This window comes from Parafilimonas terrae (assembly GCF_900115755.1).
Taxonomy (GTDB): Bacteria; Bacteroidota; Bacteroidia; order Chitinophagales; family Chitinophagaceae; genus Parafilimonas; species Parafilimonas terrae.
This window is the reverse complement of sequence record NZ_FOXQ01000012.1, coordinates 115,343-160,188: the sequence shown is the minus strand read 5'-3', so window position 1 is coordinate 160,188 and position 44,846 is coordinate 115,343. Positions and strand designations below refer to the sequence as shown.

Annotated in this window: 37 protein-coding genes and 1 tRNA gene (1 of these 38 cut by a window edge); 23 read left to right on the top strand and 15 right to left on the bottom strand. The window is 39.3% G+C overall.

The features are described 5' to 3' along the window. Positions 1-315: 315 nt before the first annotated feature. A complete protein-coding gene (locus BM015_RS17325) occupies positions 316-1,032 on the bottom strand; it encodes a head GIN domain-containing protein (RefSeq protein ID WP_090661621.1) in 717 nt (238 codons plus the stop codon). 284 nt (positions 1,033-1,316) lie between these two features. On the opposite strand from BM015_RS17325, the gene BM015_RS17320 reads away from it, so the two are divergent. Then, positions 1,317-3,161 (top strand): ABC transporter ATP-binding protein, encoded by a 1,845-nt coding sequence (locus BM015_RS17320; RefSeq protein ID WP_090661618.1) that lies wholly within the window; start codon positions 1,317-1,319, stop codon positions 3,159-3,161. Positions 3,162-3,361: 200 nt separating this feature from the next. On the opposite strand, the gene BM015_RS17315 is transcribed toward BM015_RS17320, so the two are convergent. After that, the gene (locus BM015_RS17315; RefSeq protein ID WP_090661615.1) at positions 3,362-3,709 is read right to left on the bottom strand and encodes a 4Fe-4S dicluster domain-containing protein; all 348 of its coding nucleotides are present in this window, start codon (positions 3,707-3,709) and stop codon (positions 3,362-3,364) included. A gap of 55 nt (positions 3,710-3,764) precedes the next feature. On the opposite strand from BM015_RS17315, the gene BM015_RS17310 reads away from it, so the two are divergent. Beyond that, entirely contained in the window at positions 3,765-4,766 is a 1,002-nt protein-coding gene (locus BM015_RS17310) for an acyl-CoA reductase (RefSeq protein WP_090661612.1), read from the top strand. Positions 4,767-4,802: 36 nt separating this feature from the next. Beyond that, positions 4,803-5,300, top strand: a complete 498-nt coding sequence (locus BM015_RS17305; protein ID WP_090661609.1) for a TlpA family protein disulfide reductase — start codon at positions 4,803-4,805, stop codon at positions 5,298-5,300. A gap of 22 nt (positions 5,301-5,322) precedes the next feature. Here BM015_RS17305 and BM015_RS17300 read toward each other — a convergent pair whose 3' ends face one another. The 6 genes from BM015_RS17300 to BM015_RS17280 form a co-directional block, all read right to left on the bottom strand. After that, positions 5,323-6,264 carry an NAD(P)-dependent oxidoreductase gene (locus BM015_RS17300; protein WP_090661643.1) on the bottom strand — a complete coding sequence of 314 codons (942 nt, stop codon included), beginning with the start codon at positions 6,262-6,264 and terminating at the stop codon, positions 5,323-5,325. Positions 6,265-6,288: 24 nt separating this feature from the next. After that, positions 6,289-7,044 carry a 16S rRNA (adenine(1518)-N(6)/adenine(1519)-N(6))-dimethyltransferase RsmA gene (rsmA, locus tag BM015_RS17295; RefSeq protein ID WP_090661605.1) on the bottom strand — a complete coding sequence of 252 codons (756 nt, stop codon included), beginning with the start codon at positions 7,042-7,044 and terminating at the stop codon, positions 6,289-6,291. A gap of 98 nt (positions 7,045-7,142) precedes the next feature. Further along, on the bottom strand, positions 7,143-7,265 hold the full coding sequence (locus tag BM015_RS21985; protein WP_262497259.1) for a hypothetical protein: 123 nt from the start codon (positions 7,263-7,265) through the stop codon (positions 7,143-7,145). A 28-nt stretch (positions 7,266-7,293) separates the two neighbouring features. Further along, positions 7,294-8,361 (bottom strand): outer membrane beta-barrel protein, encoded by a 1,068-nt coding sequence (locus BM015_RS17290; protein ID WP_090661602.1) that lies wholly within the window; start codon positions 8,359-8,361, stop codon positions 7,294-7,296. 361 nt (positions 8,362-8,722) lie between these two features. Then, on the bottom strand, positions 8,723-9,115 hold the full coding sequence (locus tag BM015_RS17285) for a hypothetical protein (RefSeq protein WP_090661599.1): 393 nt from the start codon (positions 9,113-9,115) through the stop codon (positions 8,723-8,725). Between the two features lie 67 nt (positions 9,116-9,182). Further along, positions 9,183-9,253, bottom strand: a tRNA-Cys gene (locus BM015_RS17280). Positions 9,254-9,353: 100 nt separating this feature from the next. Between BM015_RS17280 and BM015_RS17275 the strand changes: the two genes are divergently transcribed. From BM015_RS17275 to BM015_RS17265, 3 genes are all read left to right on the top strand, one after another. Next, a complete protein-coding gene (locus BM015_RS17275) occupies positions 9,354-10,235 on the top strand; it encodes a nucleoside phosphorylase (RefSeq protein WP_177191951.1) in 882 nt (293 codons plus the stop codon). Between the two features lies 1 nt (position 10,236). Continuing rightward, positions 10,237-11,022 (top strand): diaminopimelate epimerase, encoded by a 786-nt coding sequence (dapF, locus tag BM015_RS17270; protein WP_090661596.1) that lies wholly within the window; start codon positions 10,237-10,239, stop codon positions 11,020-11,022. Between the two features lie 63 nt (positions 11,023-11,085). Beyond that, entirely contained in the window at positions 11,086-12,024 is a 939-nt protein-coding gene (locus tag BM015_RS17265) for a magnesium transporter CorA family protein (protein WP_090661593.1), read from the top strand. A 134-nt stretch (positions 12,025-12,158) separates the two neighbouring features. Here BM015_RS17265 and BM015_RS17260 read toward each other — a convergent pair whose 3' ends face one another. After that, positions 12,159-12,743 carry an RNA polymerase sigma factor gene (locus BM015_RS17260; protein ID WP_090661590.1) on the bottom strand — a complete coding sequence of 195 codons (585 nt, stop codon included), beginning with the start codon at positions 12,741-12,743 and terminating at the stop codon, positions 12,159-12,161. A 221-nt stretch (positions 12,744-12,964) separates the two neighbouring features. Here BM015_RS17260 and uvrA point away from each other — a divergent pair, with 221 nt between their 5' ends. The 3 genes from uvrA (at position 12,965) to BM015_RS17245 (ending at position 18,302) form a co-directional block, all read left to right on the top strand. Next, positions 12,965-15,883 (top strand): excinuclease ABC subunit UvrA, encoded by a 2,919-nt coding sequence (gene uvrA / locus BM015_RS17255; RefSeq protein ID WP_090661588.1) that lies wholly within the window; start codon positions 12,965-12,967, stop codon positions 15,881-15,883. A gap of 426 nt (positions 15,884-16,309) precedes the next feature. Further along, complete coding sequence (locus tag BM015_RS17250; RefSeq protein ID WP_090661586.1) at positions 16,310-16,771, top strand: hypothetical protein; 462 nt, start codon at positions 16,310-16,312, stop codon at positions 16,769-16,771. A 133-nt stretch (positions 16,772-16,904) separates the two neighbouring features. Next, positions 16,905-18,302 (top strand): cellulase family glycosylhydrolase, encoded by a 1,398-nt coding sequence (locus BM015_RS17245; protein ID WP_090661583.1) that lies wholly within the window; start codon positions 16,905-16,907, stop codon positions 18,300-18,302. A 16-nt stretch (positions 18,303-18,318) separates the two neighbouring features. Here BM015_RS17245 and BM015_RS17240 read toward each other — a convergent pair whose 3' ends face one another. The 5 genes from BM015_RS17240 to BM015_RS17220 form a co-directional block, all read right to left on the bottom strand. After that, on the bottom strand, positions 18,319-19,152 hold the full coding sequence (locus BM015_RS17240; RefSeq protein WP_090661580.1) for a universal stress protein: 834 nt from the start codon (positions 19,150-19,152) through the stop codon (positions 18,319-18,321). A gap of 59 nt (positions 19,153-19,211) precedes the next feature. Continuing rightward, positions 19,212-20,792, bottom strand: coding sequence for a DHA2 family efflux MFS transporter permease subunit (locus BM015_RS17235; protein ID WP_090661577.1), 1,581 nt, complete (start codon positions 20,790-20,792; stop codon positions 19,212-19,214). A gap of 187 nt (positions 20,793-20,979) precedes the next feature. Continuing rightward, complete coding sequence (locus BM015_RS17230; protein WP_090661574.1) at positions 20,980-22,083, bottom strand: HlyD family secretion protein; 1,104 nt, start codon at positions 22,081-22,083, stop codon at positions 20,980-20,982. 36 nt (positions 22,084-22,119) lie between these two features. Next, positions 22,120-23,436 (bottom strand): TolC family protein, encoded by a 1,317-nt coding sequence (locus BM015_RS17225; protein WP_090661571.1) that lies wholly within the window; start codon positions 23,434-23,436, stop codon positions 22,120-22,122. Between the two features lie 46 nt (positions 23,437-23,482). Continuing rightward, positions 23,483-24,055, bottom strand: coding sequence for a TetR/AcrR family transcriptional regulator (locus BM015_RS17220; protein ID WP_090661568.1), 573 nt, complete (start codon positions 24,053-24,055; stop codon positions 23,483-23,485). A gap of 128 nt (positions 24,056-24,183) precedes the next feature. On the opposite strand from BM015_RS17220, the gene prmA reads away from it, so the two are divergent. The 10 genes from prmA (at position 24,184) to BM015_RS17170 (ending at position 35,579) form a co-directional block, all read left to right on the top strand. Further along, positions 24,184-25,014, top strand: coding sequence for a 50S ribosomal protein L11 methyltransferase (gene prmA / locus BM015_RS17215; protein ID WP_090661638.1), 831 nt, complete (start codon positions 24,184-24,186; stop codon positions 25,012-25,014). 218 nt (positions 25,015-25,232) lie between these two features. Continuing rightward, entirely contained in the window at positions 25,233-25,736 is a 504-nt protein-coding gene (locus BM015_RS17210; RefSeq protein ID WP_090661564.1) for a hypothetical protein, read from the top strand. A 137-nt stretch (positions 25,737-25,873) separates the two neighbouring features. Next, positions 25,874-26,521, top strand: a complete 648-nt coding sequence (locus tag BM015_RS17205; RefSeq protein ID WP_090661488.1) for a DUF47 domain-containing protein — start codon at positions 25,874-25,876, stop codon at positions 26,519-26,521. Between the two features lie 28 nt (positions 26,522-26,549). Further along, entirely contained in the window at positions 26,550-27,689 is a 1,140-nt protein-coding gene (locus tag BM015_RS17200; RefSeq protein WP_090661485.1) for an inorganic phosphate transporter, read from the top strand. Positions 27,690-27,719: 30 nt separating this feature from the next. After that, complete coding sequence (gene galE, locus BM015_RS17195) at positions 27,720-28,775, top strand: UDP-glucose 4-epimerase GalE (RefSeq protein WP_090661483.1); 1,056 nt, start codon at positions 27,720-27,722, stop codon at positions 28,773-28,775. Between the two features lie 82 nt (positions 28,776-28,857). Next, complete coding sequence (locus BM015_RS17190) at positions 28,858-29,403, top strand: RNA polymerase sigma factor (RefSeq protein ID WP_090661480.1); 546 nt, start codon at positions 28,858-28,860, stop codon at positions 29,401-29,403. Positions 29,404-29,436: 33 nt separating this feature from the next. After that, complete coding sequence (locus tag BM015_RS17185) at positions 29,437-30,288, top strand: hypothetical protein (protein ID WP_090661478.1); 852 nt, start codon at positions 29,437-29,439, stop codon at positions 30,286-30,288. An 11-nt stretch (positions 30,289-30,299) separates the two neighbouring features. After that, positions 30,300-30,797: a hypothetical protein gene (locus BM015_RS17180; RefSeq protein ID WP_143075910.1), complete on the top strand. Its 498-nt coding sequence runs from the start codon at positions 30,300-30,302 to the stop codon at positions 30,795-30,797. A 417-nt stretch (positions 30,798-31,214) separates the two neighbouring features. After that, positions 31,215-35,018, top strand: coding sequence for a DNA-directed RNA polymerase subunit beta (gene rpoB / locus BM015_RS17175; protein WP_090661472.1), 3,804 nt, complete (start codon positions 31,215-31,217; stop codon positions 35,016-35,018). Between the two features lie 99 nt (positions 35,019-35,117). Next, positions 35,118-35,579, top strand: a complete 462-nt coding sequence (locus tag BM015_RS17170; protein ID WP_090661469.1) for a DUF4268 domain-containing protein — start codon at positions 35,118-35,120, stop codon at positions 35,577-35,579. A 179-nt stretch (positions 35,580-35,758) separates the two neighbouring features. Here the strand turns inward: BM015_RS17170 and BM015_RS17165 are convergent, their stop codons facing one another. Next, positions 35,759-36,934 (bottom strand): thiolase family protein, encoded by a 1,176-nt coding sequence (locus BM015_RS17165; RefSeq protein ID WP_090661466.1) that lies wholly within the window; start codon positions 36,932-36,934, stop codon positions 35,759-35,761. A gap of 181 nt (positions 36,935-37,115) precedes the next feature. Between BM015_RS17165 and BM015_RS17160 the strand changes: the two genes are divergently transcribed. The 4 genes from BM015_RS17160 to BM015_RS17145 all read left to right on the top strand — a co-directional run. Then, positions 37,116-38,660, top strand: coding sequence for a YifB family Mg chelatase-like AAA ATPase (locus BM015_RS17160; RefSeq protein ID WP_090661463.1), 1,545 nt, complete (start codon positions 37,116-37,118; stop codon positions 38,658-38,660). Between the two features lie 232 nt (positions 38,661-38,892). Continuing rightward, complete coding sequence (locus BM015_RS17155; protein WP_090661460.1) at positions 38,893-39,447, top strand: DJ-1/PfpI family protein; 555 nt, start codon at positions 38,893-38,895, stop codon at positions 39,445-39,447. A 239-nt stretch (positions 39,448-39,686) separates the two neighbouring features. Then, the gene (locus BM015_RS17150; protein ID WP_090661457.1) at positions 39,687-42,215 is read left to right on the top strand and encodes a Kelch repeat-containing protein; all 2,529 of its coding nucleotides are present in this window, start codon (positions 39,687-39,689) and stop codon (positions 42,213-42,215) included. 237 nt (positions 42,216-42,452) lie between these two features. Continuing rightward, positions 42,453-44,846: the 5' portion of a SusC/RagA family TonB-linked outer membrane protein gene (locus tag BM015_RS17145; RefSeq protein WP_090661455.1), read on the top strand. The gene runs 705 nt beyond the window's last position; the window shows 2,394 of its 3,099 coding nt (coding positions 1-2,394); the start codon lies at positions 42,453-42,455; its stop codon lies beyond the right edge, outside the window.

Sequence of the window (44,846 nt, the reverse complement as noted above, 5' to 3'; positions counted from 1 at the left end):
AACTTTCAAAGGGTTTTTAATAAAACTGGTAATGTTTATTCTTGGGTTTACTCTTGATAAGCTTACCTGATTAACTAGCAACTTGAATTAATTAAAAATCCTTATCCCGGACTCATGTTATTTTAGCGTTAGTTCGGGATAAGGAACGAGGTGCACGTCATTTCGACGATAGGAGAAATCTCCCGAATAGCAACCATCAAAAAAATCGTGAGACATCTCCTATCGTTGAGGTGTCGGCTCACCTTCATAATAAAAATTGAACAACTTTATATTCAAAATAAATCAAACTTCTTATCCCGGACTCACGTTATTTTATTAACCCTGCTTTTTAATTTTTCCACCGCTGCTGTTTGATACATTGCTTATTACAGCATTGCCCTTATACTTAACGCCGCCGCCACTGCTGGCTGAGGCATCTAATGTTTTGTTCACTGTAATTTCAATGTCGCTGCCACTGCTGGCATCGGCTTTACAGGTTTCTGATATAAGATCGTATCCATTAAAATCGCTGCCGCTGGTAGTGGTTATGCTCACTTCACTCACCTTTCCTTTTATATCCATATCGCTGCCACTGCTTTGATCAACGGAGAGCTTTGCCGCAGTAACAGTGCCTTTAAAATCTGCACCGGATGATAAACTAATACTTAATGTGTTCACATTAATATTGCCATTTGTTGAGGCCTCTGCGCCGGAGTTTGCTTCCAGTGCATCAAGGTTTTTAAAACTCACATACGCTTTTAGTTCTCTTTTTAATTTCCAGCCATGCAGGCCTTTGTTATCAAAATATATTTTCAGCTTGCCATTTGAAACTTCAGTCCTGATGCGGTCTCTTATTTCCGGCGAAGAAGCACTTACTGCCACAGCTTCTTCATTGCCCTGGGTTATAATGAGGTCAATGCCGTTTGAAACTTCTATTGCATGAAAGCTGCTTATTTTTCTTGCCTGTGCATGGGCATCCCGGATAACGGTAGATTGAGCATTTAATAAAGCAATGCTGCATAAAAATAAAAAGAGCACAAATAATTTTTTCATTGTATGATTTTTAATTTTTGATGAGTTTAATGTGAACCATCCTTATACGCATCTGTGTTCAAAATGTTACAGGCGGGTTATATTTTTTTAAATCGGATGAACTGGTAATTAAATATTAAAGTGTTGTTGCTATTAAATTATACACACGAAACGCAGCCTGTTATGCATTAGCTGATATCAAAATAAAAAATATCATTTCAAAAGTGTAAGCCGTTTTTGTTGAGCGGCAAATAGGTTAGACGGCTGAAGTTTTTGATTTTTACCGTTTACCTTTGGCGGGCATTATGAGCGGAGCTGAACAAAAGAAGCATTTTGATTTTTCGGTACTGAGACGCGTTTTCGCATTTGTAAAACCTTATCGCTGGCGTTTTATTGTAAGCATTGTGCTGGCTGTTGTTCTCTCATTTTTTACGCCCGTGCGCCCTTTCTTTATCCAGTTAACAGTTGATAAAGCAACCGGTAAAAATGTTCATACACCCTGGATAATCGAGCTGCTTTTTCCCAACCGAGATTTAAGTGTTGCCTGGCAGTTTATTATTGCCGTAACTGTATTCCAGGTTGCCTTTATTTTTATAGAAACGGCGGCGAGGTTTTATTTCAGTTTTATTACATCGTGGCTTGGACAAAGCGTGGTAAGGGATATGCGTACAGCAGTATATAAAAAAATCCTTGGCCTTAATTTAAGGCAGTTCGACAGAACCCCGATTGGTACGCTTACCACAAGAACAATTAATGATATTGAAAGCATCAACGATATTTTTTCTGACGGCCTGGTGCCCATTTTTGCCGACCTGCTTTCTATCATCATTGTGCTGGTTACTATGTTTGTTACTGACTGGCAGCTTACTTTAATTGCTTTAATACCTTTTCCTTTTCTTATTATCGCAACTTATTATTTTAAAGAAAGTGTAAACAAAAGTTTTATACAGGTGCGTAACGCAGTGGCTGCATTGAATGCTTTTGTGCAGGAACGTATTACCGGCATACAAATATTGCAGGCCTTTGCGGCTGAAGACAGGGAGCTTGAAAACTTTAAGAAAATTAACCGGCACCACCGTAATGCGAATATCCGTTCCATATTTGCTTACTCTGTTTTTTTCCCTGTTGTTGAAATTGTGCTTGCTGTTTCAACAGGTTTGCTGGTTTGGTGGCTTGCGGGCCAGGGTGCTTCCAATCCCATAAAGAATAAAGAGCTGGCCGGCGAGCTTGTTGCTTTTATTCTTTACCTCAACCAGATATTCAGGCCGCTGCGTGTAATTGCCGATAAATTTAACGTGATACAAATGGGTGTGATTGCTGCGGAACGTGTGTTTAAAGTAATGGATAACACAGATACTTTGCCACCATCGCCAAAAGATGCATTTGCGCCAACAGAAAGATTAAAAGGAAAGGTTGAATTTGATAGCGTTTGGTTTGCATACATAGAAGAAAACTATGTTTTGAAAAATATTTCCTTTAAGGTTAATGCAGGCGAAACCGTAGCAATTGTTGGGCATACAGGCAGCGGCAAAACTTCTATCATCAGTTTAATGAACAGGTTATATCAAATAAAAAAGGGTGCAATAAAATTAGATGATGTGAATGTGGAGCATTATGATGTGGATGTTTTAAGAAAGAATATTGCAGTTGTATTACAGGATGTTTTTCTTTTCTCCGGCTCTGTGATGGATAATATAACACTTCATAATAATGAAATATCAAGGGAAGAAGTTATTGAGGCTGCAAAACTGATCGGCGTGCATAATTTTATTATGCAGTTGCCCGGCAATTATGATTACAATGTAATGGAACGCGGCAATACGCTCAGCCTGGGCCAGCGCCAGTTAATATCATTTATCAGGGCGATATTATCCGATCCTGCGGTGCTTATTTTAGATGAAGCTACCTCATCCATTGATTCGGAAAGCGAACAGCTTATTCAAAAAGCTATTGATACTTTGATCACCGGCAGAACCGCCATTGTAATTGCGCATCGTTTATCAACCATACGCAAAGCAGATAAAATTATTGTTTTGGAAAAAGGTGAAATAAAGGAAACCGGCACACACGAAGAACTGCTGGCATTAAACGGCTATTATGCAAAACTGCACAGCATGCAGTTTGAGAAATCGAAAACCATATCGGTTTAAAATAAAAAAGGTGAGCGTTTTTCACCCTCACCTTTTGTCAACGGGAAATATCACCCGCCTTTTTAATGTTGCTTTTCGCAACAGTTAGAATTGTGCTTTTCCAGGTTAGTAATATCTTGATAGTTCCAAAAACGTTGCCATTCTTTTATCAGGATATAAAACCTTCGGTTAAAGTTAAGAATTTAATGATACTAACTTTATTAAATATGAAGTTTATCTTTTTTTGCCAGTAATTCTTCAATTGTTTCCTGGTACATTTCATCCGGCACACAACAATCGACCGGGCAAACAGCTGCGCATTGCGGCTCTTCATGAAAACCCTGGCATTCCGTGCATTTATTGGGCGAAATATAATAAGTGTCAACCGCCAGTGGCGCCATGCGCTGTTCGGCATCCACAGCAGTTCCATCCATCATTATCACCTCTCCGCGCACTGTTGTGCCATCTGCAAAAGCCCATTCAACGCCGCCTTCATAAATGGCATTATTAGGGCATTCAGGCTCACAGGCTCCACAGTTTATACATTCATCTGTTATTTTAATAGCCATAACTTTTATTTTATATCTGGTTAAATACTTTTGCGTGTAAAATTAAGCATCAATAATGAATATTAAAGAACGAGTTGATTTGCTGGTAAAGCTTGGTGAATACTTTTTGGAGGATGATGAAATGCTTCAGTCTGTAAAGCAAAAGGCAAATGCCCGGAACCCCTGGTTTAGCCTGGAGTTTATTAGCCTGGCTTTACAGAATATTGAACAGCATTTTTTGCAACGCCATTTGCTTGAAGAATGGATAAAAAAATATGCCTTGGAAAACGATCCGCCTGTTCAAAAAAATGTAGGCATTGTAATGGCCGGCAACATACCGCTGGTGGGTTTTCACGATTTTTTATGTGTATTTATAAGCGGTAATAGGGCTGTTATAAAACCTTCTTCAAAAGATGAAGTTTTAATTAAACATGTGGCAGAAAAGCTTACAGAATTTAACAAAGAAGCTGAGACTTATATAGCGTTTGCGGAAACGCTTAAAAACTGCGATGCTTATATTGCAACGGGGAGCAATAACAGCAGCCGTTATTTTGAATATTATTTTTCAAAGTATCCAAATATTATCCGCCGGAACAGAACATCCGTTGCTATTTTAAACGGCGATGAAACGGAAGAGGAATTAAATTTACTGGCAGATGATATTCAGCTTTATTATGGCATGGGTTGCAGAAATGTAACGAGGCTTTTTGTTCCGGAAGGTTACGATTTTATTGGTTTGCTTGATGCCTTAAGGAAATACAATCACTTTTCAGATTTTCATAAATACAAAAATAATTATGATTATCAACTGGCCTTGCTTATCATGAATCACAAATATTATATGACGAATGATTCTTTGATATTAACAGAAAGTGACAACGTGTTTGCGCCGGTGAGCCAGGTTAATTACAGTTTTTATAATGAGCCTAAAACATTGGCTGAAAGTTTGCAAAAGAATGCAGATGTTCAATGCATAGTTGGAAAAAGTTTTATTCCATTTGGCAAAACGCAATCTCCGTTGCTTACAGATTATGCTGACGGGATTGATACCATGCAATTTTTAAAGCAATTAAATTAATTCAATATTCAGAAGTCCAAACTCAAAAAATATCGAATGAAAAAGTTATTGTTCCTTTTCATCATCAGCCTTAAGCTTTATTCAGCTCATGCACAGGAAACGGATACTATTCCGCCTTATCAAAAAGATTCTTTGCATATACCTGCATTTACGGTTTTAAAAGTTGACAGCACTTATATAAACGATAAAGCCATTCCAAAAGATAAACCAGTTGTTATTATCTACTTCAGCCCCGAATGCGGGCATTGCCAGATAACTGCCGATGAGTTCAGCAAAAAAATGAAGGATATGAAAGATATTTATTTTGTTTGGGTGAGTTATTATCCTTTGCCTGAAGTAAGAGAGTTTGCAAAAAAATTCAACCTGCAGCAGTTTACTAATATTATTATAGCAAGAGATGAAAATTATGCCATACCATCTTATTACCGCGTAAAGTTCACGCCGTTTATGGCTTTATATAATAAGGAACACCACCTGGTAAAAACCTGGGACCAGGGTACAGATGCAGATACGCTGATAAAACTGGCGAAGTAATGTTGCAGATTATTAAATCAATCTATAAAACTTTTTGCGCCTGTAATTTATCCAATACAACTTTTGCCATTTTAAAAAAAGCTTCATGGCTGTAACCTGCAATATGCGGCGTTATAATTACATTCTTTTTGCTGCATAAATTTTGAAGCGTGGTTTTTTCCTCATCGGAATAAGAAGTAAGATTTTCATTCTCCAAAACATCTATGCCTGCAGCTTTAATAAAGCCACTGTTCAATGCATTTAACAAGGCTTTTGTATCTGTTACCTTTCCGCGGCAACAGGAAAGAAAAACAGGCTTGCGTTCAAAGCGTTTGAAAAATGCTTCGTCGGCATAATGGAAGGTTTCCTTTGTAAGTGGCAAATGAAGGCTTACCACATCCGCATAACGTGCTATTTGTTCAGGCTCGGCTTCATGAACATAATCTTTTGCGAAGCCAAATTTGTATTTGTCGTGCGCCAAAACGGTGCAGTCAAATGAAGACAACAATTTAGCAAAGGCTTCGCCGGTATTTCCATAACCAATTATGCCAATGGTTTTACCCGTTAATTCCGTTCCGCGGTTGGCATCGCGAATCCATTCGCCATGTTTCACTTCTTCAAAGCTGCTTGTAATATTGTTCAGTAAATTCAATACCAGGCCAAGTGCATGTTCGGCAACAGCATTACGGTTACCTTCAGGGCTGCTTACGCAAACGATGCCCTTTGTTTCAGCATAAGCAACGTCAATCAGTTCCATGCCGCTTCCCAACCGCCCGATCCATTTTAAATTGGTGGCTTTGTCAATTATGGCTTTATCAATTTTAAGCCTGGTTGTAACGATTAAACCAGTGGCGTCTTTTATAAGCGATTCAAGTTCCTGGTATGTTACAGCCGGTATATGTAAAACCTCGTAGCCCTTTGTTTTTAATTCATCCAATAAATATGCGTGAACTTTGGCGGTAATAATTGCTTTTTTGTTTGACATGTTTTTGTCCAAAAATTTTATAACTTATTTCATTTTAAATGTAAGCGCGGCAAATTCTTCAATACTCAATTGCTCTGCACGCTTGTCAAAAATTCCGGCCTGCAAAATATCTTCATTAAATAAATTACGAGCAGCATTACGCATTTTTTTTCTGCGCTGGTTAAATGCTGTTTTCACCAGCAGGAAAAAATTTTCTTTATTGCTTGCATTTAATGGCTCTTTTTTGAGGGTTAGTTCAATAACGCCGCTCATAACTTTTGGCGGGGGATTGAATGCAGATGGCGGCACATCAAATAAATAATCAACATTGTAAAAGGCCTGTATTAAAACGCTTAGTATGCCATAAACTTTTGTATTGGGCTTTGATGCAATGCGCTGCGCCACTTCTTTCTGAAACATACCAATTACCAATGGCACATGTTCCTTCCATTCGAGGATTTTAAAAAGTATCTGTGACGAAATATTGTAAGGAAAGTTTCCAATCACGGTAAATTCATCTTCAAAAGGCAAACTGGCTTTTAAAAAATCTTCGTGAATTAATTTGCCTTTTAATGAAGGATAAGTGTGCAACAGGTATTCTACTTTTTCAGTATCGAATTCTATTGCCTTAAAATTGATATTATTTAACTGAACCAGGAATTTGGTAAGTGCCCCGCCGCCGGGCCCTATTTCAAACAGGTTATTAAACGGGTGTTTTGTTAGTGCCGAAACTATATTCCGGCTAATGTTATCATCTTTTAAAAAATGCTGGCCCAGCGATTTTTTCAGCGTGTATTGCATCAGGCAAATTTAGCTGAACGAAGTATCTGTAAAAGAATAAAGCCCCAAAATGGGGGCTTTTTCTGCAGTAACGGTTTGGTATCCGGAAAACATGCTGCTTATAAACTTTCATCGTGCCGGGTAATATCAAGCCCGGGCATTTCGTATTCTTCACTCACACGCATCGGGCTGATGACATCTACTGTTTTGAAAAGAAGAAAAGGAACCGGTTTTCTTTTCATAACAGAAATTTTTGGTTTGATTAAAAAATTAGAAATGATAAGTTGCTGCGAGAATGCCTGTAAAAGTTGATTTAACGGGATCGCCATTGTTTTTAAAGAATACTTCGTCTTTGGCGTTTTCAAATCTTAATTCAGGTATAATAGTAAGGTTGCCAATTTTGAAATTGGGCGAGAGTGTAATGTCGAAAATGCTTGTACCGGGCGCTGCGACAACAGCTTTTTTGTTGTCGAAATATTCGCCACGAAGTGTTATTCCAAAACTGCTTAACGGGTCTACGTTGAAATATAACGCAGAGCCCCACCAACTGTTGGAACTGCCACCGTCTGGTTTTACAGATTGAACTGTTCCATTATAACCAATGCTGAATTTATCCGAAACGGTACCAAGAAGCACCAAATCAAATTGGGTTAAACCATAGCTGCCGCCATAACTCCCCTGGTAGTTAATATAAGCGCTTAGTTTGTCATCAGCCGTTGCAGTGCTGAATTGGGCAAGCCCGAAAAAGCGGGAATTGTTTTGAGAAACGTAGTCCGTAGTATTGGCCACACCAAGCATAAGGTTGCTCTTTTTACCTAAGCCAATATCAGCCTTTAAACCGGTGTGAGAAAAAGGCCCGTAAGAAAACATATAATCCATGCTGTAATTACGGTTGAGATAAGCATCTGTAAGTTCATAGCCTATATGCGTGGCCCATTTTCCCATTGTCAGTTTAAACTTGTCTGAAACTGCATAACTTAAAAATGCCTGTTTTACAGCAAAAAGTGTTGAGTGATCCGGGTTAGCATAGGAAAATTCTTCAGCCCTTTTACCAAAGCCTAAATCAACGGTTGCGCTTGCTTTACCAAAACTATGATCGGCCCGCAGGCTTGCCATGCCCAATTCAAATGAATTCCGGGAGTTGGTAAATGCCGTGTAGTTGTTGGTGTATTTTTCGCCTGTTGAAGCATCTTTGGCATTGGCGAAATTGTAGCGATAATAAACATCTACCGAACCTGTAATAGTTGGCCAGGGAGATGTTTTTGCTGAATCCTCCTGGCTAAAGGCTACAGTACTAATAAGCAGAAAAGAAATGGAAGAGGCGATCCTTTTAGTCATGACAGTTTAATTTGAGTTAGAGAAAATTGGTTCTTCCACACAGCAAGCATCGTGATTAAATACTAAGGATTTATTTCAATAATTAAATGAATAAAATTTATAATTTAATTATCTATTGCACAATTCTATAAATTATTTGATTAATAATATAAATAATAAATAAATATTTTATTATTATATATGTTGTTTAAATCCAATAAAGCTATATTATAGGTTTATATGGCAAGGGTATTACCTAAGCTTATGCGGGGATTTTTCACTTGGAGGTCAAGAAGGAAATAAGAAATAAGGTCTTTATGATTTAGCGAATATAGGTTCTGCTATAATATATAAAAATATATTTAATATTTATTTGGCGGGTTTACTTTTTTTCAATTCGTCTTAAATCGGGCAGGAAAGTCATAATTAAAATTCCTATAGAGAGTAATAATTCCACGTACAGGCCCATCTTTTTTTCAGGGCATTCGCCCATATAGCAGGTTGAAAGCAGCATAAAATTGCGTATGCTCCAGGCAAGATTAATAGCACTTATAAAAACGTTAATACGTTTTGCCCATATTTTGGGTATTATAAAAAACAACAGCAGCACTACACCAAGCACAATATGCATAAGGCCAGGCTTGCCATACATAGTGCCTGGCGCCTCCATGCCTGTAACCAAAATATTTCTATCCGGTATAAAGCTCCAGGGTAAATAACAGGCGCCTGCTAATAATAATACAAGAATACAGCCTATGGTTTGAGAGTATTTCATTTCAGAATTATTTCATTGCCAGTTTATTAATTAAAAAACCCTCTCCGTTTTGAGGAGAGGGTTTCAGAGGTTCCGAGCAGATTCGAACTGCTGTAAAAGGTTTTGCAGACCTCTGCCTAGCCACTCGGCCACGGAACCATAAACGGGGTGCGAAAATAAAGCAAAGCATTCAAGCGTCAAAACAAATCCTAACTCACGAAATAAATTTTAATATTTGCTAAAATCTAATAAACAGATTATGCAAATTGCCGAAAGTGAATTTATCCTGAATGAGCGTGGCGCGGTTTATCACCTTAATTTGTTGCCGTCGGAAATTGCCTCAACAATAATAACCGTTGGCGATCCGGAAAGAGTGCCCCTGGTAAGTAAGTTTTTTGATGAAGTTGAAATAAAACAGTCACACAGGGAATTTGTAACCCATACCGGAAAACTTGCAGGAAAAAGGATATCAGTTGTATCCACCGGCATTGGCACTGACAATATTGATATTGTAATGCAGGAACTGGATGCGCTGGCAAATATTGACTTTAACGGGCGCCAGGTAAAAAAACAATTGCACCAGTTAAATATAATACGTATTGGCACTTGCGGTTCACTCCAAAAAGATGCGCCTGAAGACAGCTTCGTGGTGTCCACGCATGGCCTTGGCATAGATAACCTGCTTAATTTTTATGTTGCCGACGATAATAATGAAGAAGAAAAAAATTTGTTACAGCAATTTATTTTGCACACGCAGTTAAGTAGCAGGTTTGCACAGCCATATATCGCAGCAGGCGCTGCATCTTTGCTTAAACATTTTGTTGATGGTTTTCATCATGGCATTACGGTTACCTGCCCGGGATTTTATGGTCCGCAAGGCCGGATGCTGCGGCTGGGGCTGGCTTATCCTGAACTGATAGACCGTTTAACAACATTTAATGCTGGCAATTACCGCATTATGAATTTTGAAATGGAAACAGCAGGCATTTATGGTTTAGGTAAATTGCTAGGCCATAATTGCATTAGCTTAAGTGCGGTGGTAGCTAACCGTGTGGCGGGAACTTTCTCTAAAGACTCAGGTAAAACCATACACAGCTTAATTGAAAAAACTTTAAATATAATTACGTCAATCAATCTTTGATATGAAACTTACTTTTTATAAATACCAGGGAACCGGGAACGATTTTATAATTATTGATAATAGAAATGATAAAAATATCAGCTTGGCCAATCACCAGGTTAAACAATTATGCGACCGCCGTTTTGGTATTGGTGCAGATGGTTTAATGCTAATGAATGATAAAGAAGGTTTTGATTTTGATATGCAGTATTATAATGCTGATGGTAATACCAGCACCATGTGTGGCAACGGCGGACGTTGCATGGTAAAGTTTGCCTATAATATGGGTTTAAGCAAAACCGAATATTTGTTTAATGCAATTGACGGGCCGCATAAGGCCGCCATTGAAAATAATGGCTGGGTTGATTTAAAAATGAAAGATGTAAATGCCGTTGAAATATCTATGTTTTCAGATTATATTCTTGATACGGGTTCTCCGCATTATGTAAAACCGGTAAATAATGTAATGGATATTGATGTGGTAAAACTTGGCCGCGAAATACGCTATAATAAACGCTTTGCAGATGAAGGCATTAATGTAAATTTTGTTGAACAGGAAGATGAAGGAAAAGTTTACGTGCGCACTTATGAGCGCGGCGTTGAAGACGAAACATTAAGCTGCGGCACTGGCGTAACGGCGTCGGCGCTTTCATTTGCCCATAATGATAATGGATTTAATCACGTTAATGTTAAAACGCCCGGTGGCAACCTTGCCGTTGATTTTGATAAGACAGGCGAAACAAGTTTTGAAAATATTTGGCTTTGCGGCCCGGCAACTTTTGTTTTTAAAGGTGAAATTGAAATATGAAATTAATTCAAACGGTAACTTCACCCGGTTTATATCTTTCTTTATCATTTACAATTCACCAAAATGGTTCAGCTTTTTAAAATTTTAAACAGTGCTGCAATAGAGATAGAAAAACCGGCTGATGCAGTTTGGGTGAACCTCGTACCGCCTTTTAAGGATGAAGAATTCCAGGAGCTAAGCAAAACGCTCGATATACCCATAGAATTTTTGCGTGATTCCCTTGATATTGATGAACGCCCGAGATATGAGGTGGAAGACGAGGTGCGTTTTATTGTAATAAAAACGCCGGCGGAAAATAATTCATTCAATGACAGCGATGCTTATTATATAACCATACCTATTTGTATTATTCTTACCAGGCACCAGATTATTACGGTAAATTCTTTTGACAATGATGCTATAAAAAAATTCCTCGGCACTTTTCAAAAACGCAATCCTGATAAGCGGAATATTATGGTGCTTAAGATTTTTGAGAAGGTGGTGCAGAATTTCATGGATTTTTTAAAGGAGATCAATAATCGCCGCAATACTTATGAGCAAAAATTATATGACAGTAACCGAAATGAAGAATTGCTTACTCTTATGCGCATTCAAAAAAGCCTTTTATATTTTGTAACGGCTTTACGCAGTAACGAACTGCTGATGATAAAACTGGAACGAACAAACTTTTTATCACTAAATGATGACGAGCGGGAAATATTGAATGATCTTATTGTAGAAACCAGCCAGGCGCTTGAAATGGCCAATATTTATACGAATATATTAAGCAGTACGCTCGATGCCTTTGCCAGCATCATCAGCAATAACCTCAATAATGTAATGAAGCGGCTTACATCCATTACTATTATACTTTCATTTCCATCTTTAGTGGCAAGTATTTATGGTATGAATGTGGCCATTCCTTATGCAAATGCGCCGCATGCATTTTATACACCGGTTATCTTATCTATCGTAGTATCTGTAATAATAGCCTGGTATTTTATGAAGAAGAAATGGTTTTAAGTTGTTATATAAACAATAAAGGCTGTTAATTCAAACAGCCTTTATCATTTTGTTGTTAATCAGTTTAAGATACGGTAAGCATTAAAGGGGAAACATCACACCGGCCATCTTCCTCACTGTCTAACAACAATATCTTACAAATTTATTTGTTTTTCCAACATCATTTTCCTAAGGTTTATCAACCCGTAGCGCATTCTTCCCAAAGCCGTGTTAATACTGCAATTAGTAGTTTCGGCTATTTCCTTAAAACTCATATCGCCAAAATGTCTTAACACAATAACTTCTCTTTGTTCTTCGGGCAGTTTATCAAGCATCTGGTGAATGCGGTCATAATTCTGGTTGCGGATAATCCTGCTCTCTGCATTATCGTTTACAACCACGTGTATTACATCAAAAATATCTTTTTTATCCTGGGTAAGAATGGTAGGCGTGCGCTTTATCTTGCGGAAATAATCAACGCAGAGATTATGGGCTATGCGCATGGCCCATGGTAAAAATTTACCTTCTTCATTATAACGGCGGCTGCGCAAAGTGTCAATAATCCGCAAAAAGGTTTCCTGGAAAAGATCTTCAGCAAGAAATTTATCCTTAACCAAAAACAAAATACTGCTAAAAAGTTTGTCCTTATAACGGGAAATAAGCATCTCAAGAGCGCTGCAATCGCCCTCCTGAAACCTAAGAATTAACTGGGTATCAGTTAATGATTTATATAATTTCATAATCGTGCCTTTAATGCAATTGTAACTGTTAACAGAGATTAATTACTTTGAAAGAAACCGGGTAAAAGTGTAAGTATAGGCAACGATTTTTTTTGAATGGCTTAACTATTGTTTGCAATATGTAAAAAAAAAGTGAAATCCCCAAATCATATTTGTTGAAAAAGTTTTTTGAAGGGTGTAATTTCGGCGTTTTAGTAAATTAAGCAGCAAAGGGAAATTATATGAGTTTAAGCGAGGCAGGCACTAAAACAGATAAGCTGATCCAAAAGAAAAACCTACCTGAAAATATATTCATAAAAGGAGCAAGGGTTCATAATCTTAAGAATATTTCGGTTTCATTTCCACGCAATAAATTTATAGTGGTTACAGGCGTTTCGGGCAGCGGCAAATCATCTTTAACCATGGATACATTATTTGCCGAAGGCCAGCGGCGCTATGCAGAAAGCCTCAGCGCTTATGTGCGCCAGTTTATGGCAAGAATGGTAAAGCCTGATGTTGATTTTATCAAAGGCCTTTGCCCGGCCATAGCCATTGAGCAAAAAGTTATCACCCGCACGCCACGCAGCACTGTGGGCAGCATGACGGAAATTTACGATTACCTGCGTTTGCTTTATGGCAGAACAGGTATTACCATTTCACCTGTTAGCGGCAGGGAAGTGAAGAAAGATGATATACCCGATGTTTTAAAAGCTATTCAACAATTACCGCTGGGCAGCAAGGCTTACATTCTCGTTCCGTTTAAACAACATGCGAAAAGAGATGTGCGTGAAGAGTTGAATATTCTTTTGCAAAAAGGATTTTCAAGAATTTATTTTACTGATAAAAAAGCTGCAGCTCGTCAATCCAAAAAAAATACAGATACAACTTCTGAAATTATACGCATTGAAGATTTGCTGGAAGAAGATGATAAAACGCTTAAACAAAGATTCAAGGCAGCAGTTTCTGTTTACCTGCTGGTTGACAGGATTATTACAAAGGAATTTGATGAAGATGATATACATCGCTTAAATGATTCCATTGGTATTGCCTTTTATGAAGGCGATGGTGAAATGCTGCTTCAAATAAATGAAGCTGAAATCATTCCGTTCAGCAATAAATTTGAACTGGATGGAATTGTATTTGAAGAGCCGGTTCCCAACCTGTTCTCATTTAATAATCCTTATGGCGCCTGCCCCACCTGCGAAGGTTTTAGCCAGGTATTGGGAATAGATCCTGAGCTCGTAATTCCAGACCGGCGTATGAGCGTTTATGATGGCGCCGTTGCTCCCTGGAAAGGAGAGAAGCTTGGCTGGTGGCGCGAACAATTTGTGAAAGGAGCAAGGTCTATTAATTTTCCTGTGCATAAACCTGTTGCCGATTTAACCGATGAACAATACAATATTTTATGGACAGGTCAAAGCGGCGTATATGGTATTGATGATTTTTTTAAAGAGGTTGAACAGAATCTTTATAAAGTTCAATACCGCGTTTTATTAAGCCGCTATCGTGGCCGCACCAAATGCCCCGATTGTAAAGGTTACCGTTTGCGTAAAGAAGCTTTGTATGTAAAGATTGGCGGTAAACATATTGGCGAGCTTTGCGAAATGCAGGTGAACGATTTAAAAAAATGGTTTGATAATTTACAGTTAAGTAATTATCATAAAAAAGTGGCCACCCGTATTTTAATTGAAATACATCAGCGGCTGCAAACCTTGCTGGATGTGGGTTTGGGCTACCTCACTTTAAACCGCCTGGCAAATTCTTTGAGCGGCGGCGAAAGCCAGCGCATTCAGCTTACGCGCAGCCTGGGCAGCAATCTTACCAATTCATTATATATTCTTGATGAACCTTCTATTGGTTTGCATGCAAGGGATACAGAAAGATTGATAAGTGTTTTGAAAAGATTGCGCGATGAGGGCAATACGGTTGTGGTGGTAGAACATGATGAAATGATGATGCGGGAAGCGCAACACATAATTGATATGGGGCCGCTGGCTTCACATCTTGGTGGCGAAGTAGTAGCTGAAGGTGATTATGATGCTATTATTAAAAATCCAGAAAGTCTTACAGGCAAATATTTACGGGGCGATTTAAAAATTCCTGTTCCAAAGAAGTTGCGTACTTCAAAACATTCACTGAAAATAACAGGCGCCAGGCAAAACAATTTAAAGAACATTGATGTTGAATTTCCGCTGAATGTATTGTGTGTTGTAAGTGGTGTAAGCGGCAGTGGTAAAACAACTTTGGTAAAACAAATTTTATATCCGGCTTTACGTAGGTTAAAAGGTGAATTTGGTGAAAAGGCAGGTTTTCATAAAAGCCTTGAAGGTGATGTTGACTATATATCACAGGTTGAGATGGTTGACCAGAACCCTATTGGAAGAAGCAGCCGCAGTAACCCTGTAACTTATATTAAAGCTTACGATGAAATACGCGACCTGTTTTCCAAACAACATTTAAGCAAGCTGCGCGGTTTTCAGCCCAAACATTTTTCTTTTAATGTTGATGGTGGCCGTTGCGACACCTGTAAAGGTGAAGGCGAACAAATTGTTGAAATGCAATTTTTAGCAGATGTGCATTTAACCTGCGAAGTTTGCGGCGGTAAAAAATTTAAGGAAGAAGTACTCGAAGTAACTTATAAGGGCAAAAATATTTATGATGTATTGGAATTAAGTGTTGATGATGCCATTGAATTTTTTTCTGCTGATAAAGATGGAACTGCTATTGCAAAAGCTATAAAGCCTTTGCAGGAAGTTGGTTTAGGTTATATAAAACTTGGCCAAAGCAGCGATACGCTCAGCGGCGGTGAAGCACAGCGTGTAAAGCTTGCCTCTTTTTTGGGGAAGGGCAAAGGTGCAGGGCATATATTATTCATCTTTGATGAACCAACAACAGGCCTTCATTTTCATGATATACAAAAATTGTTGGGCGCTTTCAGTGCATTGATTGACCAGGGGCATTCTGTTATTGTAATTGAACACAATACAGATGTAATTAAAACTGCCGATTGGATAATAGATATGGGCCCTGAAGCCGGTGATAAAGGTGGTAATGTTGTTTATGCTGGCATTCCTGCCGGTTTAAAAAAAGCTAAAGAAAGCATTACGGCAAAGTTTATAGAAGTGCCACCGGTAAATGGCCGGGCCAGCGCATCTGAATAATAAATGCTGGGATAACAAGGCAGGTATCGCTTCAATACTAAAATTACCTGCGATTATTTTTTCAATAAGATTAAAGGCAAGCTCCATGTCGAAGCCATGAAAGTGTTGTACTTAGTTGTAAACTTTCATAAGATGTAATTGCATGACACAGCCGCAAGGTTTTTGTTGTCACCTGCTTTAAATAATCAAAGAAACTATATCAAACGGAGTTGCTGGTAATGTGACCGCATTACTAGCACGCAGTCATATCATTTTTATATTTTTTAACGAATGCTGTAAAAACTTACAAGTGTTTTTGCAATCCTATTATAAAGTTTACAAGTTCACGGTTTAATGAATTTTCAAGTTGCTTGATGTAGATGTTCGGAGGAGTGTAACAGGAGCGCATAGACTTGTAAACTATAGATCAACATTAAACATATAAACATGAAAAGAATTTTATCTATCACATTAATTGCCGCTGCAATTTTTAGTTTCACCTCTTGTATTAAAACAGTGGAAACACTGCCGCAGCCCGTTGTTAATCCGCTTGCAGGTTCATGGTACCTGTATGATGCATCTGAATTATATGGAAATACATGGTATTCATTTAACGCCGGTATCGATGGTGTATTGACCTTTTATGACAACGGCAACGCACAATACGACGACGGGTATTCTTTTATGCAGGGCAACTGGTACACATCTTATATTTCTGATGGCTATTATGATGAATACGGAAATTATTATACAGATCTGCACCAGGATTTCCAGGCATCAATGAGTAACAGAAAAGGTTATTCACTTGATCTTTATTTTGATGATATAAGCTTTGCAGGCAATAATACTTTTATTGGTACTTATTATACCGGCAAGAGCATTGAGCGATATACATTCAAACGTTATTAGGTTTTGTTATAAAAGGCAGGCAATAATTTGCAACCGCAAATCAACCTGCCTTATTTTATTTCATAATATATATAAATTAATAACCGGCGCATATTTTCATAATAGTATTTTTATTCTTCAATAAAAAGACAGTATGAAAGTTATTTTAGCCATATTAATTCTTATTGTTAATACTGCCGTTGCACAAAATATCCCTGTTGCATTAAATGCACAAAACCCGCACTATTTTACATATCAAAATAAGCCTATTGTTTTAGTTACTTCAGGTGAACATTATGGTGCATTATTAAACCTGGATTTTGATTTTAATAAATACCTGGCAACGCTTCATAAAGATGGCTTAAATCTCACCCGCTTATTCACTGGCGCCCTATATGTTGAACCGTCGGGCGCTTTTAATATTGAACGAAATACATTGGCGCCTTTGCCAATGAAATTTATATGCCCGTATGCCCGAAGCAATAATCCCGGTTATGCAAACGGTGGTAATAAGTTTGATTTAACAAGATGGGATGCTGCTTATTTTACAAGACTTAAGAAGTTTATGTCGATGGCCCGTGATAACAATGTTATTGTGGAGCTTACATTTTTTTGCCCTTTTTATGATAGTACTCAATGGAAATTAAGCCCACTGAATGATGCCAATAATATTAATAAAATTGCCACCGGGCTTGAAAGAACAGATATATATATTGTTAGTTCCAAGACAAGGGCCATTAATGCTTTGCAGGCAAAATTTGTAAGTAAAGTTGTTACAGAATTAAACAGCTATGATAACCTTATGTATGAAATAATCAATGAGCCTTATTTTGGAGGCGTAACATTAGAGTGGCAGCATTTCATCGCAACTATTATCGACAGTACAGAAAAGCATCTTCCAAAAAAACATCTCATAACACAAAATATAGCAAACGACGCTGCCTTGATAACAAAACCTGATAGCCTTATATCAGTGTTTAATTTTCATTATGCATTACCTGTTGCCGCCGCTGAAAATTATTATCTGAATAAAGTGATTGGCTGTAATGAAACAGGTTTTGCAGGTATTGCGGATTCCGTTTACAGGTTACAAGCCTGGCAGTTTATGCTTGCTGGCGGCGCCTTATTCAATAACCTCGATTACTCCTTTGTGGCAGGTTATGAAGATGGAACTTTTAAATATCATAAAGATCAGCCAGGTGGCGGCAGCATTGCATTACGCAGGCAGTTAGCTGTTTTAAAAGATTTTATTACATCGCTTGATTTCATACACCTGAAACCAGATAGCAGTGTTATTAAAGATGTTTCATCTGCTGATGCTTCTGTGAAAATTTTATGCAATAATGGAAAAGAATATGCTGCGCATATAAAGGGTGAAAATAATCTTCAGTTGCAGCTTGATCTGCCTTCAAATAATTATAAAGTTGTATGGATCGATCCTGTTTCAGGAAACATACTATCTTCAACAACCATTCAGGCGCACGATGAGCCGATAACATTAACGGCACCGGCATATAAGACAGATATTGCTCTGAAAATAATGAAAGAATAAATGTGAAACCGGAAGTTTAAATAAAATCCTTTTCCTGTCTTAATGATAAAACAGGCAGGCGGTTCAGGTTAACAATTCCTGTTGTATGATCCTGCTGAAAGACCTTATGCCATAAGCCATGGCGTGTGGGTATTACAAGCAGCATATCTATGTTTTCTTCTGCAGTAAATGTATCAATAGCAGTAAAAAGGTTTTTAAATTCAGGTTCAAAATAAACAGGAGATAATTCGGCAAGGTCATCCTGTACAGCCTTTTTATAACCCAATGCAATTTCATCAACCACTTCATTAGGCGATACAACATTAATAACATATAACCGCGCCTTTGTAAAATTGATAAGGCGCTTGATCATCGCCACCGGCATCTGTAAATTTTTTCGGTAATAATTTACGGCAAATGCAATTTTTTGTACCGGCTTATAATTTATAACAGATGGCACAATCAATACAGGAATATCAAGATCAATAAAAGCATCTACAATATTTACATCCCATGCAAGCAATTCATTGTACCGCCCATCTGCGCCGAGTATAATAAAAGAGGTGTTTTCTTCTTTTGCTTTTGCATATAATTCATCAATAAAAACACCCGTAACCATTTCAGCTTTTATATTTATTTCAGGGTAATTATTCTTTACCCATTCATATTCCTGCTGCAACTTTCTTTCATCATTCAATAATATCTCGCTCATGGCTGCTATAGCAATGGCATCGCCTGTAAGCGATGCAGGAAAACTAAAAATATTCAGCAACAAAACACTTGTTGTGGGATTATGTAAAAATTTACATGCATATTCCAAAGCGTTGCGTGATGATGCTGAAAAATTTGTAACTACAATAATCTTTGCCATAATTAAAAATATAATTTGAATGGTTGCGGGTTACAGGTACTTACGGATGCAGCACAGTTTTAATGTGCTGCATCCGCCATGCTCATTTTGGTTTTTGAATTTTTTATAAAGATCAGCACTATTGGCACAAATACAAGAAACATAAAGCCTATATACAGGAATATATCCATATAGGATAACACTGTGGCCTGCACCGAGACGGAGCCATCAATCATTTTATAAGCCGTGCCCAAAGCAATGTTAGGTGGCATGCCCTTTGCCTGCATGCCTGCAGCCATTGCCTGCACCCTTGATTGCACTGCCGGATCGTAGATGTTAAGATGATCTACAAGATTGCCTCTGTGGTGCACAATATCCCTTGTTAAATAAGTTGAAATCAATGCTACCCCAAACGAACCGCCCAATTGACGCATCATGCCCGAAAATGCAGCGCCCTGGCCTATTTCAGGGCCTTTTAATGTTGAAAGCGCCAGGGTGGAAATAGGTACAGACAATAATCCCAAGCCAACACCACGTACCATTAAAGGCCAGAAAAAGTCTTCGCCGGCTGTATGTGGCGTCATTACTTTATAAGTCATTAAACTATAAATAAAGAAGATAGCCATGCCCAAAGAAATCAATATTTTTTGCGGAACGCCGCGTTGTATCAACTGCCCTATTATCGGCATCATAAACGCAACGGTTAATGTGCTTGGGATCATTAATAAGCCTGATTGTGTGGCATCCCAACCTAAAATACTTTGTGTATATAATGGAATAATAAATGTGGAACCAAACAGGCCAAAACCTTGTACAAAAGATAATATAACGCCCATCCTTAAATTGGAATTTCGCAGCACCCTTAACTCAACTATCGGGTATTTATAAACCAGTTGGCGCCATATAAAACCATAAAACCCAAAACAGGTAATAACCGTTAATACAATAATAAGCTTACTGTTAAACCAGTCGTCTTCCTGTCCTTTCTCTAATATATATTGTAATGAGCCCACTGCAGCAGTTAAAAGGAAAATACCCAACCAGTCCACCTGGCTTGCAGGGCGCTTCTCGCCGTATTTAGGGCTTCTTACGTATTGAAGTGTAAGCAAAGCGGCAATAATCCCAACAGGAATATTTATGTAGAAGATATATGGCCATGCATAATGGTCAACTATATAACCACCAAGCGGCGGGCCAAGCGTTGGGCCAATAATTACACCCAGCACGTAAATAGCCTGCGCCATTGCCCTTTTTTCAGGCGGATAACTTTCTGTGATGATCGTTTGTGATGTTACTAATAAAGCGCCGCCGCCAAGGCCTTGTATAAAGCGAAAAATTACAAGCTCTCCAATGCCCGATGCATTGCCACATAAAAAAGAAGAAGCTGTAAATATGATGATAGAAGCGGCAAAATAATTTCTTCTTCCAAACTGCTGCGATAACCAGCTTGTCATTGGTACGATGATAACGTTGGCAATTGAATAAGCGGTAATAACCCAGCTTACTTCACTAAGCGTGGCGCCAAGGCTGCCGCGCATATCATTCAATGCAACGTTTACAATGGTTGTATCAATAATTTCAAGCAGCGCACAAAATACAGCCGTGATGGTAATAATAACCCGCCGCGAACCATATTCAACCAGTGATTGTTGTTGTTCCATTTAATTATTTTTTTCCATTGCGGAAGATTAACAGGTTATTATTTACAATGATTTATTATGCTGAGATTAGACATTTTGAAAGCCACTGAAACGCTTATACTTTATATAATGAAGAAATGCGGCCAATAAATAAAAATTCAAATGAATCCTGTTAATCGTTTTAATCTTATAAGTCCCGGTTCAGGCATTAATCCAAATGCACATCCACATATACGTTCATGCCTGCCTTCAATTGTTTTACCAGTGAATCCTGTGGATTTGTAAATTCAATTCTAACCGGTAAACGCTGAACTGTTTTTACAAAGTTTCCACTGGCATTATCCGGCGGCAATAAAGCGAAACGTGAACCGGTTGCAGGTGAAAACGAAGCAAGTTTTGCTTCAAACTCATGGCCCGGAAGCGCATCTGCTTCCACAATAACTTTCTGGCCGATTTTCAAATCATCAAACTGTGTTTCTTTAAAATTGGCAACTACCCAAATGTCATTATCCTGTACAATACTGAAAGTGGCCTGGCCCGCTGAAAGAAACTGGCCTTCCTGCACATTCACTTTTGAAATAATGCCATCAGCAGGAGCTGTGATAACGGTGTAAGAAAGATTAAGTTTTGCATCATCTACGTCCACCTGGCGTTGCTTGATGGTTGAATTGGCAAGCCCTATTTGAGTTGATGTAGCATTGCTTTGAGAGCTAACCGCATTGGTTTGTCTTGCAGCTTGCGCTTTCTGCTGCTGTAATACCAGTAATTGTTTTTCTGCTGTTTCTTTTGCAGCCTGCGCCTGCTCATATTGTTGCTGCGTAACAGAGTGATCTTTTATAAGATTGGCATAACGGTTATAATCCTGCGTGGTGCGCCATACATTTACTTTGGCAGCTTCTATTTGTGCATCAACGGCGCTTATTGCGGCCTGCGATGTGGCAATGTTTGCGGCAGAAGCATTGGTGCTTGCTTTTGCTGATGTAAGATTGCTTTCAGCAGTAGCCAGGGCTGCTTCAGCCTGTTCCAGCCGGAGCTTGAAATCGCGGTCATCAAGCATAAGTAATGTGTCACCTTTTTTTACGCGCTGGTTATCTTTTACCCGCACTTCTGTTACGTATCCCGAAATTTTGGGGATTACCGGATTGATGTGCGCTTCCACCTGCGCATCATCTGTTTCTTCATGATGCAGGGAATGTATGTATTTGCTTATGCCAAAGCTGCCGCCTGCAAGCACCAGCAGTATAAGCACAATTAAAAATGCTTTGCTTCTTTTTTTGGGAGCAGCGTTGCTGCCGGTTTCCTGTGTTGCCATAATTATATCAGTCTTGAATAGTTTTTTTAAATTATATTATTTGAGCAATCCTGCTGTTTGCTGTAATGTGTAATAGTCAAGTGCTGCATCGGCCTTTGATACTTCAAGGTCAAGATTAGCGCGCAACTGCTCAACGTTGGCATCAAGCAGATCGGTTAACAGCAACAAGCTGTTATCATATTTGTTTTTACTGATCCGGTAATTTTCATTTGCCTGTAACACCGCTTTATTATTTACTTCTATCTTTTTAATATCGGTTAAATATGTTTGATATGCCTGGTTAATGGCAAGGTGAATATTGTCCGTCATTATGTCCCTGCTTATCTCCAGTTGCTCTGCTCTGGCTTCAGCCTGCTGCACTTTTGATTTTGTTTTCCATAATGAGCCGATATCATACTTCACGCCAAGGCCAAACGTAACGGCATTGGTTATTGTAAGCAGTTTTGGAACATGTGCAGCCACATAGCCGCCCGTTAAAGCAAGGCTTGGATAATAATCGCCTTTGGCTATTTTGATAGCTGCATCTGCTGCTTTGCTTCGATAATCAAGCGCCTGTACATCGTTGCGGCCGGTATCGGCGGAGGCTTCGTATGCTTCAATTGATTGCAGCTCGACGGGCCTTGCTATGCTGGCTGAATCTACTGCCAGTTTTGTTGATTCCGGAAGGCCTAATAATATGTTCATATTAACGGTGGCAAGCTGTATGCTGTTCTGTGCATCCACAAGCGCCAGTTCAAAATTGGATGTTTGCAACTGTGCCCTCAGCATATCATTTCTTGCAAGCAAGCCATTTCTTTCAAGGCTTGCAAAATTGCTGTCGCGCAACCTCGATTGTTCAAGATTTTCCTCTACCACCTTCGCTGATGCACTGGCTTTGTATAAATTAATATAAGCAGCAATTATATTGAGCGTTACCGCTTCCTTATCATGTTCGGCATCAAGCCTTGTTGCCTGTTCAAGATATTTCGCAGATTCAATGCCATACTTAATTTTTGAACCTGCATAAATGGGCAATGAAACATTCGCCGATCCATATAATGCCTGTGAAATGGTTGGCGATGTAAAACCGCCACTGCTATCGCTTCCAAAACCTTTTAAATTAACGTTGGGCTTTGTTAATCGTAAATACGAACCGCTTATGCTTGCTTCAGGCAATCTTGCTTCTGCTGCCTGTTTGGTGGATGCAACGGCCTCATCAATTTTTGCCTGGCTTAGTTTTAACTGCTTGCTGTTTTTAATGCCTAATTCAATGGCTTCATTTAAAGTAAGCGTTTTACTTTCCTGCGCATTTATCTTAATAAAAGAAAATAAAACAAACACTAAGGCCAGCCGTATATATTTTTTATGCTTCATATATTGTATTAATAATGAATATATATTCAGTTTAAATTAAAAAGAGTTATGCTTTAATGCCATCCCAGCATAATTGGAAATTCAGGTCTATTACTTCGGGATTAAGTTTTTTGTTATAATAATTTACCCTCCTGGAAATTTCGTTGATGCTTCCAATCATAAAAGCGGTGAGCCAGAAATTATCAACATCTTTTACGAGGTGTTCTTTTTTTCCGCGGGCTAATAGTTCTTTCAAAGGTTCAAACATTTTTTTTGCTTCAACTTTTATCTGCTCATCTATATATGGGGAATGAAATGCCTGTTCTATAAAAAGGCTTTCTTCAAATCGTAAAAGCCTGTGATGCAATACATTAAGCCAAATGGTATGAAATCCAACCTTAAAGGGCGCTTTTGCATCATAATTTTTAAAAAAGCTGCCCTGCGAATTTTTTATGCATGCCTGGAAAAGGCTTGCAATTAATGTTTCTTTATTCTGAAAATAAATATATAATGTGCCTGTTGCAATTTTAGCTTCCTTAGCCACAGCCTGCATGGTTACGCCTGAAAGGCCTGTAGCTTTAACGAGTTTTAAAGTTGCCTTATAAATGCGGGCTATTTTATTTTCATCTCTCAATTTCACGCCGCAAAATTAAATGAATTTTTATTCATTTATAAAATATGTTTTTGTGTATTTAACATTTTGAAATAAAACTTACGTTTGTTATTGCATGGATATTCGTTTGAAATTTGGTGAAAATAATTTTGGTTATGGATTATATTGAAATAAGCTTTAAAGCCCTGGCCGAAGAACAAAAAGAGATATTAATTGCGTTGCTTTCCGAAATGCATTATGAAGGTTTTGAAGAACAGGCGCGCCAGTTAAAAGCATTTATTCCGCTTGATTTATACGATGAAAAAATGTTACAAAACCTGGCTGAAAAAATGCAATTAAACTACTTGGTAACCGAATTGCCCGATGTAAACTGGAACCATATATGGGAGTCGAACTTTCAACCGATGATAATTGGTGATTGCGTTTTAAGGGCTTCATTTCATCAACCCATAGAAAATATACAGCATGAAATTATTGTAACGCCAAAAATGAGTTTTGGCACCGGGCATCATGCCACTACGTTTATGATGATACAACAAATGCAGGCAATGGATTTCAATAATAAAACTGTTTTGGATTTTGGCACCGGCACGGGTGTATTGGCTATTCTTGCACATAAGCTTGGCGCAGCAAAAATTGTGGCTATTGATAACGACAGTTTTAGTATAGAAAATGCAGCAGAGAATTTTATTAATAACAACATTGATGGCATAGAACTGAAAATGGCAGACAATGCAAATGCTGAAGGAATGTTTGATATTATTCTTGCCAATATTACACGTAATATTATACAGGAAAATTTTCACTTGTTTAATCTTCAACTGGCAGAAGGCGGCCTTCTTTTATTAAGCGGTCTTTTAAAAGAAGACGAAAAAATTATCATGGAAGCTGCCGGCAATACAAAGTTTGAATTAAAGCATAAGCTTGAAAAAGATGGTTGGATATGCTTGCTGCTTGAAAAAAGAAATGAAGGATATTTATTCTGAAAAATTGAAGAAATTTTATAATAAGCTGCAGGTTTACTGCTGCTGATTTTTAGGAAAGTTGATATAACTTCGCTCCCTGATTTTAAAGGGTTTAATTTATTAAAATAGTTAGATACTGAATAATGAGCCGGATATAAAATTATCCGGCTCATTTGTGAGTACATTTTAAAAATTCTATTTTAAGAAACTATAACTGGCAGTGATAAATAAGAAAAATAATGAAACTTACCATATATCGCATATTAAGTTTTTTGCTGATGCCCATGGCTATTTTGTTTTCCATAGCAGTATTGTTACTAATAAGGGCTGCATTTGCTAACCCGGCTATGCTTCTTCCTCTTTTTTTAATTGCCTGTATTGCCATTTACACATTCGCCTCTCTTAATTTCTTAATAAGGGGGATTGATGGCAAAAGATTTCTGGGAAAATCATCTAAGGACTGGCTTAGGGTAAATGCAATTGCCAGCACCGTATTTTCTTTATTAATGATAGTACAGTGCACGATTTTTTTAATGCACCCGGAAATGCTGCAGCAAATTACAGCCCAGGCTAAGGAGAATGCAGGTGCTGAATTTAAAATGAACAAAGCTGACTTTGAGAATTACATCAGGGTAACATCTTATTTCTTTCTTGTGTACGCAATTGTTTTGTTTGTGCATATAATGCTAAGTTTTCAATATTTAAAAAAATACGCATACCTTTTTCAAAACGAAAAAAAATAATACATATCCTTAGAAAGTTCCCCGATTTTAAGTTTTGTGGTGAATGTGTATTAATTTGCTAATGTTAAGAAATTATTACCAATTCAATATTGCGGGCGGGATGGCATGTATTCCTTCATTTTTGCAAAAACTGAGCTATGGCATTTAATTCCTTCATGAAAATTTTTCAGCCTAAGGACAGGATTTTTTATTCACTTTTTGAAGAAGTTGTTGATACGGTTTATGAGATGGGCGAGCTGCTAAAGAAACTTATTGTAGAAAGGGAACGGGATAAGCGGTTTGCTATATTAAGTGAAATTGAAAATGCAGAGCATAAAAACGATGACATTACACACCGTATTTATACAGAGCTTGGCAGAACGTTTATAACCCCTTTTGACCGGGAAGACATTCATTTTCTGGCTACTGCGCTTGATGATGTTGCCGATTATATCTATGCTTCGGCAAAGCGCATGACCTTTTATAATATTACAAACGACGATGAAGGCATAATTAAACTGGCTAACCTTATTTCGTTTGGGGTGCAGGAATTAAAAACCGCTGTGCGGGGTTTGCGAAATATGCGGGACCTGCAGGCTATGACAACAGCATTGGTTAAAATAAACAGCATAGAAAACCAGGCGGATGATATTTATGATTTAAGCGTTGAGCGCCTTTTTGATCTTGAACAGGATATAAAGATGCTAATAAAGAAAAGGGAAGTTTATCATGCCATGGAAACAGCAACCGATAAATGTGAAGATGCAGGCAATGCGATAGAAACCATCATTATCAAGTATTCTTAAGTTATTTAAACGAAACTTATCCTATCGCATGTCCACATTATTAATTGTAATCATAATCCTTGCAGTATTATTCGATTATATTAACGGGTTTCATGATGCAGCAAATTCCATTGCCACCATTGTATCCACAAAAGTGCTCACGCCATTCCAGGCAGTGATATGGGCGGCGTTTTTCAACTTTGTTGCCTATTTTATTTTCCGCGACCATGAAGTGGCTAACACAGTAGCAAAAACTGTAAACAGCGGCTCATACGATTTAACCGTGGTGCTGGCAGGCGTTATAGCATCCATTATCTGGAATTTGCTTACCTGGTGGTATGGCATTCCTTCCTCATCATCCCACACATTAATCGGCGGGTTTGCGGGCGCAGCTGTTGCACATTCAGGTTTTGACAGCATTAACTGGTCTTTAAACGGCGGTATAAGCCTTACTATACTTTTCATTTTGTTGGCCCCTGTAATCGGCATGATCATATCCATGTTCATAACACTGGTAACAATACAAAGAAACTTTTGGCTTAAAATATCGATAATCGTTGCTACATTAACAATCTGTCTCGTATTCATTCACTTTAAAAAGCCTTTCGAGTTTTGGGGATTATTGGCATTGGGCATTATTTTTCTTGCATCTTATTTTTATAATCATTTCAGGGGCGAAACTGCTGCCAGAACCACTAATATGTACAAACGGCTGCAATTGGTTTCTTCTGCCACTTTCAGTATTGGGCATGGCGGAAGTGATGCGCAAAAAGTTATTGGGATTATCGGCGCTGCTATGGTAGCTGAAAATGTAATTCCTGATATTAGCCAGATACCTTCATGGGTGCCTTTTATGTGTTATACGGCCATTGGTCTTGGCACCATGAGCGGCGGGTGGAGAATTGTGAAAACAATGGGTTCAAGAATTACCAAAGTTACGCCCCTTGAAGGTGTAATGGCTGAAACTGCCGGTGCTATTACCTTATTTACTGCTGCCAATCTGGGAGCCCCTGTAAGTACTACGCATACAATCGCAGGTTCCATAGTAGGCGTTGGCGCCACCAAACGTTTAAGTGCTGTTCGCTGGGGTATAACTATAAACCTCGTTTGGGCCTGGATATTAACTATACCTGTAAGTGCACTGTTAGCGGCAGGATTATATTGGTTCTTCCATCTCTTTTCTGCTTAGTTTCATTATTTTGCAACCATATTTTTTACTATGAAAAAAATACTGGTTACAGGAGGTTGCGGCTATATTGGCGCGCATACCGTGGTTGATTTGCTGGAAAATGGCTATGAAGTAATTTCAATTGACGATAATTCACGCTCGGGCACTTACCTGCTCGATGGCATTGAAAAAATAACGGGTACCAAAATCAAAAATTACAATGTTGACCTTAAAAATTTTGATGAAACCCGTGCTGTTTTCCAGGAAAATGAAGATATACAGGGCATTATACATTTTGCGGCCTATAAAGCAGTTGGCGAAAGCGTTGCAGAGCCATTAATGTATTATGAAAATAACCTGTTTTCTCTTGTAAACATCCTTAAATGTGCAAAGGAATTTAATATTCCGAATTTTGTGTTCTCTTCTTCCTGCACTGTATATGGAAACCCCGATAAGATACCGGTTACAGAATCTTCCCCCACTAAAAAAGCAGAATCTCCTTACGGCGCCACCAAGCAAATGGGTGAAACGATTGTAGAAGACTTTTCAAAAGTGCAGGCTTGTAATACCATATTACTGCGTTATTTTAACCCGGTTGGCGCTCATCCTTCCATACATATTGGTGAGCTGCCTTTGGGAAGGCCGCAGAACCTTGTTCCGGCCATTACACAATGTGCCATCGGTAAAATCCAGGAAATGACGGTTCATGGCACAGACTATCCAACCCGGGATGGCAGTTGCATCCGTGATTATATTCATGTTTGCGATATTGCCCATGCACACACGCTTGCTTTGGAATTCCTCATCAATAAAAAAAATGAATCTGCCTGTGAAGTCTTTAATTTGGGAAGTGGTAACGGCGTAACAGTACTGGAAGCTATAGCTGCCTTTGAAAAGGTGTCAGGCAGAAAGCTAAATTACCGGTTAGGCCCGAGAAGGCCGGGAGATGTGGTAGCTATTTATGCCAATAACGATCTTGCGAAATCAGCTTTGAACTGGGACGTCAAATATGACCTTGATGATATGATGCGTACGGCATGGGAATGGGAGCTTAAGATTAAGGAAGACGAAGAACTGATTAAAGCGCAAAATGCCGTTTTAAATTAATTAGCATAATTGTTATTAAACTTTTTAATTAAGGCATTATCAAACAAACAGGTTTTAAATTTTTTATTTAAAATAACCCTGCATGCAAATTGAAGATAGGGATTTGTTATATCAGTTCAGGCAGCCGGATACAAAGGAAAGGGCGTTTACAGCTATTATAAAAAAGTATCAGGAGAAATTATATTGGCATGTGCGCAGAATGGTAATAGACCATGATGATGCCAACGACGTGCTGCAAAATGTTTTTATAAAGGTGTGGAACGGCCTCGAAAATTTCAGGGAAGACAGCCAGCTTTATACATGGTTATATCGTATAGCAGCCAATGAAAGCCTCACGTTTCTTGAACAACAGAAGAAAAAAAGCGCTGTTAGCCTCAGCGATGTTGAAAGCGGTCTGGCCAATAAGGTTGTAGCTGATAAGAATTTTGACGCCAACCGCTTGGAGTGGAAACTTCAATTGGCCATACAGCAATTGCCTGAAAAACAACGACTTGTTTTTAATTTAAGATATTATGATGAGATGCCTTACGAGGAAATGAGCCGGATTTTAGAAACCAGCGAAGGTGCTTTGAAGGCAAGTTACCATCATGCAGTAAAAAAAATAGAGGAATTTATTAAAAATAATTAAACGGTTTAGCTATATAAGGGTCAAAAAAAAGTGATGCAGACAAATATTAACATATTAAATGAATTAAAAGAAGCCGGTGCTGCAACATTGATACAGGCAAACAACGAAAATTATTATTCGGTGCCGGAAGGTTATTTTAGTAATCTTTCTTCTCATGTAATAGCTAATATTTTTGTAAGTGAACTAACTGCTGTTAATCCTTATACGGTGCCTGAAAATTATTTTGAAAATTTTCCCGATATAATTCTTGATAAAATAAATGCTCCTTCTCTGCAGTTGCCAGGCAGCAAACGAGAGGTTTTTGGAGTTCCTGACGGATACTTTGATGAATTTGCTAACAAGGTAATCGAAAAGATAAAAGCCCAAAAAAATAATGATGTAAAGCAGGAACTGGAAGAGATTTCTCCTTTATTGAATACCATATCAAGAGAGAACCTGTATTCGCTGCCTCCAAAATATTTTGATGAGCTTGCTCCTTTAAAATATGCGGGTAAAAATGAACCGTCAGCTAAAATAATTTCTATTGGCAGCAAACCCCGCAGATGGATAAATTATGCGGCTGCAGCCTGCATAGGAGCTGTTTTGTTTGGAGGCGGATATTTTTTTATTTCAGGGAATAACACAAGGCCTGCCCAAATTACGCAGCCTGTTGCTGCCGCAGCAAAAGCTGATATTCAGCAGCAATTAGCGGATATAAGCGATTCTGAAATTGAGTCCTACCTTAATGAAAACAACAGTATGGCTGTTTTTACGGGCGTAGGCGCAGATTATCAGCCTCAAAATCAAAATACAGACATACAGATCCTTATAAAAGATATACCCGACGATGAGATACGGCAATATTTAAATGAAGGAGAGGACTTGAAAAAAGAAGAGGGTATATAAAGATGAGAATCATGAAAAAAATATTTACATTATTGTTGTTTTTATGCTTCCATAGTTATTTTTGCCTTGCGCAATCTTCTGATGGAGATGATAATAACAGGGTAGAGGTGGTAAAAATGGGTTATATGACCCGCGAATTAAATCTCACACCGCAAGAAGCGCAGCGTTTTTGGCCCGTATATAATAACTATGTTAACGAAATCAGGCAGGCAAGGAACCGATACCCTGACGATGAAGTTGCATTCGAAAAGAAGGTTGTTGAAATTAAGGAGCGTTATAAAGGAAACTTTAGAAAGGTTTTAGGAAACAATAGCCAGCGTGTAAACAAAGTTTACACCACTGATAAGCAGTTTAATAACGCCCTGCGAAATGAGCTAAGAAACCGCCAGCAAAAGCAATCACAAGGTAAACCGGCTCAAAATCAGTTGCAGCGCCCAAAAAAGGAAAATAATTCTAATAGTAAGCCAAACAAAACGAATAATAAACGAAAACCCAATTCGCGGTTTTAATTATATTTAACTTGGTGTTTTTCATAGGTTAGCAACGGCCAGCTCTTTTTAGGGCAGGCCTTTTTTGTAAATATTATTATAAGTGACTGCTTAGATCAAAAGCGAGATGCACTATCTGTATTTGATTATTAATCAGTTTAAGGGGATAAGTTTTGGCTTTAAGGTTAAGTCAGGATTAACTTTTAAAGTTTAATAGCATTGATGAAAATTTTAATTATAATTTTTTTAACTTCGCGGATTCATTCCACATTTAAAATTTTACTTTCATTTTCAGTATTATACTTACCTTTGCCGTCCTTTATTTGGGCAGTTGGCTAAAAGCGGCAGTGAGGTTAATTAATTGTTTGCTTTTTAATGCCTTAAGAACCCGTAAGTTCTGTCCCATTTTATTTTTCCGGAAAAACTATCAATTAAGATATGTCATCAACTAAATTGCAAAACAGAGTCAGCTTTGGTAAAACAAAAAACCTTGCTGAGTCTCCCGATTTATTGGATATTCAATTAGAGTCATTCAGAGATTTTTTCCAGTTAGAAACCACGCCTGATAAACGTAATAACGAAGGGCTGTTTAAAGTGTTTAAGGAAAATTTTCCTATCACTGACACCCGCAACATCTTCGTGCTGGAATTCCTGGATTATTTCATAGACCCGCCACGTTACACCATCGAAGAGTGTATGGAACGCGGGCTCACCTATGCTGTTCCGCTTAAAGCAAAACTGCGTTTAAGCTGTAACGATGAAGAGCACGTTGATTTCCAGACCATCGTTCAGGATGTGTTCCTTGGAAATATTCCTTATATGACGCCCCGCGGTACATTTGTTATTAACGGCGCTGAACGCGTGGTGGTTTCCCAGTTACACCGTTCACCTGGTGTATTTTTCGGCCAGTCTGTTCACCCCAACGGTACAAAAATTTACTCTGCAAGGGTAATCCCGTTCAAAGGTGCCTGGATGGAATTTGCTACAGACATTAATAATGTAATGTACGCTTACATCGACCGTAAGAAAAAATTTCCGGTTACAACTTTATTGCGTTCTATCGGTTATGAAACCGATAAAGACATTCTTGAACTTTTCGGGATGGCTGATGAAGTAAAGGCTGATAAGAAAACTTTACAGGCTTATGTTGGCAAAAAACTGGCAGCCCGTGTATTAAGGACCTGGGTGGAAGATTTCGTGGATGAAGATACCGGTGAAGTAGTTTCCATCGAGCGTAATGAAATTGTGATGGAACGCGATACAGTGCTGGATGAAGATGCCATTGAAATGATTGCTGAACTCGATGTTAAAAGCATTTTTATTCAGAAAGAAGATGTAGGCGGCGATTACGCAATTATATATAACACATTAAACAAAGATACCTCTAACAGTGAACTGGAAGCCGTTCAGCATATTTACCGCCAGTTACGCGGCGCTGATGCTCCGGATAACGAAACTGCACGTGGTATTATTGATAAATTATTCTTCAGCGATAAACGTTATGATCTGGGTGAAGTTGGCCGCTATAAAATCAACCGGAAATTAGAGGTAACCACTAAACTTGAAACAAAAGTTTTAACACGCGAAGACATCATCGAAATCATTAAATATCTCGTTCGCTTAACCAATGCGAAAGCAGAAATTGATGATATTGACCATTTGAGCAATCGCCGCGTTCGTACAGTTGGTGAACAATTGTATGCGCAATTCGGCGTTGGTTTGGCACGTATGGCCCGTACCATTCGTGAAAGAATGAACGTGCGTGATAATGAAGTATTTACCCCGGTTGATTTGATCAACGCAAGAACGCTTTCTTCCGTTATCAACTCATTCTTCGGTACATCGCAGTTATCGCAGTTCCTCGATCAAACTAACCCGCTTTCAGAAATTACCCACAAACGCCGTATTTCTGCCCTCGGCCCCGGTGGTTTAAGCCGTGAGCGTGCAGGCTTTGAGGTTCGTGACGTGCACTATTCGCATTATGGCCGTTTGTGTACAATTGAAACTCCGGAAGGACCAAACATTGGTTTAATTTCTACGCTCTGTGTGCATGCGCGCATTAATGAAATGGGCTTTATCGAAACCCCTTACCATAAAGTAAATGATGGTAAAGTGGATATGAAAAAGCTTACTTACCTGAGTGCCGAAGAAGAAGATACCGCCAAGATTGCACAGAATAATGTACCGCTTGATGATAAAGGAAACTTTGTTGAAGACAGGATTGCAAGCCGCCAAACGGGCGATTTCCCTATTCTTGAAAAGGAAGAAGTTGAATATATGGACGTTGCACCAAACCAGATCGTTGGTTTAAGTGCTTCGCTGATTCCATTCCTGGAGCATGATGATGCCAACCGTGCATTAATGGGATCGAACATGCAACGCCAGGCAGTTCCGTTAATCAATCCTGAAGCGCCAATCGTAGGTACGGGTTTGGAAGGAAAAGCTGCCCGCGATGCCCGTATCCAGATACACGCAGATGGTGATGGTGTGGTTGAATATGTTGATGCTAAAGAAATTCATGTTCGTTACAAACGTAATGACCTTGACAGGCTGGTAAGCTTTGAAGATGACCTGGTAAAATACCGTTTGACCAAATTCATCAAAACAAACCAATCAACTTCCATCATTCTAAGGCCTGCTGTAAAGAAAGGCCAGGTGGTGAAAAACGGCGACTTCCTTACTGAAGGTTATGCTACAAAAGATGGGGAACTTGCATTAGGCCGTAACCTGCAGGTAGCATTTATGCCGTGGAAAGGTTACAATTTTGAAGATGCCATTGTTATAAATGAAAGAGTGGTTCGCGATGATATTTTCACTTCAATCCATATTGATGAATTTGAGCTGGAAGTACGTGATACCAAGCTTGGTGAAGAAGAATTAACGCCGGATATTCCAAACGTTTCTGAAGAGGCTACCAAAGACCTTGATGAAAATGGTATTATACGCATTGGCGCTCATGTACGCGAAGGCGATATTCTTATCGGTAAGATCACACCTAAAGGTGAAAGCGATCCTACGCCCGAAGAAAAATTGTTACGCGCTATCTTCGGTGATAAAGCCGGCGATGCTAAAGACGCTTCTTTAAAAGCGCCTAACGGAACAGAGGGTGTGGTGATTGATAAAAAGCTTTTCCAGCGTGCCAAGAAAGATAAAAATGGTAAAGTGCGTGAAAAAGCTTTGCTTGAAAAAGTAGAGAAAGTTCATGAAAAGAATGTGGACGACCAGAAAGAAGTGCTGCTGGAAAAATTGCAAACGCTTCTGAAAGACAAATCTTCTGCCGGCGTTACCAACAATTTTGGCGAAATGCTGATTGGCAAAACAGCTAAGTTCAATGCAAAGAACCTTGGTTCTATTGATTACCAGAATGTAAACCCGCTGGGTTGGACAGGCGATGCAGAAGTTGATGAGTTAATCAACCGCTTATTACACAACTACAATATAAAATACAACGAAGAACTGGGCCGCTACAAACGAGAAAAGTTCAATATCTCCATAGGTGATGAATTGCCTGCAGGCGTATTGAAACTGGCTAAAGTTTACCTCGCTGTAAAACGTAAGCTGAAAGTGGGCGATAAAATGGCGGGCCGCCACGGAAATAAAGGTATTGTTGCCAAAATTGTTCGCGATGAAGACATGCCGTTTATGGAAGATGGCACCCCGGTTGATATTGTGCTGAACCCGCTTGGTGTACCAAGCCGTATGAACCTCGGCCAGATTTATGAAACGATTCTTGGCTGGGTTGGCAAGAAGATAGGTGCCAAGTTTGCAACGCCGATATTTGACGGTGCTTCAACAGATGAAATTGAGCAGAAATGTAAAGATGCAGGTCTTCCGTCAATGGGTCATACTTACCTGTACGATGGCGAAACCGGCGAACGTTTTCACCAGAAAGCTACGGTGGGTGTTATTTACATGCTTAAATTACACCACATGGTTGATGATAAGATGCACGCACGTTCCATTGGGCCTTACAGCTTAATTACACAGCAGCCGCTGGGTGGTAAAGCACAGTTTGGTGGTCAGCGTTTTGGTGAAATGGAAGTTTGGGCACTTGAAGCTTATGGTGCTGCCAACATCCTGCAGGAATTGCTCACCATTAAATCTGATGATATTATTGGCCGTGCAAAAACATACGAGGCTATTGTAAAAGGTGATAATATTACCAGGGCCGGTGTTCCTGAATCATTCAATGTATTGGTGCATGAGTTACGCGGCTTAGGTTTGGATTTAAGATTTGAATAAGTGCACAACTTTTATATGCTTAAGGCTGTTTCTGAAAAGAAACAGCCTTTTTTATCTGCACTATTTTGTCTTACCTGTAAACCTTAAAATATCTTTTTCATGTATTCGAAGCAAGAATCCGCTCAGTTAAAACAACAATTCTGGACAGCCTTTGGACAGTATATGCAACCTGTTCTTTCTGCTGAAGGAGAACGGATAAACTGGATAAATTATAAAACCGGTGAAAAAGATATTTATTTCAGGATGCAGGCTGATAATAAAAAGGCATATATAGCAATAGAACTAACGCATAAAGATGCGGGCCTGCAGGCTTTGTATTATGAGCAATTTGAGCAAATGCATGCTTTATTAAGTAATGCATTAAATGAAGAATGGACATGGCAATTACATACGAATGATGAGCAGGGGAAATGCATTAGCCGTATTTATACCGAACTATATAAAGTAAGTATTTTTAAGCGGGAAGACTGGCCGTTACTTATTTCATTTTTTAAGCCCCGCATTACAGCACTGGATGAATTCTGGAGCACCGCAAAACATGTATTTGAAACGCTGCGGTAATCATAATAAATTTATATAGCATACTTAAGCTGTGTAAATCAGCTATAAATAATCAATGCTCAATATCCCCCGCCTTCCAGGCGGGCAGGAATACGCAATTAGCTTCTATTAATTGAACATTGGATATTGTATTGTTGAATATTGAATATTTACAGATGTCTGAACCGACAACATACTATTTACAAATTCTCAATAATCCCTGCAACACCCTGGCCACCGCCCACACAGGCTGTAACTAATCCATATTTTTTATTAAGTCGTTTCATATCGTGCAATATCTGCACCGCTAATTTACAACCAGTGCAACCTAAAGGATGGCCAAGTGCAATGGCCCCGCCATTTATATTTACAATATCCCCATTTAATCCCAATTCTCTTATTACGGCTAATGATTGTGAAGCAAAAGCTTCATTCAGTTCAATTAAATCAATATCACTTAAATTCATGGCAGCCCGCTTCAAAACCTTTGGTACGGCCGCCACAGGGCCAATGCCCATAATACGCGGGTGCACGCCTGCCGAAACACAATTCACCAAGCGGCCCATTGGTTTTAAACCTAATTCGTTCATCATTTTTTCGCCCATTACAATTACAAAGGCTGCACCATCGCTGGTTTGGGAAGAGTTGCCCGCAGTTACGCTGCCGTTTTGCGCAAATGCCGGTTTTAATTTGGACAATGCTTCCATTGTTGTATCAGCGCGAACACCTTCATCTGTATCTACAGTATTCGTTTTTGTTTTACGCTTGTTCTTTTCATCCACATATACCTGCTCAATATTAATGGGCAAAATGCCGCTTTTAAAATGCCCTTCTTCAATTGCCTTCTTTGCTTTTTGGTGAGATTTTAATGCAAATGCATCCTGGTCTTCACGGCTCACATTAAACTCTTTGGCAACCGCTTCTGCCGTAAGGCCCATGCTTAAATAATAATCGGGTTCATCTTTGGCTATGGAATAGGCAGGCACTGTTTTCCAGCCGGCTGTTGGCACCAGGCTCATGCTTTCCGTGCCACCGGCAATAATACAGTCAGCCATACCTGTTCTTATTTTGGCTGTGGCAATAGCAATGGTTTCAAGCCCGCTGGCGCAATAGCGGTTCACTGTTACGCCCGGTACTTCTATGCCTAAAGCCCTTGCAGCAATTATGCGCCCGAACTGCAAACCCTGTTCAGCTTCCGGAACGGCATTGCCCACAATTACATCATCAATACGCTGCACCTCAAGCTGCGGAACTGCAGCCATCAATCCCTTAATCACATCAATCGCAAGATCATCCGGCCTGTAAAACCTAAAACCACCTTTTTTGCTTTTGGTAACGGCCGTACGGTAACCGGCTACAATGTAAGCTTCCTGCATAAAATAAATTTGAATCCAAATGTAACAAAAGTTGTTTATGCAACTAAATGCGCGGCGTTTGTATTGCTTTAAATTTTATCACTTCACTTTTATCAAATACTTTCTCTTAAATACACCTGCAATTATGATTTGATGCACGTATATTTATAAATAAATTTCTAAGCCTATACCTTTTATTTATATGCTGGTCAAAACTTTTGGAAGCGCTGTTTACGGCGTTGAAGCCATCACCATAACTATTGAAGTAAATGTAAGTGCAGGACAGCATTATACTATTGTTGGCCTGCCTGATAATGCTGTAAAAGAAAGTTTGCAGCGCATGGAAAGTGCCATTAAAACCAATGATTGGTATATGCCACGCATAAAGATCGTGGTAAATCTTGCGCCAGCTGATATAAAAAAGAGCGGTTCTGCTTTTGATCTTCCTATAGCGATTGGCGTGCTTGGCGCCAGTGAACAAATTGAAGAACCCGAACGTTTGGCAGAATATATAATAATGGGTGAATTGAGCCTTGATGGAACAGTTCGCCCCATAAAAGGTGCTTTGCCTATTGCTATACAGGCACGCAAAGAAGGCTTTAAAGGATTGATCGTTCCCAAAGCCAATGAACGGGAAGCAGGCATGGTAAATAACTTAAAAGTTTATGGTGTGGAGCATATAAAAGAAGTGGTGGAGTTTTTTAAAGATGAAACCTCGCTAAAGCCCGTTGAAGTAAATACCCGTGAAGAGTTTTTTGATGCGCAGCAATATTTTGACGTTGATTTTAATGACGTGAAAGGCCAGGAAAATATAAAGCGGGCTTTGGAAATTGCTGCTGCAGGCGGTCATAACGCCATATTAATTGGCCCGCCCGGTGCAGGCAAAACTATGCTGGCGAGAAGGCTGCCAACCATATTACCACCGCTGAGTTTATACGAAGCACTGGAAACAACAAAAATTCACAGCGTAGCGGGAAAGTTGCCGGAGAATAGTTCTTTAATAAGCAGGCGGCCATTTCGTTCGCCGCATCATACCATCAGCGATGTGGCGCTGGTTGGCGGCGGCGGTATTCCGCAACCGGGTGAAATTTCCCTGGCGCATAATGGCGTTTTGTTCTTGGATGAGTTACCTGAATTTAAGCGCACGGTTTTAGAAGTAATGCGCCAGCCGATGGAAGAAAGAAAAGTAAGTATATCAAGGGCAAAAGTGGCCGTAGATTTCCCGGCGAGTTTTATGCTCATCGCTTCTATGAATCCATGCCCCTGCGGATTTTACAATCATCCCGACAGGGAATGCACCTGCCCACCCGGCGCTGTTCAGAAATATCTTAATAAAATTTCCGGGCCGTTATTAGACCGCATTGATCTGCACGTGGAAGTAACACCGGTTGCCTTCAGTGAATTAAGCAATATGCAGGCAAAAGGCGAATCTTCTTCAGTTATCCGGGAGCGGGTAATAAGAGCAAGGGAAATTCAGACGGAAAGATATAAGGGGATTGAAGGTATGTATGCCAATGCACAAATGAGCAGCAAACAGCTCAGGGAAATTTGTGTAATCAATACAGCCGGTGAAAACCTGTTGAAACGCGCTATGGAAAAACTCAATTTATCTGCACGCGCCTATGACCGCATATTAAAAGTAAGCCGCACCGTTGCCGATCTTGCCGGCAGCGCTGATATAAAAGTGGAACACCTTGCAGAAGCTATCCAATACCGGAGTTTGGACAGGGAAGGTTGGGCAGGGTAACAAACAGTATCAGACAATACTTAATAAGCCGTTGCTAAGCCAAAGTGCAAAGAGTAATCAGTAACCTGGTAAAGACCCGGTTACGGCACATGCTTTATTCCCTTAAATACTTCAAGGGTGCTATCTGCAATAAAATGTTTGCCGGCTTTCAAGCAATTATTTTTTCAGCAGTATCAATCATTTATCTTTAGCCCGTAAAATAGCTTTTGATTATAATTTTCAAATTATTGCTATGCTAAAAAAGATACTCATCATTACCGGTGATGCCGGTGAAAGTTTTGAAATCTTATATGCCAGCCACAGGTTGAGGGAAGCCGGTTATACGCCGGTTATAGCAGCGCCTGCTGTAAAAAGAATGAACCTTGTAATGCATGATTTTGAACCCGGCTGGGATACTTACGTAGAAAGAAAAGGTTATTTATTAATGGCTGATATTTCTTTCGACGATGTAAACACTGCTGATTATACAGCCGTGCTTATGCCCGGCGGAAGAGCTCCGGAATACCTGCGCAATGATGAACGTGTCATAAAAATTATAAAGGAGTTTTATAACGCAGGCAAATATGTTTTTGCTATATGCCATGGCACACAAATATTAGTAACAGCAGGCCTTGTAAATAATAGAAATATCGCCTGCTATGAACATGTAAAATCTGAAGTGGAAGCCTGTGGCGGCAAATATGTGAAAAACGATGAAGCCGTACAGGATGGGAAAATTGTAACAGGCAAAACCTGGCAATCGCACCCGGAATTTTATAAAATAGTATTTAGCTGCCTGGAACATTAAAAACGCCGGAATATCATTTCTGTATGTCGCGGGGAGAAATTTATCCCACCCTGCCAGGTCTCCGGCTTTAAATACAATTCCGCAGTTCATAATCTTAAGCAGAGGACCTGCCGGCAAACGGATTTCTGTATAAGCTAACTTTTTGTTGTTAAAAATTATCCGGTTTTAGTTCCTTCTGCTTATTGCCTGTTACTATAACTTTGATATTCTGCAACTGCTTCTTATTATAACGCTGAAAAATGGGCCTGTTAAAACGTCGTTCTAACTTTTTCTATATACTATTACTGCTTATAAATGCTTTCAATACAAAAGCTCAAGGGTTACAATTTAATGCTAATGACAGCCTGCTTATAAAACGTACATCCTATAATGTTTTTAATGGCAATGCCACTTTTAGCGATCATCTTTTAATAAGTTTTGATCTTTCTGTATGGGACAGGTCTAACCTTGGGTACATATTAAATGTGGCCGATAAAGAAAACTCTTACAGCCTTAGCTATCTTTTTAATAATGATACGGGTTATCTCAATTTTAATATTGATGCGAGGAGCAATAAAATTAAAATTCCGCTACAGCCGTCGCTTTTGGTAAGAAAGAAATGGATGAAAGTGGTAATGAATTTTAACCTGGACAAAGACGAGGTGACCATTGCCGTTAATAATAAAAATTATCAGACCAGCGAATTAGGATTACATGATAAGATAACAGCAAGATTGGTGTTTGGCAAAAATCCTTTATATACTGAAGTGCCGCATATAGCCATTAAAAACCTTTCGGTAAGTGACAATAAAAAAAATTACTTCTTTCCATTGAATGAATGGAGCGGCAACAATGTGCACGATGAAAAAGGCAATACTGTTGGTTACGTGGATAACCCGTTTTGGCTTACCCGCGAATCATATTTCTGGAAACCGGTTTTCAACCGTTCATTTAAACAGGTAGCAGGATTAAATTTCAACCCGCTTGATCAAAACCTTTCCATTTTTTCAAAAGATTCTCTGATAACTTATAATGCGCAAAATAAAGACCTGGTGGCAAGGCCGTATAAAAACGCAATGCCCGTAAATATGGTGCTGGGTAAAAACATTCTTAACACAAAAGAAAACAGGGTTTACATTTACGAATTGTTTGATGTGCAGGCAGGCCAGCCTTCCATAGCATCACTCAATCTCGACCTGAATAATCTTGAATGGCAAACGGTTGGTAAAGCAACGCTGCCAAACCAGTTGCATCATCACAATATTTTCTATGATGCAACAGGAGATACTATTTACCTGTTTGGCGGCTATGGAAATTATAAATACCATAACACGTTTTTGTACTACGATAAACGAACGGACGCATGGCAGCCGCAAACCTTTACCGGCGATAAAATAACGCCGCGTTTCTTTTCTGCCGCTGGCCTTTCAGACAAGCCTAACGAAATATTTTTATTTGGCGGTTATGGAAATGAATCGGGCAACCAGGTTATTGGCGGTAAACAATATTATGACCTTTACAGGATCAACGTCCAAAATCACACAATAAAGAAGTGTTGGGAAATACAACCTGACAGCGGCGTGTTTGTTCCGGCCAACAACCTCATCTTGTCGGCCGACAAACAATATTTTTATGCGTTATGCTATCCACATGAGATGGCCAGAACAGCATTAACGCTGTATAAGTTTTCTATTAAAGACGGCAGCTATGAAATTGTAAGTGCGCCCATACCGGTTATTTCCGAGCGCATAGAATCTGACATCAATCTTTTTTCTGACATCAATACAAATGAATTTTTTTGCACCATACAAGAATTTACCGACAGGCATAATTCTGTTATAAAAGTATTTTCACTGGAGGGGCCACCGTTAAGCAGAGCGCTTTACCTGCAATCCCTTGAGCCTGAAAAGCCTTCGCGGAATTTTGTTCCCTACATCATTGCAGGTGTGTTTATTATTAGCGTTATAGCCGGAATTATATTATTGAGAAGAAAAAAGGGCCAAAGCCAGGCAGCAGTTGCTGCGCCATTAATGATTCCTGAAGTGGAGAATGAACCTGCGGAAACGGAGGCTGCAGTTAACCAGATTACCCAAAATGCCATTTATATATTAGGTGATTTCTTAGTATATGATGCAAAAGGGATGGATATAACCCACCTGTTCAGCCCAAAGATCAAACAGCTTTTTGCGCTGATATTGCTTAACAGCATTAACGGTGAAGGCATCAGCTCAAGAAAAATCTCGTCTGCCTTATGGCCTGATAAAGAGTACACAAAAACCAAAAACATACGTGGCGTAACGTTCAATCATTTAAGAAATGTTATTAGTAATATCAGCGGGCTTGAGCTTAATTTTTCAGGCGATAATTATTTCTTTAAGCTGGATGAAACGGTTTTTTGTGATTATGCCTTTGTTTCTAAAATTTTAGACCATGGTGAATTTACTGATGCAAGCCTGCCTGTGATTTTACGTGGCGGCCTGCTACATGAAATGCATGATACCTGGCTGGAAACGGTGAAGTATGAATATGAGCACAGATTAATTAACCTCCTGATGCGCGAAGTAAAGCTATCTTGTGACGCGAATAATTTAAAACAAGCCCTGGAAATTTCGAGGTATATTTTAAAAACAGAGCCGTTTAATGAAGAAGCCCTCAAATACGAAATAGCTGTACTAAAAAAATTGAAAGGTGCGGATTATGCCCGCAAAATTTTTGACCTGCACGCTGCTGATTACAGGCGTTCCCTCGGTGACGATTGCCCTTTAAAATTTGAAGACATCAATTTATAACCCTTTTCATATTGTTTTTTTTAACAAAAAAAGACCTAATTGTTAAGGTTAGCTAAAAATATCTGGCCATTAACCCGGCTTTTAACCCTTTTTTTAACACCCTGTCCAATAAAATTACACCGTTAATCGACGGCTTGCTTTATCCGAAAATAACTGAAAGCCAGAACTGTTATTGCCAATAAAACCATTGCCGGGAACCTATCCGGCGTATTAATCATTTTGAAAAACAATTGCCTGATGAAATTTTACTTGCAAAAAAGAAAGTACAAATTGCTGCTCTTTCTATGTTTCATTTTATTGCTTGGCTCAACAAGCAGTGCCCAGCAAACAAAACAGGAGCTTACCATTACCGGTGTAGTGCATAACGAACTGAATAATTTGTTGCAGGGCGTTACAACCATAAACCTGAAAACGGGTAAAACCGTTGTAACAAATGAGAAGGGTGCATTTTCCATCAACGCCCAACAGGGTGATTCTATTTCTTTCTCTTATGTGGGTTACAGCACCCAAACAGTTGCCGTTGGCGACCGTATTTACCTTGATATAACCATGAATGCCCCAACCGGTAGTATGGAAGATGTGGTGGTGGTGGGTTATGGCAAACAGAAAAAAGTGAGCCTTGTTGGTGCACAGGCAACCGTAAAAGCGGAAGACCTTCAACATCCTGTAGCCAATATAAGTACCATGCTGGCGGGGCGCATTTCCGGCCTGGTGGGTGTACAGCGTTCCGGTTTGCCGGGAAGCAATACTGCTGATATCTGGATAAGAGGTATTCAAAGCTTTGGAAGAAGCAGCAGTTCCGCCCTTGTGATTATTGACGGCGTACAGGGCAGGGACCTTAATAGTATTGACCCCGAAGATATAGCCACGTTTACCATTTTAAAGGATGCTGCTGCCACTGCAGTGTATGGATCTTTGGGTGCAAATGGTGTAATTCTTATTACAACCAAAAGGGGAAAACAAGGTAAGGTAAACATTATGGCCAATTATAACCAGGGCATTACCGCTTTTACCAAAATTCCTGATATGGCTGATGCCACAACTTATATGCAACTTAAAAATGAAGCAATGGTTGCATCAGGCTTGCAGCCCCAGTTTACACAGGATTATATGGATAGCACGCTTTCGCCCGCTGCAAACCATTATGTGTACCCGAATGTTGACTGGCTGGATTATCTTTTTAATAAAACCGCATCCAATAAACGATTTAATTTTAGTGCAACCGGTGGTTCGGAAAATACACAGTTTTATACATCACTTTCCTATTATGACGAGGCATCCCTGATTAAAACTTCCCCGGAAGTGAAATATGATGCCAATACGCGTTTTCAACGCTTCAATTTTACTTCTAATGTGGACATGAACTGGACTAAGACAACAAAGTTTTTCATGGGCATAAGCGGATATATAACCAATTTCAATCAGCCGGGTGCAGGCGCCACCCAGGCGTTTGGGCAGGCGATGAATGCAAGCCCGGTTTTCTACCCACCTATGTACCCGGGAAATCTTGTTTCCGGGCTGGCCTATGGTTCCACACCTTCACCTAACCCATGGGCTGCGGTTACGCAAACAGGATATTCGAAAGTTTTCACTTCCAAAATAACCAGCAATGCAACTTTAAGCCAGGATTTAAGTTTTTGGGTTAAAGGATTATCTGTAAGTGGTTTGTATTCATTTGATGTATGGAACTCTGCATCTCAATTCAGAACAAGGTCAAGGAGTATATATTTCCTTAACCAGGCGGATCATTATAATGATGACGGGTCTTTAAACCTTGAACAAATGCTTGCCGGATCAGACAATCTGGGCTTTAGCAATGCCAATGATGCCAACCGCCAGTTTACGGCACAAGGGCAGGTAACATATGATAATACTTTTGGCGATCATCATATCTACTCAATGCTGGTATATAACCAGCTAAGCCAGTTGTACCCTTTTGCCGGAAACCTCAGCGATTATATACCTCACCGCCAGCAGAACTATGCAGGCAAGGTTACTTATTCTTATAAGGATAAATATTTTGCTGAATTTAATGCTGGCTACAACGGGTCGGAAGATTATGCACCATCAAAAAGGTTTGGCTTCTTTCCTTCAGTAGGCCTGGGCTGGGTGCTTTCAAAAGAAAAATTCTTTGAGCCGCTTTCCAATGTCTTCCAATTCTTTAAAGTGCGCTATTCCAATGGTATAGCCGGTGCGCCGGGTTCCGGTTTGCGCTTTGGCTATTTAACGCTGATAACAACCGGTGCGCAAGGTATTTGGTTTGGTACGCCAAACAATAATACCGGTTATATTTCTGGTATAAACATTTCACAGTATGGCGCCGATGTATCCTGGGCCACTGCACACACTCAAGACCTTGGCCTTGAGTTTAATGTGCTGAACAACAAACTTACTTTCATATTGGATTATTTCAAATCGAAAAGAACCGGTGTTTTTCTTGACAGGGCCGATTTTCCTGACTATGCAGGCCTGCAATACAACCCCGTTGGTAACTATGGTAAAGTTAATGCCTCCGGTTTTGATGGAACAGTAGAACTGCTTCCTGTAAGCCTCGGCAGAAAGACTTCCATTTCTTTCAGGGGAACATTCTCCTACAACCAGGATGTGCTTTTGGAAAACAGGCAGGCGCCT

Bases quoted from the DNA above. Each gene is read 5' to 3' on its own strand.
- BM015_RS17325 (WP_090661621.1), bottom strand. From the start codon at position 1,032: ATGAAAAAATTATTTGTGCTCTTTTTATTTTTATGCAGCATTGCTTTA.
- BM015_RS17320 (WP_090661618.1), top strand. From the start codon at position 1,317: ATGAGCGGAGCTGAACAAAAGAAGCATTTTGATTTTTCGGTACTGAGA.
- BM015_RS17315 (WP_090661615.1), bottom strand. From the start codon at position 3,709: ATGGCTATTAAAATAACAGATGAATGTATAAACTGTGGAGCCTGTGAG.
- BM015_RS17310 (WP_090661612.1), top strand. From the start codon at position 3,765: ATGAATATTAAAGAACGAGTTGATTTGCTGGTAAAGCTTGGTGAATAC.
- BM015_RS17305 (WP_090661609.1), top strand. From the start codon at position 4,803: ATGAAAAAGTTATTGTTCCTTTTCATCATCAGCCTTAAGCTTTATTCA.
- BM015_RS17300 (WP_090661643.1), bottom strand. From the start codon at position 6,264: ATGTCAAACAAAAAAGCAATTATTACCGCCAAAGTTCACGCATATTTA.
- rsmA (WP_090661605.1), bottom strand. From the start codon at position 7,044: ATGCAATACACGCTGAAAAAATCGCTGGGCCAGCATTTTTTAAAAGAT.
- BM015_RS21985 (WP_262497259.1), bottom strand. From the start codon at position 7,265: ATGAAAAGAAAACCGGTTCCTTTTCTTCTTTTCAAAACAGTAGATGTC.
- BM015_RS17290 (WP_090661602.1), bottom strand. From the start codon at position 8,361: ATGACTAAAAGGATCGCCTCTTCCATTTCTTTTCTGCTTATTAGTACT.
- BM015_RS17285 (WP_090661599.1), bottom strand. From the start codon at position 9,115: ATGAAATACTCTCAAACCATAGGCTGTATTCTTGTATTATTATTAGCA.
- BM015_RS17275 (WP_177191951.1), top strand. From the start codon at position 9,354: ATGCAAATTGCCGAAAGTGAATTTATCCTGAATGAGCGTGGCGCGGTT.
- dapF (WP_090661596.1), top strand. From the start codon at position 10,237: ATGAAACTTACTTTTTATAAATACCAGGGAACCGGGAACGATTTTATA.
- BM015_RS17265 (WP_090661593.1), top strand. From the start codon at position 11,086: ATGGTTCAGCTTTTTAAAATTTTAAACAGTGCTGCAATAGAGATAGAA.
- BM015_RS17260 (WP_090661590.1), bottom strand. From the start codon at position 12,743: ATGAAATTATATAAATCATTAACTGATACCCAGTTAATTCTTAGGTTT.
- uvrA (WP_090661588.1), top strand. From the start codon at position 12,965: ATGAGTTTAAGCGAGGCAGGCACTAAAACAGATAAGCTGATCCAAAAG.
- BM015_RS17250 (WP_090661586.1), top strand. From the start codon at position 16,310: ATGAAAAGAATTTTATCTATCACATTAATTGCCGCTGCAATTTTTAGT.
- BM015_RS17245 (WP_090661583.1), top strand. From the start codon at position 16,905: ATGAAAGTTATTTTAGCCATATTAATTCTTATTGTTAATACTGCCGTT.
- BM015_RS17240 (WP_090661580.1), bottom strand. From the start codon at position 19,152: ATGGCAAAGATTATTGTAGTTACAAATTTTTCAGCATCATCACGCAAC.
- BM015_RS17235 (WP_090661577.1), bottom strand. From the start codon at position 20,792: ATGGAACAACAACAATCACTGGTTGAATATGGTTCGCGGCGGGTTATT.
- BM015_RS17230 (WP_090661574.1), bottom strand. From the start codon at position 22,083: ATGGCAACACAGGAAACCGGCAGCAACGCTGCTCCCAAAAAAAGAAGC.
- BM015_RS17225 (WP_090661571.1), bottom strand. From the start codon at position 23,436: ATGAAGCATAAAAAATATATACGGCTGGCCTTAGTGTTTGTTTTATTT.
- prmA (WP_090661638.1), top strand. From the start codon at position 24,184: ATGGATTATATTGAAATAAGCTTTAAAGCCCTGGCCGAAGAACAAAAA.
- BM015_RS17210 (WP_090661564.1), top strand. From the start codon at position 25,233: ATGAAACTTACCATATATCGCATATTAAGTTTTTTGCTGATGCCCATG.
- BM015_RS17205 (WP_090661488.1), top strand. From the start codon at position 25,874: ATGGCATTTAATTCCTTCATGAAAATTTTTCAGCCTAAGGACAGGATT.
- BM015_RS17200 (WP_090661485.1), top strand. From the start codon at position 26,550: ATGTCCACATTATTAATTGTAATCATAATCCTTGCAGTATTATTCGAT.
- galE (WP_090661483.1), top strand. From the start codon at position 27,720: ATGAAAAAAATACTGGTTACAGGAGGTTGCGGCTATATTGGCGCGCAT.
- BM015_RS17190 (WP_090661480.1), top strand. From the start codon at position 28,858: ATGCAAATTGAAGATAGGGATTTGTTATATCAGTTCAGGCAGCCGGAT.
- BM015_RS17185 (WP_090661478.1), top strand. From the start codon at position 29,437: ATGCAGACAAATATTAACATATTAAATGAATTAAAAGAAGCCGGTGCT.
- BM015_RS17180 (WP_143075910.1), top strand. From the start codon at position 30,300: ATGAAAAAAATATTTACATTATTGTTGTTTTTATGCTTCCATAGTTAT.
- rpoB (WP_090661472.1), top strand. From the start codon at position 31,215: ATGTCATCAACTAAATTGCAAAACAGAGTCAGCTTTGGTAAAACAAAA.
- BM015_RS17170 (WP_090661469.1), top strand. From the start codon at position 35,118: ATGTATTCGAAGCAAGAATCCGCTCAGTTAAAACAACAATTCTGGACA.
- BM015_RS17165 (WP_090661466.1), bottom strand. From the start codon at position 36,934: ATGCAGGAAGCTTACATTGTAGCCGGTTACCGTACGGCCGTTACCAAA.
- BM015_RS17160 (WP_090661463.1), top strand. From the start codon at position 37,116: ATGCTGGTCAAAACTTTTGGAAGCGCTGTTTACGGCGTTGAAGCCATC.
- BM015_RS17155 (WP_090661460.1), top strand. From the start codon at position 38,893: ATGCTAAAAAAGATACTCATCATTACCGGTGATGCCGGTGAAAGTTTT.
- BM015_RS17150 (WP_090661457.1), top strand. From the start codon at position 39,687: ATGGGCCTGTTAAAACGTCGTTCTAACTTTTTCTATATACTATTACTG.